Genomic DNA, 57,518 nt, shown 5'->3' with positions numbered 1-57,518 from the left:
AGCTAAAGTCATGGCCCAGTTGCCTAGCGTCGAGGAGCAAGTCTGCGGTTTGGGCCTGCCCCGAGAAGAGCAGTACCTTGCAATCGGGACACAGTTTTGTGAGCTGGATGGCTAGCTCAACGCCAGAAAGTTGAGGCATCACTACGTCGGAGATGAGGAGATCTGGAGCCGCAGATGCGGCAGCGGCAAGCGCGTCCAGAGGATTATAGAAGGCACGCGCAGAGAAGCCGCTCTTTTGCAGAATGGCGGTCAAGGTCTCCGCGATGATCCGCTCATCGTCGACTACAAAGATGTGCTTAAGCTTCATATTTTCCATTTTTTGAACCCTCAAGTTCGTTCCGTTAACTGCCCAGCGAACGTAGGGCTGCAAAGCAAGCTAAAGAACCTGCTTCATCTGATGACAGGGACAACCCGGCGAAGCGTAAGAGCGTCTGGACGCTCTCCAGCCTAAATGAGTATGCCTGGATTCACCGTCTGACGGGTGACATTAGCTGGGAAGGTGAATGAGCCGCAATGAACCAGATTCTGGTCTGACCGCTACATCCCCCAAGCCTGCGTCATATTCCGTAAGGTTAGCCAGGTGATCGCGAACGACTCCGTAGCACTCACACGCCACGGCTTCTAAACCCTTGATGTCGAGAAGCTGGATCTTGCCACGGGTGTACTGGATCAGCTTTTGAGCCTGCAGATGCCCGGCAACGATTGTGACGGTGGTTCTTCTCGCGCCGATCATATCGGCCATAAACTCCTGCGAAAGAGGAATAGTGCGGCCCTCGTTCCGATCCGCGCAGAGGAGCAGCCAGCGTGCAAGACGCTGCTCTACCGAATGGTGGGCATTGCAACCGGCCGTTTGTGCAGACTGGATGAACTGCGCCTGGAGGTAGCGCAAAGTGAGGTCCTGGAACATGCCGCCGCGCTTGAACTCCATCGCTGCGACGGCGGTCCGCATTTTGTATCCATGTCCCGCGATCTGCATATAGACACGATTGAGGCTCCGCTTAGTCCCCATGAGAGCGGACGCGCCTAGAACGGCCTCTGTTCCGGCCAGCGCAACTTCCGCTTGAGCGCCATCCTTAAAGGTCGTTGTCATGGAGGCGCAGCCGTCTTCAAGAAAAAACAGATGTTCGATCGGATTGCCTGGAAATTCGATCTCGCAGTTTACCGGCAGATCGACGGCCTGCAGGTCAAGTCTTCCAATGATGTCTGAGCTGAACCGGTGTAGCAACCCGTTCTTGAATGGAGCCTGTGCCATCTTCCCTCGCGTTCCGAGTGGCCGGGGTGGCCACTCTCTGAACACCAAAGGCGAAGTGACGGCAAGTGCGCTTCGATATTTGGCTTGATGCTGCTGCAATACTACGCGCTATGTTACCCAACCGGCACAACATTACGAAGAGGAAGCATATACAAAGTGAGCGAAACGAAATACGCGCATAGCGTCGAGCGGTCGCACCCTTCTCAAATCTAGTGAAAGTTGGACATCTCCATGGCACAGTACGTGGGCGAAGTGAAGTGGTTCAACAATGCAAAAGGCTATGGTTTCCTCGGTCGGGAGGGCGGCCCCGATGTGTTTGTGCACTACAGCTCAATTCAACTCGACGGTTACAAAACCCTTAAGGAGGGTGATCCAGTCGAATTCGACATCATTCAAGGCAACAAAGGCCCCCAAGCAGACAAGGTGACCAGGATAGGCTCGTCGCCGACACAACAAGGGTTGAGCTTGGTCGTAGCGGCTTAGTACCGAGTTAGTTTAGGCATCCTCCAGGGGAGCATCATTCAGCGGCTAGGCGCAAAGGGCGAGGCAGCAAGCCAGATCTTCCAACGTCACTCGAATGCAGAAAAGGGGTGTCGTATGAAACAAGAAGCATCGTTGTACCTGCATCGGCAAAAACAGGACGGATCTCTCGATTCGATTTGTCTTGCTTGCCTTGCCACAATCGCAAGTCGGCACACGACGGAGGCTTTGATCCGTGAGGAAGAAGATCATGTTTGCAAATTTTCGTTTCCTGCGAGGCGAAGCAAAGGAACCTCTTCCGGACAAACTACAGGCCTGCGTTGAGAAGGATGTCCACATTGAAACTGAACGGTTTTGGCAGAGGTGGGAAGCGGCATTGAATCCACAGAGCGCTTTCCGCTCTGCTAGCTCATGAGCCATTTTGCGGGCAGATCTTCAGCCTGGAGACATCATGGACAGCGATGTAGCTCTCAAGATCGTTGACGTAAAAGAAGCAGACCGGAGCCGCTGGACCGTGTTCTTTTCAAATGGGGCCTCCATTCTTGTCACAGCGAAGGAGTGGGCTGACTTATCTCCTGCTCTCTTCCGAGGATGAGGTGAGCTGGCGAAGCCATCAAAGCCCTTAGAATCCCTTTCCCCCTGAAGTTGTAAGCGTAGAGGGCATTCTTGGCTTGTAAAATTCCTAAGGGAAAGATGCTCATTCCCCTGAAAGGCAGCGCGTGTCTCAAGCAGCTCAAATCATTGTGTATGGGGAAGACCGAGGGTTGCTGGAGAGCCGCACCTGGGTCCTTCAAAGGGCTGGGTTCAATGCCTCGCTGGCACCTTCACTAGGCGAGGTAGAGGAACTGATCCGAGGGAAGAATTTTGCCTTGGTCGTTCTTTGTCACACGCTTTCGCTCGAACAGCGGGAGAGAGCGATTGAGCTCATTCGACGGGTGGGAACTTACGTCTGGGCTCTCATTCTGGACACACATCATGATTCGGCTTCGTCCAGTCACTATGCACGGGTAAGTGCTGCAAGCGGTCCTCAAGCCATGATCGACACGATCAATGAATTGGTCGAGAGAGCCCCCCGAACGCTTGCCCCAATCAAAAGCACTTAAGTGATCTTCGTGTTGTAGCTGACATTGCACAGATAACTTGCATCTCATCTGCGCAGGGAAGCATCGGCAGGGGAGCAGCATGACTTGACGCTTAGAAAGCGTTTCTCTCCAGTAGTGCATCTGGAGAACGAATATGGATGACCCGGTGATCGCAGAGTTGCAAGCGAAGCTTGAGGTCGCGACCGAAGCACTTCGTCTGTCAGAAGAACGTTCAATGCCCGGCCACCTGGCGCTCGAGTTGATGCACGAGATCAGAAACCCGCTGGAAGCACTTGGTCACTTCAACTATCTGACCCGTGAGGATGCCGATGATCCAGCCAAGGTACGTGCCTGGGCGGATATGGCCGAAGAGCAGATGCGAACGCTGAACCGGATTGCCTCACAAACCCTGAGCTTTGCAAGGGTGTCAACAACCTCGCGAACGATTGACCTCGTACTGGTCGCGGAAGCCGCAATCCGCATTCACCAACGCAAGATGGACAATCGGAAGATTCATCTGGTGCGCAATCTGCCTCCAGAACTCTCCGCAACAGCTCATGCTGGCGAACTGCTTCAAGTCATCTCGAACCTTTTAGTCAACGCTCTCGATGCTCTATCGCCGGACGGCATCGTGACATTACGTCTATCGAAGCGGTTCGGAAAGGCTCGGCTACTGGTCGCAGATAACGGCTGCGGTATCACTGACGTTCTTAGAGACAAGGTTTTTGAGCCTTATTTCACGACCAAGAAAGACCTCGGGACAGGATTAGGGTTGGCCCTCACCAGAAAAATCGTTGCTCGTCACGGTGGCACCATTCGGATGCGGAGCCGGACCAGTGCAGGGAAGAGTGGGACCGTCTTCCAGATCTCTCTTCCGATCTGACAATATAAATGACGAAGTATCCACGGGCTGTCAACCCGCCCCCGACCTTCGAGTATCGTAAGAACATGATCAGACCGTGTTTTTTGGTGATTGATAAAGAGTTCGCCGGAAGTATTTCCACCCGTAAGCTCGTCATTGAAACGGCAAAATTCAATGTCATCACGGCGTATTCAGGGTCTGAAGCCATTGCTACTCTCGAACGGTTCCCCGCCGTGAATGGCATTGTCCTCGATGCTGGCGTGTCCGACATTCCGCTAAGCGAACTGTGCAAGACCCTTAAGAAGATGCAACCCGCCGTTCCTCTGGTCCTGGTGGGCAGACCAGGGGTTCAACAAACGCAGGATGCGGATCACTATGTTGATTCTTTCGATCCGACTCAGGTCCTGAAGCTTCTCAGAAGTCTTGAACCGCGGCAAGCCGCTGAAATAGAACAGCGTGATGCAGCACTTGAGAGTAAAGCCTAACTAGCTCAGGCAAGAGAGGCCTTCGACAAGATAGGCTGCGGCCCTCCGATTCCTTCTGTTGCGGAACCAGATGGTGGGCGCGTACTCGAACTCAGATTTGACCGTTAAACTATTAATGGATTGCTACAGCTGTCATCTGCTTGTTTTACTCAGATTGCGATGCGATATCGAGCTCAAAGCGCTGCTGAACTTTCATGCTTGCCGCCCCTAGGACAGTCCTAATCGACCGAGCAGTTCGCCCTTGCTTCCCGATCACTTTTCCTAGATCGGTTGACGCGACAGTCAGCCTCAGCACGGTTGCAAGCTCTCCTTTGATTATGTCAACTTTGACTTGTTCCGAGTCGTCGACCAGCGATTGAGCAATTTCAAGAATTAGGTTTCTAAAAAGGGAAGTGGTGTCTGCGTCTTGCTGAGTTGAGGCGGGGTAAGACATATGCGAACTCCTAATGACCGTGCGAGGCAACGAGCTGCACAGGTGGCCCTTCAGGCTGACGTTCAGCTGTCGCCCCAAGTGGTACCGCATCTGCTAGAGGACCTGAGATACTATGAACGATCACGCGGTCCACCGGGCTCTTGTCAGACTGGTTCTTGGAGTCCACGTTGGACTTCTCAGGAGAAGGGACATCAGCAGACTGTAGTTGTTCACCTCCGGGTCCTCCTGGGTGATGTTCGTCAATGGATCTTGTACCGTGAAGTTGTGACATTGGATCTCCTTGTTTTACCTTCGAGGCGTCGATGACCTCAGCGCACCCTAAGAAGTAGACGACGATAACCATCACCGCGCGGTTCAGCTACCCATGTTCTTTACCGTGCGCTCTGGATGAGAATGCGAAACCCAGTAGAAAGAGAATGGATATAGCCAGCATGGGCTCCAGGAACAGAGATGCCAAGCCAAACGTGTGATCACCCGGCCCGAGCTCGACACGCCCTCTGTTGAAATACTGCACGGTGCAATAAACAGCCCAAGCATCCACGCCCAAGCAGACCAACCCAAAGACGAGCGCGATCGTCTGCTCGGATGAGTAGAGTCTCGGCTGCGCTATGCAATTCAGGCATTTATTGAGTGAGTCCACGCATACCCGCCAGTTGTGGTCGTTGGCCTTCCAGACTGAGTTCCGGTAAGGGTGAAGCAAATGCATATAGATTGGCGTTGAAGTTCTACGCTGTAGTCGTGTTGCCCGGGGCTCTTTGATCAATAAGCGGCGCACCGCAGCCTTTACAAACACAGTCCCGCTTCACTGCGGGCTGATCCAGCATTGATTCGGTCTTCCCACAGCTCGCGCATGTCAATGTAATTTCGTCGATGACGTTCACTTCTTCTCCGGTGACAGGTTAACAATTAGAAGTTTTCGATTTGCTGACCGGGATCACCGTTCGTTCGCGCAACACTAGTTCTGCCCTCAAAGAGGGGATGGTGAGCTTCGAAAATGTGGTCGCGAACGGACCGGTTCAGACTGTCTTCGGACACAAACGAAACAGTCATCGCGTGGATCGCAACGTCATGCAATGCAGCCATCGTCCTCTCTGCTTCTTCCGAGGTCTCACAGATAACGACAAGAACAACCGGCTCTGCCATTGATCCTCGATTCGTCTCGCATTAAGGATCACTCATCGACAAATCGTTTACTGAGCAGTCTGGCTCATCTTTCTGCCTAAATGTACGGCAGACAACAAATGTGTTGCGAACAGCACAGCTTTTTCAAGATCAGCTCAAGCATGCTGAGGGTCTGGGGTGCGTTCTCATGACAAGCGATCATCACTCTTTCGACACAGTCGATTCAGCTAGTATTCCGGTGGATGGCTGGTCATCCGCAAGCTGGTTCAAAGGAATCTACCCAGCTCGACGGCCTCAGACGATGAGGGTTCTTTGTGAGAGTGATCCTAGTAAAGCTGTGGCATTGGACGTGGAGGTTCCAAACCAAAGATGCCTTCCGGCTGATCTTCAAGTGCATCACCCCTCTCGGCCCCGGTGATTTTCCAAGAACTGTGTCATACAGATCAGCTTTCACTGTTGGTGGGACGCATGATCGTCTCAGCAATCCTGAGGTGACTGATGCTTGACGTTTCTCGACCGTACCCTGCGGATACACCCATCACCGGTATCTCTCGACTGCAAGCTCAAAGAGATGAAAGCAGGGAAGAGTCAAGCCTGATTCTTGTCGAACCGGACCTGTCCTTTCTCCCTGACAGAGCGCTTATGTTGACCGAGGCGTCCTACAGAGTCACTACAGTGCGAGATATCAGGGAGCTTGCTTCTTTGTGCAGCCCGCGTCTCTTTGGAATTGCATTGCTCAGCGAGCTGCTCGGCCCTGCGGCCCTCGACTTCGCTGCGAGATTTGTTCGGACAGAATGGCCCGGTGCGCGGATCCTCTTTCTGGGAGCATCCCAGAGGGTGCTTGAAGATCACTTGTACGACGAGAGAATTGAAGCTTCATGCAAGCCGCATGAGCTGCTGAAGGCGATTGGGACTCTACATCGGACGAGATCGACTGCGCGTCCCTTCATCGTTCCCGCACTTGCCGCGAACACGACGCTCGAACCTAAGGTAAGTTCCAGCAAACAACAGTCGTAACAATTTCCGACTCTGCAAAGCGTCTCCCAGCTCTTCAGGCGCACCGTGTGCCGCCAGCCGCTGCCTTTAGATCACCCTTCTTCGGCTGTCTGCGTCGCATTCGTTACATAACGGCATCAAACAGCTGTTGCCTGCCACGTGTCTGGATCTAGACCGACTTCCCAGGGGACAGATCGAAGTCATCATGCCGGAGTTCAAGCCCCACTCTTTTGATCCAGTGGCCTTTCTAGCCGCAGCTGGAATTGGACGCAAGATCGTACAAATTAAGAACAAAGGGACTCTCTTCGCGCAGGGTAGCGCGGCTGATTCGGTTTTCTACCTTCAGAAAGGTAGGGCAAAACTGACCGTCGTGTCGCAAAAGGGTAAAGAAGCCACTATCACCCTTCTCGGTCCAGGCGACTTTGTTGGGGAGGAGTCAATCAGTGCAATTGCGGGCCTTCGCCTTGCGACTGCTACTGCTGTGAGCGCCTGCACTGTCCTAAAGATAGACAGAATAGAAATGATTCGGGTGGTTCACGAAGAACATGCTTTTTCCGACCTGTTCCTTGCGTTCCTTCTAACCCGGAGCATGAGGACGCAGGCTGATCTCGTCGACCAGCTTTTCAATTCCAGCGAGAAGCGGCTCGCTCGTATTCTCCTGCTAATGGCAGAATTCGGGAAACCTGGCGAACCTGAGATGATGCTCCCCAAGATCTCCCAGGAGACACTCGCAAACATGATCGGAACGACCCGCTCTCGCGTCAGCTTCTTTATGAACCGCTTTCGCAAGCACGGATTCCTCGAATACAACGGTCGCATCCACGTCCATAAATCGCTGCTGAACGTAGTCTTGCACGATCAAATTTTCGAACCTAATGCTGCGAAGCCCTCTCTTCTACCCATTCAGCAGCACGCGGCCTCCAAAATAGCCAAACGCTCAAACGCGATTGTGAGAGGTATAGAAGCACCTAAGCGCTTAGTTCGCGGCAAACGAGACAGCACTGGTCGGTGAACTCCAACTAAGCTGTTGATGATTCTCATAATTGGGTCCGATATGGACTTCCGCGATTCACGATACATAAACCGAGATATCGGCCGGAAATCAGATGCTGCACCTATACTCTAGAGAGGATCGATGAAATTCCGGCTGGCAGATGGCGGGAACAGGGTTAGAGACGTTTCCGGGAATTTCCGCCTTGTGAGCTTCGCTTTTGAGTATCGTCTTCTCTCGAGCTCATCAAACGGAACTGCCGGACGTGACAGGCTAGGACCGTCCGACGGCGCGTCACGAGGGTCCCCGCTTACTGCCAGCCCCTTAGTTGGTAAATTGACCATGCCCGGTCCGGTCGATTTAGGAAGCGTCCTGGTGCGACTGCTCGCTGACCGATTCCGTTTGTCAGGTAGCCGACAGCGCTGCTTTACTGGGCCTGTGGCCGTTTCGGAGGATTGTCAGCGTTTGGCGTCAAGATCACCCATACCGGCTCACGAATCCGAACGGCTAAAGACCTTGCGCGCGTACGGCGTTCTCGACACTTTGCCAGAACAAAGTTACGAAGACATAACTAAATTAGCAGCATTCATCTGTGAAACACCGATCTCGCTAATCTCGCTGGTCGACAGCGATCGACAGTGGTTCAAGTCAGAGCGTGGTCTCGGTGCCCACCAAACGCCTCGCTCCCAAAGTTTTTGCGCGAATACCCTCGTGGACGCGCAGACGCTGATCGTGACAGACGCACGAACAGATCCTCGCTTCAAAGACAATCCACTGGTTCTGGGTGATCCCAACATACGCTTCTATGCCGGAGCGCCGATTGTTGCTCCTGGCGGCCTTGTCATGGGAACTGTGTGTGTTATTGATACGGAACCTCGCGAACTGTCCGCGGATCAGATCGAGGCGCTTGAGGCGCTTGCTCGCCAAGTCATGGTCTTGTTCGAACATCGAACGTCGATAGCCCGTGTGGAAGAAGCGCTTGGAAGCTCAAAAGAAGCCCAGCGGCACCAGGGTGAACTCGCTGCCATCGTCTCCTCGTCCGATGACGCGATCTTGAGCAAAGATCTAAATGGCATCATCACAAGCTGGAACGTTGGGGCGAGTCGCATTTTTGGCTATAGCTCACAGGAGATGGTGGGAGAATCAATCCTCAAACTCATCCCCGACGAGCTTCACTCCGACGAGACGCTGATAATCGGGAAGGTTCGCAACGGAGAACGGGTTGAGCACTTCGAAACCGAACGCCTAACCAAAGATGGTCGGCGCATCGAAGTCGCCCTCACCGTATCGCCAGTCAGAGATGCATTTGGAAATGTGATCGGGGCTTCAAAAGTTCTGCGTGACATCTCCGCGCGCAAGTTAATCGAAAAGTCCCTTTTACAGGCAGAGAAAATTGCCGCTGCGGGCCGGATGGCTTCAACCATCGCCCATGAGGTCAACAACCCTCTCGAAGCCGTCACGAATCTGCTCTACCTACTGCGTCCTCTGATCGTGGACACGGCTGGCCTCGCATATCTGGCTACTGCTGAAAGTGAAATTGCCCGAATCTCTAACATAGCGAAGCAAACTCTCGGCTTCTACCATGAGCACACCGCAGTGAGCTCAGTTTCTGTTTCTGATCTTGTGCAACACGCGGTCGCCGTCTATGAGCCGCGATGCACGCTCAACGGTATTGTTATCGAGAAATCATTGCGCTCCACCCAAATGCTTTTTCTGCGCCAGGGTGAAACGATGCAAATAGTCTCGAACCTCATTGCGAACTCAATGTACGCGATGCCCAGCGGCGGGACGCTGGGCGTATCAACCGAAGACATCAACGGCGAAGATAGCGGCGTTCTTATTACGATCCGAGACACCGGCGTCGGCATTGCAGCTCAGCACATACCTAAGGTCTTCGATGCATTCTTTACAACTCGTAGTGCGATAGGCACCGGCATCGGTCTCTTTGTCGCAAAGCAATTTGTCGAAGGACATGGCGGCCGAATCGAGTTGCAGAGTAATGACGACCTGCAAAAGCATGGGACAGCGGTAAGAATTTACCTGCCTCTCCAAACATCTTACGAAGGATCGCCGCTGCTTGGAAGCGATGCGGTCCCTAAGCAGGATCAATAAGATTCCGGCTGACAAATGGCAGGAAGAGGGTGAAGACGGTGCCGTGGGATTCGCCTTGTGAGCTTCGCATTCTGAGAGAACCATGGTGGCGGTTAGCAATCTCGTTGCTGATCCAAAGGCCGAGCCCGCTCCCCAGGATTCCCTTCGTGGTGTAGAAAGCCTCAAAAACCCGTATTGCGACTTCCGGAGACATGCCGCCCCCGGTGTCGGCGACTGTAAGGACCAGTCCTTTCTCGCCAGTGGTCCAGCGTGTTCCTTCACGGCTTCGGACGATGAGCCTTCCTCCAGCCTTCATCGCGTCTATCGCGTTTCCGATGAGGTTATTGAGAACCTGGCGGATGTCTCCTTCGAAAATCCTGACAGGCTTATTCGCCCGTTTCCGTTTCTCAACTTGTATACCCAGATTCCTAATCTTCGGTTCGTACATGGCCAGAACAGTTGAGAAGAGATCTAGGCAAGTCACGTCCTGTGGTAGCGTGTTCTGCCTGTGAAACCGTAAGGTTTGGTTCGTGATGAGCGCGACGCGGCCGAGCTCTTGGTCTGCTTGATCTAAGGTCTCCCGGATTGCTTCAGGTAGGTCGATTGCGGTTCGAGCTATGTAAAGCAGGTTGGTCACAGCCTCGAGAGGATTGTTGATCTCGTGTGCAATGGAGGACGCCAGCCGGCCGACTGCAGCGAGCTTTTCAGTCTGGATAAGGGCTGCTGCTGATTGCTTCTCTTTGGTGATATCCCGAAAGAAAATGGTGATGCCGTTGGGTGTCGGCTGAACCTGGACAAGCACCCACACATTGATTGGATCTGAGTAGTATGCCTCGAATGAGCCAGAAACTTGTTCATCCATTGCTCGGTGATAATGCTCTACCCAAGGCGAATTCTCATAGAGGAACGCAGGGTAGCAGTCCCAGATGTTCAATCCAACTGGATTGATCGGAGCGGAGACCTGCAAGGCGCGGGGGTTCATGTACGTTACCCGCCACTCGCGATCGACAGTCATAACCGATTCGCTCGTGTCTTCCAGCACCTGCTTCAGCTGGGCGGTCGCCGCCTCGCGCTCCCTCAGAGCGACAACCCCCTCCGTGGTCTCTTGGTAAGGGTTATAGACTGCAACGATCCTGCCACCGTCGTAAACGGGAATTAGAGAGTAGGTCCAATACTTCTCAAGGAGTTTGCCGCCCCTCATAAGGGGAATCATGACGTTCTCCCGGACCGGCGTGTCTCCATCCCTCAAACAGCCCTCTAGATCCCCCCTGACGATGCTCCAGGCCTCCTTGAACACATCGCGGTATCGGCCGCCTAAAGCTCCCGGGTGCTTCGGCCCCAGAGTGGGAATGGCCGCATCGTTATAGAGAAAGATCAGGTCTGGTCCCCAGGACAATGTGGCGGGCAGGGGCGAGCACACGAGCAGATTGACCAAAGACAGGAGTGTGGGAGACCAGGAATCTAAGGAACCAAGTTCTGTCTTGTCCCAATCAAAGCCGCGAATTGCTGCCGCCATCTCACCCTTGCCGACAACAAGAGCTTTGCCACCCGTCTGGCCGCTGCTCATTGCGCCGTGCTCCGTGTGGCCATCCATAAGACCCTTTAGATGCGCTTAACGCAACCGAAAGGCCTCTGGGGCATAGTCCAAGCCAACCACGATGGGCTCAACTATACGTAATCTTCATTATCGGACGTAAGTCGTTTGTTATGAGTAGGATACCACTTTCCTCGCTTTGAGGACACCAAAACCTTGCAGCCTGTGAATGCCCCCTTGCATCGAAGTGCCAAAGCCGTTGTCACGTCTACGGGCGGAGGAGCAATGCCTATCATTGGACCAGTAACCGATCACACCGAGATCCGCCGTTGGGCGGATGCCAATCACGCCGTTCCGACAGAGGTCTTGCCCCATGACATCGATTCGGAGCCGGCGCTCATCAGGTTCATGCTTGCCGAACAGGCAAAAGACCATAAGGATGTGAGAACGATCGACTGGGAGGAGTTTTTCCTGAAGTTCGACTCACTGGGCTTGTCTTTCGTCTACGATGACGACTCCACCGGCTATAACGAGATCCTTCAGATTGAGGAGCGGTCGGCTTACAGAAGCTCCGAGCGCAACGCCGCTCGTTTCTACCATTAGCGGCAGATCTGCCTCAGTCGTCGAAACCCTTCATAAGGTCGTCCTCACTCAGATCCGTAAGGGCGACGTTGCCGTCTTCCTCGCGGACTTCATACAGAAAGTGCGTCTGAAATAGGGTGGTCGTGCCATCTGAGAAATGGATGATAATTCCGTGTCCTGCGGTTTCGGCCGAGAGGATGGCGATGTGTTTGTGTTCAGCGGCCATAACTTTCCTTGTGACTGAGATTGCGTCCTGTAGCATCATCAGCGTAACGAATTTGCAAGTACTCGTCTGTCCGCAGCGTGGCAGATAAGAGAATTGTTCATTCGGGCCACTCGTTCAGCACCGTCAGAATCTTAATGCTGTCCGCAGGCACGGCAAGTTCGCAGAAAGTGATTCATCCACCCTTTCAGGAGCTCATCGTGACTACGATCACCGGCCGCACCATCACTGGCGAACACCTTCAAATTGATCAAACCAGGTTCGTAGGTTGCACTCTGGTCCGCTGCGTACTTGGCTACGATGGCGGTGAGATTTCCTTCGATAGCACCATCCTTCGCAACTGCAGCTACGTCTTCTTCGGCCAAGCGGAGCGAACGGTCAAACTGCTCCAAGAAGTCGGTCTTATGCCTTTTATCGAGCAAGAGTGGGGTGATCTCCCTGGGGTTCATCCGTCTACTCCGCCCAACGGTCGTTAGATCCGGAGAAAGTGTGCGGGGTAGGATCTCACAGCCGGACCCAGAAGAACAAGCCTGAATCCGGCTGCCTAGAGGCGATAGTCGACACAACGCTTGGAGAAAGCACCGGCTGTGTCATTCTGCCGACCGACTTCTATCAGATTCAGTTCGTATTCTCTCAACAGAGATCTGGTCTCTCACGTACGGTTTTGAACGCAGAGCTTCGGCCCCTCTGCAGCAATGGAGCCTCATGGCCGCCCCACGCACAAACCTGCTGCTCGAAGCCCTCTCCCCGGAGAGTCGCAAGCGCCTGATCGACCTGTCAAAGGCAGTCGATCTCCCTATTAGAACTCCGCTTCAGGCGCAGGACGAGCAGCCGAAGCACGCCTACATCATGCTTTCAGGCATCGCGAGCGTGGTGGTGAACCTGCCTGAGGGCGGAAGTGCCGAGGTCGCCGTCATCGGCCGAGAGGGGATCACCTCCTGCATCTCTCTTCTCGGCCCGTCCGCTCCTCCTTCAGAATGCTTCATGCAGGTGGCAGGATCTGGGTACAAAATCCTCTTCGCAGATTTGAAGGCCGCGTTCCTCGACTCGGAAGAGATCCGCACCAGGATTCTGGAGTTGGCTCAGCAACAGACACTCACGATGAGCCAGATTGCCGCCTGTAATAAGCTTCACGACAACGAGGCACGGCTTTCCCGTTGGCTCCTGATGGTTCAGGATCGTCTTCAGGAAGATTTATTGCCGCTGACTCAAGAGTTCTTGGCAGAGATGCTTGGCTCACGCAGGACCACGGTAGCGGTGTCGGCTGGCACCTTACAGCGGGCAGGGATGATCGAGTACCGGCGCGGAAAAGTAACAAGTCTCTCCCGCGAGAATCTGGAAGCTGCCGCTTGTGACTGCTACAAAGTTTCTCAGCGCCTTTTTCAAGCCTTATACAAAACGCAGGAATAATTCTCCTTGTGTCGGCTTAAGGGAAGAGCGATTTTACTCTGCTGACTACAACTGTTGTTGACTGAAAAGAGTGCTGCCCATTCGGATCGCTGAACTTTTCTCCTCGCCGCGCCCTGTGGGTCGGTGTGAACGTTGGTCAGGAGGTGGCACCCATGTACAAAGGCACAGTGAAGTGGTTCAACAATGCAAAAGGTTATGGATTCCTTGGGCGTGAGGGAGATCCTGACGTCTTTGTGCACTACAGCCCTATCCAGATTGACGGCTACAAGAGCCTTGAGGAAGGTGATGCCGTTACCTTCGACATCATCCAGGGCGAGACGGGCCGTCCTCAGGCAGATCGCGTCAGCCGAGCAGCGGTTTAGTAACGTAGAGGCTGCGTTGGCGGCCACAAGCACGATGCCCCGCATTCTCTTCCACCCTCAGAGCAGCCCTTATAGCCCCCATTGTGGAAAGGACATTCATGCCAGCTTTACGCGACTTTATCAAACGCCTTGGTCCGCTCGAGGAGTCTATCTGCTCGAAGTGCTGTCAGATTATTCGCCCGCGCCACGGTGGCTCTACCCTTCAGGCTGCTCAATCCGAACATCATTGCGGGGAGTTTTCACTCAATACGGTCAAACGCGGGGAGTTTTCGCAGATTCAGGATCAGGCTCATTCTTAGCGGCATTAAGGGCGCTCTGCACAATCTCATTGAGGATAGTGAGTTGGCTCTGGAGCATGGCGATCAACTGAACGACCTGATCGGGTTCCTGTGCTGAGAGATACAGGAGATAAGCCTGGTTGTTGACCGACTCCAGAGGATTGACCATCTCCCGCACGATAAAAGCAGCATGATTTACGCTATCTTCTGCGGTAGTGGCGTTGGCGGCTCTTAGGCGTAAGGAAAGGTCCCCGGAATACAAAGCGGTCCTTTCTTAAGTAGCCATCAGCTGCTTGGACTTCTAGAGATCAGATGGTTATGCCTTTCGGCGAGTTTCTTCTGATCTTTGCATTCTAGTGAGGGAATCAACAAATGCCGACGCACCCCAAACCGGAAAGATCCTGATTTACGGACTGGATCCTGTCCTGTTGGATACGCGAAGAAGAATCCTAGAACGTGTCGGTTTAGAAGTGCAAGTTGCACACGGACACGAGGAGTTCCAAGGTCGCACGGCTGAGGTCGGCTACGACTTACTCGTCATTTGCCACACAATACCGGAATCGGAGCAGCAGCAGCTTTCGCTGGCTGGAGATCCTCAACGTACTAACGTTCTTCAAGTGCCTGTACTTGTTCCGCCGGAGACCTTTGTGAGACAGGTACAGCAGCAACTTCGATAGCAACGGTCCAGTCCTCCTCCTCGGCATCGGCCCAAGCTCGTGTCAAACAGCTTATACCGCCGTCGAAAACTGGGTGATCCCTAGCCGGCATGTTACAGCGCATTGCACGACTGATAGGAACTGACAAGGCAGGCTAGCGAAGAACTCGGCCGCATGACGCGTCAGCGAACGTATCTTGACGCAAGTGCGACCGCAACTTCCATTGATCTGAGAGGCCCCGGCAGCCGCTCCGGCGTGTCCACAACTAAGCCATCGGGCGGCTTTCCCAAAAACATCGGCTTCGAGGCAGAGTGGCAACTTTGCCCGCTAGAGGGCAGAACATCTTCGTAACTTTATGAAATCTTGGATGGCGAGAGAAAGGGCTGCCTCTTGGAACGCTCATTCTCTTCCCTGGGACGCACTGTGCACGATCCAGCAAACAAGAAATAGCTCAGCATCCGGACGGATGGTTACGAGAGCTTGAGGAAAGGCGATTGTGTCAGCTTTGACACTCAAAGGCTCCTATGACAATACCCCACTCTCTTACCCACACCAAAGTCACGCACAGCCTGCGTAATGCGAGAGCTACTGTGACTATCCTGCTCGTCGACGATAACCATCTCGTGCGAGAGCTGACGAAGACCCTCCTGCGTCAAGTCGGCTACGCCGTCGCTGAGGCATCGAATGGTCAGAGTGCGATACAACAGGCTCAGACGAGACGGTATGACATGCTCATAACCGATCTGGAGATGCCGGAGATGGACGGCTTCGAATTAGCACGCCATCTCACAAAGGATCGGGCGGCGCTACCGGTCTTAGTGCTCTCTGGTGCTCTGCCGAACGTTGTGCCACTCCAGGAACTTCAGAAGCGGCGCTGGGCATTTCTTCCAAAACCGGTGGATCGCAAAGAACTGATCCGCACGATCGACAACAACTGTCTTGGCTGGGCACTTCACACCCAGCCAGGGAGCAGTCCGCAGAGATCGAAACTTCCAATTGAAACAATGACAACAACCGTTTGATCGGAGCAGCAGTTGAATAAACCACACGCGTTTCAGCAGCCCTACGTCGCCGCCCAAAACATCCCTTATCTCTGTGCCGCTTCTTTTAGCCAGGCTTCATCCTGTTCGGGAGGCGTGCTGAGTCGAGGACAGGTTGTTTGGCTAAGTAATTCGAACAACTTAAGCGTCCGCTCCCACGATGCCCCAGCATTTGTGGACGGCATAGGCTTGGTATCGCTCGACCCGCGGTGGCTCGTCAGCTCGCAGATGAAAGCATAAGTCGCTGGTGACGGGAACCCTCTCTGCCCCATTTCCCTAGAGGCCAGGGACGGCGTAGCGATATTCGATGAGATACCTAATGTGCGGAAACAAACAATCTACGCGAGTCGGTAGCTTCGCGAATTGTCACTCCTTTGCAATCAAGGCGCTTCCGGCATATTGCATGACCAAAGATCAACGGTCCTGCGTCATGGCTTTGTGACCTGCACTTCGATTTCCCTTTCGTCAGTATCCCGTCACGTCCAATATAGGATCTTTGATCCGGGCAAGCGCTGAGTAAGCAGTTCTCTGAAAAACTGCTGCATTTCTGCCATCGAATCCTTTGGATAGACGTACTTGAAGCCTCCAAACTTGGTGCGCTTCTGGGTGCGGACTTCTTCCCGTAGGTCGAGGGTCTTCTTCGGATACCAGCCGATCAAGACATCCTTGGAGGTTGGGGTGAAGCGGTGAGTGATCAATTCCACCGTCAAATCTATATTGGGCACGCCTACGAGAGACTGAGCAATATCAGAGATCAACGTCGAATATTCGCCACGCCAGTTCTCCACCGGCATGATAGGTGCGATCGTTAGACCGACTGGGTAGCCGGCCAGAGCCATCTTGCGTAGAGCTCTCAGTCGCTGGGAAAGCTTGGCGGTGCCGCCCTCGAAGTCGCGTGAAATGCTAGCCGCATTAAGGGAGAAACGAACTCTAGTTCGTCTGTGATGGTCCAGCTTCATGAGATGGTCTACTGCGTCGAACTTGGTAGTCCAACGAAGCTGGACGGGTGCCTCCCATGCACCAAAGAAACGGATCGATTCTGCAAGAGCACCGGTCAGATGCTCGATACCAAGAGGGTCGGTGTAGCAAGAGGCTTCGAATGTAGTGCCCTCCTCAGCACGTTCGCGAGACTTCGAGGTTATGGTTCCCTTCCCCAGATACTCATAAAGGCCTTCGAGGATCTCCGGTAGGTTCGCGTAAGCGCGGGTCACTGGAGGCCCGCTCAGGGATCCGGCAAGGTAGCAGTACTGACAGTGCGCGGGACAGCCCTGTGCGATGTGGAACTGCCAGTCCGCTGAAGGCGGTATCGGTTGCAGACGGCGCTGCCCCGGAGGCGAGATCACGATAGCAAAGCTCGTCTTGGCATGTGCGTAAGCACTGCGTTCATCTTCGGCGGTGAACCCTGTCAACCGGTTAGCCTTCAGCTTGATCACTTCTGCGCCAAGCTGCTCGGCTCGGGATAGCATGGCCTGACCATGTGCCAGCTTCAGGGCCTCAGGGGTAATGAGCACCCTGCGAGGATGCCAGAGCTTGCCTTGAACGACGCCGGCTTCTTGTAGCTCTTTTTCCATCCCAAATTCGATAGCTGCCAATGAGGTTTGGGTGCCCTGGAATTCTCCGCCATATAGGGTGTTGTTCGTCCTGCGAAAAGCGGAATCGAGAATGGGCCAGCTGTTTGGATTGTCGGATAGCCACGACCGGATTGTGATCAACCCCCGGGTAAAGTCGTGGAGGCGGCATGTCTTCTGTGTTTCACAGCGTCATCAGCTGCTCGCGATTCAGGCGCACCTAAGTTTCCTTATTAGGTTTCCAAGGTCCTTGTCGTCGCGTAAGCCGACGAATTTAATGTGTCTCAGATGGTCCGCGCCGGTCCACGCCAAGGGCTCGATTTGCGCGACTGTTTCCAGCTTGAGCCAGACACACTCTTTCATCTTCTCGGTTGTGAGTCCCTGACCCCAATGCCCGCTTGCGGCTTCGGGCAGCTTGGTAAACGGGTATTTCGGCGAGGTGAGATGTTTGATTTGCTCGAAGACCTTGCGGCGTGTGGCCCGGACGAATCCTGCACGAACGCGAGAGGCGTAGACCGGTTCTTTGCCTCGATAAAAGCCAATGATGATGGAGTCGAGACCCAGATTGCTAGTTAGCCAAAGCATATGTTCTTACCCGACAGAGGGCCCACTAGATTTGGAGGTTTTGAACTAAGTCTTCAATGACTGGGTTTGATCGCTCGACCTTGGGACCTCGTCGAGCACTGGAAGCGTTTCGTCACTGACGAATAGTCAGTCGCTTTGATACCGGCTATGTTGATCCCTTCGATCAGGAACACTCGACCTCCGCCGTATGCTGGGCAACCATCTTCCTTCACTTCTCCTCTACCAATGAAGCAAAAAACAATGATGTCCCTCGTCAATCAGCCTCCAACGGGCTGCCGTAGGTGAGTTGTACGTAGATCGAGCTTACCCAACCACAACTTAGTTTTATGACATTCCGGAGATTTCCGGAACACGATCACCCGCGCCTTGGAGGCAGTCCCTTGTCCCGTTACAACCTGAAGTCACTCCTTTGCCCCACCGAGACGGTTAACGTAGAGCAGCTCGAAACTGACCGTAGAATCCTCGCCTTTGATCGCACCATCCAGCACCTGAATCGTCGCGGCTTCCTTGGTGCCATGCTCAGCGCAGCCGCGATCGGAATGGTGGCCGGCGAACGCGAGGCCCATGCGCAGACCGCAACCGCATCTATCACGGACGTGCTCAACTTCGCCCTCAACCTCGAGTACCTCGAAGCCAACTTCTATCTCTACGTCACCACCGGCTCAGGCCTCAGCTTATCGCTCAACGGTGGCGGCTTAGCCGTACAGGGCGCACCCCCCAAGATCGCTCTCACCGCCAACACCATGGCCGTAGCCCAGGCGCTCGCCAACGATGAAGTCAATCATATTGCCGATCTCCGCTCCGCCATTACCTCGCTCGGCGGCACGCCCATCGCGCAGCCCCTGATCAACCTCTCCGCCAACGGTGCGGTCACGACGCAGGCTCAGTTCCTGGCCGCCGCACGCCAGTTCACCGCGCTCGGCGGCTCGGCATACGTCGGCTCCGCACAGCTTCTCGTCTCGAATCCCAGCGTCCTCACCACCGCAGGCCAGATTCTCGGCGCGGAAGGGCAGCATGCCGGTGCCCTGGCCTACCTCTGCGTCACCCAGAACGTCGTGAGCCCCGCCATCGACGCGCAGGACATCCCCCCAACCGCCACCAACTACTTCACCGTGGATGCCGTCAACGCGCTCTCGCCCGCGCGCAACACCTCGCAGGTCCTCGGCGTGGCCTATGGCAAATCCACTGCGACTACCACCACTCCCACTACCGGCGTGACCATGGGTGGCTTCTTCCCCAATGGCGTCAACGGCAACGTCAAGTCCACCTAGCGTGTAGCGCACCTGCTTCCCCCTGAACCGCTAGCGAACTACATCAACGTGCCCAACACCTTGCCAGGAGGCAAACCTCTCATGTCAGTCATCCTCACCGATCCAACCCCGGACACCCTCTCCACCCAGAGTGCCAAGCTTGTGGAGAACCGTTCTTCTGTCCTCACCAGCCGCCGTTGCGTCCTCTCCACCCTCGCAGTCGCAGGCGCAGCCACCGCCTTCTCAGGCAGCCTTGCCGGTTGTTCCAGCGATGGCTCCGTGCCCCTCGCTTCCAGCACTCCTTCCGTCCTGGACGTCCTCAACTTCGCCCTCAATCTTGAGTACCTCGAGGCCAGCTTCTACCTCTACGTCACCACAGGCACTGGGCTTTCCACAGCCGACATGGGCACCGGCGCAGGCAGCGTCACCGGCGGCGCCAAGGTCTCCTTCGTCAACCCCATCGTTGCGGCCGTAGCCAACCAGCTAGCCACTCATGAGCGCCAGCACGTTGAGTTCCTCCGCTCCACCATCACCGCCGTCGGCGGCACACCCGTTCCCATGCCCAGCATCAACCTCGCGGCAGGCGGCGCGGTCACCTCGGACGCGACCTTCCTTGCAGCCTCGCGTCAGTTGGAAGCTGTCGGCGTCAGTGCTTACATCGGCGGAGCCCAGTACCTCACCTCCAGCACCGCCGCTCTCACCTATGCAGCCCAGATCCTCGATACAGAGTCCCAGCATGCAGGCTTCATCCGCGAGCTCTGCATCGCTCTCGGCGTGACCTCCCCAGCCGTGGACTCTTTAGACCAGCCCCCCACCGCCACCCAGATCTTCAACACCAGCAACACAACGGGCCTTACCCCCGTCCGAACCACCTCGCAGGTCCTGCAGATCGTCTACGCCGCAGCCGGTCAGACCGGCGTCTCCAAGGGCGGCTTCTTCCCCAACGGCCTCAACGGAACCATCATCACCAGCTAACTCGACACAAACTTCGGTCCCGGCAACACCATTCAGGAGATTTAAATGAAGCAGCTTCTTCGCACCACAGCAATCACCCTCGTCGCGCTTGGCGCATCGGCAGCAAACGCCCAGTTCTATAAGGATGTCTTCAAGCCTTACGGAGCCAGCATCTCCGTTGGCGGCACCGGCCTCTTCTCCACGCCGCTTGATAGCAACCCAACCTCCGGCACCTTCAACGTGCCGCGCGTCGGTGGCGGCACCCTCAGCGAGACCGTTTCAAACCAGCATCAGGACACCACCTGGTCCGCAGGCTTCATCACCTCGCTACAGTTCCATCCCAAGCCCTGGGCCGGACTTGAGCTCAACTACGGATTCTCCCGTTTCTCGGAGGTCTACTCCTACAACTACTCCAGCACTCCCACCGTCCAGTCCTCCAAGGTCACGACGGATATGCATGAGTACACGGCCGCATACCAGTTCCACCCGAAACACATTCCCTTCCAGCCCTTCGTCAACGTCGGCGGCGGCTATGTGGAATTCGTTCCTGGAACGGCTTCAGGCCAGTTCCGCGAGACAGGCCTCCTTGAAGCCGGCTTCGACATCCCCACTCACACCAAGCACATCGGCTTCCGTATTGAAGGACGCTCCCTCTACTACCGCGCCCCGAACTTCGAGAATTCGGCCATCAGCACACGCAGCTGGCGTGTCACCACCGAACCTAGCATCAGCACCTACTACCGTTTTTAATTGCTTCAGTATCAACCAACCTGCCCTGGGCGGATGGTCAGTCCGCTCAGGGGTGCTGCTCTTGGATATGTTGTAAGGACCGCACTGGGGAATGTGCTGCGGCATTGCGAACCGGCCGAGACTTTTCGTAAACTCGATACTTTCGAGACGCGACACGGAAGCGTATCCGTCAAAAGATCACAAATCATGTTTCGTGACTCCAGTAGCGGAGGGGGAGGAAACCAATCCATCAGATACGGCTTCTCAGTTTTCCAGGGCAGTACGTTCGCCATGAGGTGTCTACGTGGCTGCGGTGTTGAGAGCATTCTTCTTCTATATTTTTCTTGTCTTTATCGTGCGCGTCGTGGGCCGGCGTCCAGGCAAGCAGATCACCCCGTTTGAGTTTGTGCTGGTTTTCTTCATGGGTGGTCTCGCGCTTACGGCGATGGTCGGCGACGATGCTTCGCTCACGAATGCCCTGCTTCAGATCATCACGATTGCCTTTGCGCATTATTGGGTTGCGTTTCTGCGTTCGCGTTCCAACCGGCTTGCGCGGCTTTTTGATGGCACTCCACTGATCCTGCTTGAAGACGGTCTGTGGAGAGCGGAGACACTCTCAAAGATGGGCATACAGGATGACGACGTGATGGCGACGGCGCGCGATCAGGGGATTCTCACGCTCGACCAGATTGACTTGGCCATCCTTGAACGTAACGGGGAGATCAGCATCGTGAAGAAGGAAGCAGAATGAGTAAGGTTGCGTTTCAGAGGCAAGTAGAAGACTCCGTCCCGAAGATCAACGACGAAGTTGCCGTTGGCGAAGATCTTGATTTCAGCGGACCTGGTGGAAGTTCGAGCGTGCTGTCTGGATCTTATTTGCGCTTCTGATCATGGCCGACCTTGCGGGTTTGTTTGGGCGTGGGCCGCTTGCAGATGCCACATTGATCAGCCCAGCCATGACGATCCACTTTGAACGCATCGAGCGCTCAGGCACGCCATCCATGCTGCACATCGACTTCAACCCGTCCGCCATACAGGAAGGGAAAATACAGCTTTTTGCGAGCGAAAGTATCGTCAATAAGCTTGGAGCTCAGCGCATCATTCCGTCGCCGGAGACGTCTGCCATTGGCGGTGGAGGCATCACCTACACCTTCCCTGCAACGGCTGTACCTGCAACCGTTACCTTTGCGCTGCAGCCTGACCGGCCGGGGGCGGCAAACTTCGAGCTTCAGGTTCCGGGAGCTTCGGCCGTACAGTCTCGTGTCTACATCGTCCCGTAAAGGCAGAGGTTTATGTCGACTATTATTCACGCCGCAGTGGGATATTTTTTTCTTCTACTGACGGTTCGCGTTCTGACCCGGCGCCCGGGAGCCCAGATGACACTGTTCGAGTTTGTTATCGTCTTCCTGATCGGCGGCGTGATTATCCTCGCGACCGTAGGTCATGACCGTTCCGTCACCAACTGTGCGATGGCGATTCTGACTGTAGGCCTTCTTCATCGATCCGTCTCCTATGCGAAGACGAAGTCCTCCACTTTCGGGGCTATCGTCGATGGTACGCCGCTGGTCGCGGTGAAGGATGGAGCCTGGCAAGCTGAGGTCATGACCGGCATGAGCCTGGCTCCGGAGGACATCATGGCCGCTGCCCGTCTCAAAGGTGTCAAGTCGATCTTCAACGTGAAGTACGCCGTCCTGGAGCGCAATGGTGCAATCAGCATCATCAAGGTGGAGAAGGAATAACGCCTATGACTGACACCATGAACAAAGCACGGCTGAGTGAGGATCGAGAGATCGAAACCGATCTGCCTCAGCGCATGGATCGCCTGCCCTGGTCCTCCTGGCATGTGCGCATCATCACGGCGCTTGGAACCTCCTGGCTTCTTGATGGACTGGAGGTGACGCTGGTCGGCTCTCTGTCTGGCATTCTTGAGAGCAAGCAAGGGCTTTCGCTCAGCGATCCTCAGGTCACTGCTGCCGCGACCACCTATCTGGCCGGAGCCGTAATCGGTGCGCTGCTTTTCGGCCATCTCACCGATCGTCTCGGCCGCAAGAAACTCTTTCTAGTGACGTTGGCAACATACTCTGTTGCCACGGTATGCACGGCGTTCTCGCATGGGTTTCTTTTCTTTGCTGTCTGCCGCTTTTTCACCGGGCTTGGGATCGGCGGGGAGTATGCGGCGATCAACTCCGCAGTCGACGAATTGATTCCGGGTAAGGTGCGCGGCACGGTGGATCTTTTCGTCAATGGGACTTTCTGGGTTGGAGCGTCGGTCGGTTCCGTCACTGCGCTCGTGCTCCTTGGGGGGAGTCTGTTCCCGCAAGCCACAAGTTGGCGTTACGCGTTCGGGATCGGCGGAGGCCTTGGGCTTCTTGTTCTGCTCCTTCGACTCGCGGTCCCTGAGAGTCCCCGTTGGTTGATGCTGCGAGGCCGTGAAGAAGAGGCAGAGACGATCGTCCGTGACGTCGAGCAGCGTGTAACAACCTCCTCCGGCAAGGCGCTGACTCGACCAGAAGGTGAGAAGCTGAAGATCACCTTTCGCGACCATACTCCATGGAAAGAGATCTTCGTGAACATGTTGGGTGAGAACCGCCAACGTTCTTTTCTTGGGCTTGCTCTGATGATTGCCCAATCATTCTTCTTCAACGCGGTCTTCTTCACGTACGCGCTTGTCGGCAAACGGTTCTTTCATGTGCCCGACCAAAAGCTTCCTTTGCAGCTCTTGCCGTTTGCGATCGCAAGTTTCCTCGGGCCGTTTGTGCTCGGCCCGCTTTTTGACAGAATTGGGCGTAAGCCGATGATCACCGCGACGTATGCCGTTGCTGGCATCCTGCTTGGCGCAATCTGCCTTCCCTTTGCCACGGGCTCGCTTGGACTCAGGGGGCTGGGCATCTGCTTCAGCATCATCTTCTTTGTTGCATCCTCAGCGGCGAGCGCAGCCTATCTGACGGTGTCCGAGATCTTTCCGCTGGAGATCCGCGCTTTTGCAATCGCCCTGTTCTATGCGATTGGGACCTGCATTGGAGGCGTGGGCGCTCCGCTGCTGTTTGGGGTGCTGATTCATACCGGCTCGAAGCCGGCGGTTGCCGCCGGATACGCGCTGGGTGCTGCTCTGATGGTTGGAGCCGCTGTGCTTGAGGCGATCATCGGGGTGGAAGCTGCGGGCAAAAGTCTTGAGTCAGTCTCCAAGCCATTGCAGAGCAAGTGATCGATCAGCCGGCACCCTGCGCGTCCTTCGCCGGCTTGCTGAGGAGGAAGGCGAACGGTACGCAGATGAGGCAGATAAAGCCGAAGTAGCGCAACACATCCACATAGGCATAGAGCTGCGCCTGCGCATTCAGTGTGGTGCTGGTGATGGAGAAACCTCGCAGCGTTGCGGTGTGGCCTGCGAGACCTGCATGAGCAGAGAGGCGCTGGCTGAGTAGAGTGAGTTGACGCCGAAGAATCCAGCTTGCGCCGGTATAGGTTCTGACCAGGTCGTTGCGATGGGACTGGAGGTGGCGCTGGGCGATGGTATTGGCCGCCGAGATGCCGATGGACCCGCCGACGTTTCTGAGGAAGTTGAAGATGCCGCTGGCGTTGCCCGTGCCCTTCTTGCCGACTGTTGCGAGGGCAACCTTGCTGAGTGGTACGAAGATCATGGCGAGGCCGATGCCGCTGACGGCGATGGGCCAGAACTCCGTGGATGGAGAGATATCGAGGGTGAGATCCGCGAGCCACAGCCCTGAGACTCCGAGGACTGCGAAGCCTGCGGCGACCATCCAGCGGGCGTCAAACTTGGAGACCAGCGCGCCGACGATGAGGGAGGCGGCCACACTGCCGAGACCGCGCGGGCTGACTGCAAAGCCGCTGGCGGTGGCACTATATCCGAGCAGCGTCTGATAGAAGACCGGCAGGATGGTGGTCAAGCCGTAGAGGACGGCGCCAAGGGCAAAGACGAGAGCGCAGCCGATGGCGAGGTTGCGGTCCGAGAAAGCGCGGAGATCGACGAGGGGCTTTTTGTGGCGGAACTCACGAATGAGGAAGAGAACGAAGGTGACGATGAGGATGCCGGCGGCCCAGCGAATGCGTGCGTCAGCGAACCAGTCGTCCTCCTGGCCTTTATCGAGGATGAACTGGAGGCAGCCGATCCAGAGACCGAGGAGGCCGAAGCCGATGCCATCGAAGGCTCCAGCTTTCTTGCCTTCAGGCTTGGAGTCAGGCAGGAATTTGCTCTGGAGGACGAGTGCAAGGATGCCAACGGGAATGTTGATGTAGAAGGCCCAGCGCCAGGAGAGGGTGTCGGTGAGATAGCCGCCGAAGGCTGGGCCGATGACGGGTGCGAGTACGACTCCGAGCGCGTAGACACCGAGGGCCTGGCCTTGCTTGGCGGGCGGAAAGCTTTCAAGGAGGATGGCCTGGGAGAGAGGCTGCAGGGCACCGCCGCCTGCGCCTTGAATAATTCTCGCCAGGAGGATGAAGGGGAGGGTGGGGGCAATGCCGCAGAGGAAAGACGCGAGGGTAAAGAGGGCAAGCGAGAACATGAGGAATCGCTTGCGGCCGAAGCGTTGCGCGAAGTAGTTGCTGGCGGGGAGGAAGACGGCGTTGGCGACGAGATAAACGGTTAGGACCCACTCGGCTTCATCCGTGGTGGAGGCGGTGCTGCCTGCAATGTAGGGTACGGCGACGCTGGCGATGGAGGTATCCATGACCTCCATGAAGGTAGCGATCATGACCGCCACCGCAATGAGCCATGGATTGGTGCCGCTGCCCTTGCCGCTACTCTCAGGCACTAATGATTCACCCAGACCTTTGGTTCAACGGACATGCCGGGAGCCAGGCGCTGCGCCCCGTCCTGTCCGGCGTTGATGCGGATGCGCACGGGGAGGCGCTGTACGACCTTGACGTAATTGCCGGTGGCGTTCTCCGGCGGGAGCAAACTATAGACCGCGCCGGTGCCGCCGGGGAGAGCTTCCACGTAGCCCTGGAACTTCTGCGAGAGCGCATCGACATAGATGGTGACGCCCTGGCCGGGATGCATGCGGCGGATCTCGGTCTCCTTGAAGTTGGCGGTGATCCAGATGTCGTTGGTCTGGGTGAGGGCGAAGAGCTCCTGGCCGGGTGCGACCTGGGTGGCGACCTGCACCTGCTTATCCCCGATGATGCCGTCCTCCGGTGCGTAGATGCGGGTGTACTCCAGATTGAGCTGGCTCTGGTCTGACTGGGCCTTGGCGGCAAGCTCGCTGGCCTTACGCTGGGCCAGCATCTCACGCTGCATCTGGATCTGGCGTGGCGTGTCCTGGCGGGCCTGGCGGGCTTGCTGCTTTGCGATCTCAAGCTGGGCTTCAGCCTGGGTGACGGACTTGTGGGCGGCCTCGGCTGAGTTGCGGCGGCTGGCGACAACCTCGGCCTGAGTGCGGCGTTCCGTGGCGCGCTGGTCGTACTGCTCGCGTGTGACCTCTTCCTTGACGACGAGCATGCCGTAGCGCTCTTCCTCGCGGATGGCGTTGCCCTCCTGGGCTTCGGCCTGGCGGAGGTCGGCGAGGGCGGAGCGGTAACGCTCTTCCGCCTGGGCGACCTGAGCTTCGTTGTTGATGACGTTGTAATCGCGGCTGATGACCTGGGTGTTCTGGTCGGTCGCGGTGATGCCTACGTTGGGAGACTGGGCGCGGACGGCGGCCTGGGATTGAGCGTAATTGGCGGCGGCCTGCTCCCTGGCGACCTGGTTGTCGCGGTCATCGAGCTCAACCAGAAGCTGACCTTTCTTCACGCGGAAGGTATTTTCAACGTAGACCTTGGAGACGATGCCGCTGATGCGGAAGCTGATGGGATCGGTGTGGCCGTCGATGAAGGCGTCGTCGGTGCTTTCGTAGCTATCGAGGTAATGAACCAGAAGGATGGTTGCGATGATGAGGATGATGACGCCCGCGATGATGGCGACGGTTGCGATGGGATGCTGACGGGTCCAGCCTTTGGTCTTCTTTTCCACTTCATGGACGCGCTCTTTGAGGGGAGGCTTTTCTTCTTTCTTATCGTCACCGTCTTTCTTCTCACCGTCTTTCTTGTCATCTCCGCCTTCTTCTTCTTCTTTGTCGTCTCCAACTTGATCGTCTTTCTTTTCTCCTTTCTTTTTGTCATCTTTCTTCTCTTCAGATTTTCTGCGGAGGTCGTTGAGCTCCGTGCGGAGGCGGGTTTGCTCGTCGTAGAGCATGCGGAGTGCGAGATCGGCGTGGGGCTCTGCGATGTGTCCGGCGCTGTGGCCGGTAGATAGGGCGGCGTCCATCATGGGGTGGGATTCGCCAGCCTCACTGGGGAGGAGATGGTCGGTTGGAATCTGGGGAAGCTGCGGAAGCTCTGGTGGTTGCTGGTCGGCCATCTAGGGTTTCCTCAGAAGTTGTGGCAGGGTTTGCTCGGCGTTGCCCATGGCGCGGGCCAGAGCGACCTTGGCAAGATTGTGCTCGAAGACGGCGGTGATGGAGTCGTCGTCCGCCTGGACAACGGACTGTTCGGCCTGAACGAGTTCGACGGTATCGGCGACGCCGGCGGTGAAGCGATCGCGTGACTGCTCGAGGGTTTCGCGTGCGAGGGTGGCGTTGCTCTGGGCGACGCCCACCTGGTCGGCGGCGGAGTCAAGATCGATGAAGGCCTGGCGGACATCTTCGTCGACTTGGCCGCGAAGGTCGTCGAACTCTGCCTTGCGCTGGCGGAGGACGGCCTTGGTCTGGACGATCTCGCCGTGGATGCGGCCGCCTTCGTAGATGGGAACAGTCAGCGTGCCGGAGACGGTGTAGACGCTGGTGGAGTGGTTGGTGGGGGTGATGCCGGCGGCGCCGAAGTCCGCGCTGATGCCGAGGGAGGGGAGGCGCTCTGCGTGTGCGGCTTTGACAGCCAGTTCGGCGGCTCGGACGTCGGAGGCTGCGGCCTGGAGATCGGAGCGTTCGGACTCGGCTCTTTTGAGGGCATCTTCTTCAAGGACGAGGGTGACGGGGGTAAAGGCGTATTGTTCGCCGGTGGTGAAGCGTTGGCCGAGGGGGAGGCCGATGATGCGGGCAAGACGGAGGCTTTGGGTTTGCTGGTCGGCCTTCAAGGAGCGGAGGCGCTGTTGCTGGGTCTGGAGTTGCACAAGCGAGCGGTCCGCGTCGACGCGGGTGGCTAGACCCGCGGCGCGGCGGTCTGCGGCTTGCTGGTAGATGGCGCGGAAGGTTTTCACCTGAGAGTCCGACGCTTCGACCCGGGCGCGGGTGGCGAGCAACTGGAGATAGGACCCGGCTACCGCGAGAACAATCAGATCGCGCGTATTGCGGGCTGCCTTGATGTTGGCCTGGACGTTTTCCGACGCGCCCTGAACGTTTCTAATTCTGACGAGATCAAAGAGAGACTGTTGGAGGCGCACGGCGCGGGCGTCGTAGTAGTTGAACTTTGAGGTGGTGGGGATGCTGGGGAGACTAACGCCGAGGGTGCGAAGGTTCTCCTTTTCAAAGACCTCGCTGACGACGGTGTTCACCTGTGGGAGGAGTTGGCTTTTTGCGACGGCACGCTGGCCCTGCGCTTGCTCGGTTGCGGCGGATTGGCTGAGTGCGCCGAGGTTCGTTCGGAGACCCATGGCGAGGGCAGACTCAAGAGTCAGGGGGAGAACGTCGGGTGAGGCTACGCCGGTTGGAACGCTGCCGCTATATGGGACCGGAACCGTGACGGAACTGTCGATGGTGACGACCGAGTTCCCTCCCCCGGAGTTGGTGGTGCGCTGCATGACCGTGACATCGCCGGCCTGAGAGGAGCGGCCGGAGAGAGGGAGTTGGACTGCTCGGGTGGGCTCAACCGGCATCTCCGACGGGCTCTGCGCAGGCAGAGCACGCAAGCCCGCGCACAGCAGCAAAGCGGCTGAGAGTTTCACCAATGCAACGCGCTGAATGGAGCTGTGTGGCAGACGAAACATCCTTCTCCTCAGGCGTGGGGCAGAGCCATGCCGACTGGAAGTCCTAAAGAGCCAGAAAAACTGATTGGGCCGTAGGATGCGTCGTGGCTGAAATACGTTCCTCCTCGAAGAGGGCCATGTTGCGAAATCTCAAATATCGATTTCAGGCCAGTGACAGGCCGGTCAGCGGGGAAACCCCGGAACCATCGCGGCGCGTCTACACGACGGCAGAAGCGTTGGAGGATACGGATGAATGCATCGGATGTTTTGGTAGAGCGGCTCCTGGCATGGGGCGTGGACACCTTCTTCGGTTTGCCTGGGGATGGCATCAACGGGGTGATGGAATCGCTGCGAAAGGCCCAGGACAAGATCCGCTTCATCCATGTGCGGCATGAGGAGTCTGCTGCATTCATGGCATGCGCGTATGCGAAGTTCACTGGACGTTTGGGTGTATGTCTTGCGACCTCAGGTCCAGGTGGGATCCACCTGCTGAACGGACTATACGACGCAAAGATGGACCAGCAACCGGTGCTCGCGATAACGGGGATGCAGTTTACTGACGTCACCAACACTTTTGGGCAGCAGGACGTGGAGTTGGACAAGTTGTTCATGGATGTTTGTGTGTACAACACGCGTGTAATGAGTGCCTCTCACATGGAGCCTGCAGCTGACCTTGCAGTGCGGACCGCGATTATGAAGCGCGGTGTGGCCCACCTGACGATCCCGATCGATATCCAGATACAGGATGTGAAGATAGCGGAGCGGTCCGATCGTAACGTGGCACATCACACATCGACCAACTCTGCCATCAGCGGGAACCTGCCGCAGGCGAACGAATTGAAGCTGGCTGCAGACCTAATCAACCATGGCAAGCGCATTGCGATCATGGCGGGGCAAGGTGCACTTCATGCAACTGACGAGTTGCTGCAACTGGCGGAGCTGATGGGTGCGCCGATCATCAAGCCACTGCTGGGCAAGGGAGTGATTCCGGATGAATCGCCTTATACGACTGGCGGCATTGGGCTGCTGGGAACTAAGCCTTCTCAGGATGTTATCGAGAATTGCGACACGCTGATTATGGTGGGGACTTCGTATCCATACATGGAGTATCTTCCGAAGCCGGGCGATGCGAAGTGCATCCAGATCGATGCGAACGCGCAGCGGATTGGGCTGCGGTATCCAGCGGATGTGGGGCTCGTTGGAGACTCGAAGAAGACTTTGCAGATGTTGCTGCCAATGTTGAAGAAGAACAGCTATCGCAAGTTTCTGGAGAGAGCCCAGGAAGACATGAAAGATTGGATCAAGACCTTGGAAAAAGAGGGGACCAATCCCGCCAAACCCATGAAGCCGCAGGTGGTTGGATGGGAGTTGGGTAAGCGTGCGAAGGAGAACGCTATCATCGTCTCCGACTCCGGTACGAATACGACGGTTTGGGCGCGGTACATGCTCTCGAAGCAGGGCCAACAGCACTCATGCTCGGGTAATCTCGCGACGATGGCTTGCGGAATGCCTTATGCGATTGCGGCGCAGGTTGCGTTTCCGGACCGGCAGGTCATCGGAGTGGTGGGTGACGGCGGGTTCACGATGCTGATGGGCGAGATCATCACGGCGGTGACGTACAAGCTGCCGATCAAGCTGGTGATCATAAAGAACAACACGCTGGGACAGATCAAATGGGAGCAGATGGTCTTCGAGGGAAACCCTGAGTATCAGTGTGATCTTCTGCCCATTGACTTTGTTGCGCTGGCCAGGGCGGTAGGGGCGGAAGGTGTGCGTATCGACGACCAGGCGACAGCGGGCGAGATGCTGGACAAGGCACTCGCGATGCCCGGGCCGGTGATCATTGAAGCAGTAGTCGATCCATTTACGGCAATGTTGCCGCCAAAGATCACGCCAACTCAGGCCTTGCACTTTTCTGAATCGTTGATGAAGGGCGAACCAAACCGGATGAAGATTGCGCTGACTGCGGCGAGTGATACGGTTCGGCAGATTATCTGATGAACAGGCGGCTTCAAATTCACAACACCCGTGCCTCCGCCTTCACTATCCCCACGGATGGACCGGAGGCGGACGGCACGTTTGCATGGGACAGCACGACGTTGATAGTTGTGGAGATTAGCGTGGGCGGCAAGGAAGGGATCGGCTATACGTACTCGCATGCGGTGACGGCATCGTTGGCTCTGGACCTGATGCAGAAGACGGTTGAAGGCGCGGACCCGTTTGAGACCTCTGCATTATTTGTGAAGATGCGAAGGATGCAGCGGAACTACGGCAGCCAGGGGATTGCGGCGACCGCGCTTTCTGCGATCGATATGGCACTCTGGGATTTGAAGGCGAAGCTGTTGGATCTGCCACTCGTGAATCTGCTGGGCCGCATACGCGAGAAGACGCCGGTATATGTGTCAGGTGGCTTTACGACGTACACAGACTCGCAGTTGTCGAAGCAGTTGGCTGGTTGGGTGGAACAGGGAATTCCGCGGGTGAAGATGAAGATCGGCACGCATCCAGACAAGGATGTTGGGCGCGTGAAGACTGCACGTAGGGCGATCGGTGCAGAGGCTGAGTTGTTTGTTGATGCGAATGGGGCGTATACGCGAAAGCAAGCTCTGGACTTCGCGTATACGTTCCATTCCGAGTATGGCGTGAACTGGTTTGAGGAGCCCGTGAGTTCGGATGATCTTGCTGGGCTCCGTCTGCTCCGGGATCAGGGCCCGGGCGGGATGGAGATTGCGGCGGGTGAGTATGCGTGGCGTGAGTTTGAGTTGCGGGCGATGCTTGAGGCCGGTGCGGTAGATGTCCTGCAGGCGGATGCTACGCGGTGCGGCGGGGTAACGGGCTTCATGGCTGCGGCCGCCCTTGCAGAAGCGCATGACGTGCCGCTCTCTGCTCATTGCGGGCCCACGGCTCATTTGCATCTCGCGTGTGCCGCGAAGCCACTTCGTCACGTTGAGTATTTCCACGATCATGCGCGCATTGAAGCCATGTTGTTCGATGGTTTTCGCTCGCCTGTGAATGGGGATATGGAGCCTGACCTGAGCCGTCCGGGTCTGGGTTTCTATTTCAAACATCAAGACGCTGAACCGTATCGAACCGCCTGAGAGATATATGATCTACGATCTCGCACAGCCCTTATATAACAACGGACCACAATTTCCGGATCAGCCGCCTAATTCGATCCGTTACTACCAACGTGCGGTGGTGAAGGGTGCGACGGTAGAACGTCTGGAGATCATGACGCATTCAGGCTCGCATGTGGATGCGCCGTTTCACTACAAGCCGCAGCTGCCTACGATCAGCGAGTTGCCGCTTTCACATTTTTACGGACCGTGCGTTGGGCTCGATCTGCGTCCCGTTGAGGCCTGTCATGCAATCGATGCGGATGACCTGCAAAAGCATGAGACGTTGATCACAGAGGGTGTGTTTCTCTTGCTTAAGACAGGGTGGGGCGATCGCCGTGCGAACACGAAGGAGTTCCTGACGGACTGGCCTTATATGTCGGGCGATGGTGCACGATACCTCGTGGAGCGGGGGATTAAGGGGTTGGGCATCGACGTGCTTTCAACAGGTGGCTACCCGGATGAACATGCTGAGGCCGATGCTCATCTGGAGCTTTTAGGCGCCCAGAAATTGCTGCTGGAAGACATTCATATTCCAGATGAATTGCTGGATGGGCGGCACAGGCACTTCGCGGCCTTCCCCATTTTGATTGCGAATGCCGGTGGCTCCTGGGTGCGCCCTGTGGTGTGGGATACAGGCGATCTCGATGGCGCGCAGCCTGCGACGGAGCTACGGACGGAGCTTCCGCCCAGCGTAGCCGGCCTGATCGCACTGGAGCGTGATACGAGATGATGGAGACTTCTCCGGATGCATTGGTAAAGCTGGTACCTGCGCCACTTCGTAAGCCTGCGGATGTGATGTTAAGTCACATTCAACATGGGACGTTTCAGCGTTCGATGTCGCTGCTGGTGTTTGGGACGAGCATGGTCAGCGGGATGGAGGTGGCGTATGAACACTATCGCGGGGGCTACTCGAACCCAGTGATGTACTCGCCTGTGATCCTCTCCGGGGTGTTATCAATTGCGGGAGTTGCGGGGTTCTTCAGCCGGCGCATGGCTAAGACGTTTCTGCGTTGTACGAGCTGGATTACGCTGGCGGATGGGCTGATCGGGTTTGGGTTTCATGTGCGGGGAATCGGGCGAAAGCCGGGTGGGTGGCGCATGCCGATCGTCAACCTGGTGATGGGCCCACCGGTGTTTGCGCCGCTGCTGTTTGGGACCAGCGCTTATCTGGGCGTGATCGCCTCTTACCTGCAGCGCGAAGAGGATCATGGCTGGAAGGGCCGGACGATCGAAGCGCGGACCGCTCTTCGCAAGCCGGACTTCCGGGATGATATCCGCGTGGGGCGCTTTCAGAAGCATCTTTGCGTTGTGACTGCTATTGGGACGCTGGCTTCGGGGGCTGAGGCCTGGTACTCACACTACAAGAACAACTTCAAGTACAAGGTTCAGTGGTCGCCGATTATCCTGACGCCCTTGCTGGCGGGCGCGGCGCTGGCCTCGATCCCAAGCAAACGGGTTGCGAATACGCTCCTGCCGGTCGCGGCGGGGATGGCGATGCTGAACGGGGTGATTGGGACGGGGTATCACATAAGGGGAATCCTACGGCGGTCCGGTGGAAGCAAGAAGCCGCTCTACAACATTTTGTATGGCCCACCGATCTTTGCCCCGATGCTGTTTGCCGCATGCGGGATGCTGGGGATGATGGCGTACCTGATGCGCCGGGAGCGTCGTTGATATGTCTGAACTTCCGATCGATCTGGGCACTGGAAAGCCAATGCCTCCACGCGAGCAGCCGGGGTACTATCCGGGTTTCAGCACCGTGAGCCAAAAGGCTTATTGGGATGCCGCAACAAGGGCCGTGGTGCTTAGAAGGCTTGAGCAGCCGAAGCCGCTGAGGTTCTTTACGGCGGCTGAGGCGGTGACGATGGAGGCGGTTACAGCTCGGGTCATGCCGCAAGAGGATCGGATAGCTTCGCGTCGAATTCCTGTGCTGGCTGGAATTGATGAGAGGCTGGCTGAGAACCGGATCGATGGCTACCGGTATGAGGACATGCCGGCTGACCAAGAGGCGTATCGGCTCGGAGTACTGGCGTTTGAAACGATGGCGCAGGAGCAGCACGCAGGGCCATTTGCAGGCCTGACCGTGATGCAGCAGGAGGAGTTGCTGAAGTCACTGAACGAAGGCAAGCCGTTTGCGGCGAAGGAGCTTTGGGCGGGGATGAATGTGCAGCGGTTCTGGTCGATGCTCGTGGGAGATTGCTGCGCGGTTTACTATGCGCATCCGTGGGCATGGGATGAGATTGGATTCGGCGGGCCTTCTTACCCGAGAGGGTATATGCGGCTGGAAGGTGGAGAGCCTGAGCCGTGGGAGGTTGAAGAGCAGCGCTATGAGTGGGCTCCACCACCGGATACTTTGTCTGCTGAAGAGCAAGGAAGCGAACATACGCATGCCGAGAACACACCAGGACAGGGAGGGACGCATTGAGCTTCCCGCATGATGACAAGCCGCTATTTGGTGAGTTCGACCCACCCAAAGATGGACAGCACATGCTCGGGTCCATGCAAAAGATTACCATTCCACGGCGCAGGTTTACGGACGATGAGGTCCTTGACTTCGTGATCGTGGGGGTTGGGTCTGCCGGCGGCGTCTTGCTGCAGAGGCTGGCTCGTGCCGGGTTTGAGGTTGTAGGGTTTGAGAGCGGGCCGTTCTGGGATACGGAGCGGGACTGGGTCTCGGATGAGGCTGGCTCCCACGGGCTCTACTGGAATGATCTCCGCATCACAGGTGGCGAGCATCCACTGGCGCTGGGCGCAAACAATAGTGGGCGCGGAGTCGGGGCGGGTCGGTGCATTGGCCTCGTTTGTACCCCGCTTTCATCCATCTGACTTTGAGGTTTATACACGGGATGGTGTGGGAGCGGACTGGCCGATCGACTATGCGGACATTGAGCCTTACTACCAGTTGCTCGAGCGGGAGATGCCTGTTGCAGGACCAGCTTGGTATCCATGGGGTAAGCCACATGGCCATCCATACGGTCCACATCCCATGGGCGGCGTGGGCGATACTCTGATCAAGGGCTGCACGCGCCTGGGAATTCCAGTCTCCGCCGGCGGACCCGTGGCGATTCTCTCCGCATCGCATGGAAACCGGCCGCACTGCATCTATCGCGGCTTCTGCATCCAGGGATGCAAGGTTGGTGCCAAGGCTTCTACGCTAATCACGCATGTGCCCGACGCACTGAAGTGTGGCGCGGAGATACGCGACCACTCCATGGTCTCGCGGATCTCCGTAGGTGCGGATGGGCGCAGCGATGGGGTCTTCTACTTCGACCGTGAAGGGAGGGAGCGGTTTCAGCGGGCGCGTTGCGTGATCGTCAGTGGGTATGCGATCGAGACGCCTAGGCTGCTGTTGAACTCGGCGTGTCCGGGACATGAGGGAGGGCTCGCGAACTCCTCCGGTACGCTGGGCAAATACCTAATGGCGCAGGCCGGAAATGTGATTCTGGGACGTTTCGAGGAACTGATACGCATGTACAAGGCCCCACCCGCGCATGCGCTGACGGAGGAATTTTATGAGACCGATCCCAAGCGCGATTTCGCGCGAGGGTTCGCAGTGCAGACGGTCGGGCCGTTGCCCATTGCGTTCGCAAAACAGATCATGGCGGCGAAGCAGACATGGGGCTGGGGACTGCGCCGGAACATGATGGACTACAACCATTGGTCCGCACTGGGTCTGCTTGGTGAGATTCTGCCTTGGGAGGATAATCGCGTCGAGCTTGCAACCGGTGCCGATGAGAAAGACCGGTTCGGGCTGCCGGTGGCAAAGGTAACGTTCTCCCTAAAGGACAACGACAAGAGGATGATCGAGTTCGGCAAAAACAAGGTGATGGAAATCATGGCTGCGGCGGGGGCGAGGGAGATCGTTCAGGAGGCCCGGTATGCGCATCTGGTTGGTGCAGCACGGATGTCGGCTACTCCAGAGACGGGAGTGTGCGATAAGTTTGGACGGACCTGGGACGTCGAAAACCTCTTCGTAATGGATGGCTCGGTCATGCCCACGCAGGGCTCAGCAAACCCTGGCCTCACGATCCAAGCTCTCGCAGCGAGGACCGCAGACTACTTGATCTCGAACCATGAATCTATCTTTGCCGGCGGAGGCCGTAATTTGATCCCCCCCGCCATTCGTACCTCGCTTTCCCCACCAGGAACCTTCGGCCGCGGAGTGCCGCACATCTAAGTTTTGTGGATACTAAATCCTCGTTTTGGACCGGCCGCAGAGTTGTGCTTTGATAAGCCCGTTCAGAGAGTAGAAAGAGATTGCTAAGATTTCCCCTGATTCAGATCAGTAATTCGATGTTTTGATCAACCTCATAAGTGGGAGCTTCGGAAGCACCGGCCCGGATTTTATCGTTTGACGAGAAAAGGCCGACGCGTTCATCCAAGGGATCAGTCCGCTTCGATTGTCAAAGCGGGATTGCATGCAGGTGGCTAATGTTAGAGCTTTTCCTGAATAGGAGCTCTGGCTGGCTTTGACGCTGGATCAAACGGAATTCTGACGTATGTGTTTTAGGATGATCGCTGCGCTCAACTCCGGACTTTCGCGTTGGGGAAAGTGACCAACGCCATCGAGCAGGACACGATGGTAAGGAGACGTGAAGTAGCGCTCCGCACCATCTGTTGTGTCAACGAGCTCACAATGATCCTCACGGCCGTGTAACAGAAGCGTCGGAGTATTAAGCGTCTTTGTGGAGTCGAAACGAGACTGTAGGTCGGCATACTGCGGATCTTGCTCCGCGTGTCCCCAGCGGGAGCGATAGCCGTGCAGCACGACATCTTCGAAATCTTTACCCTCCCAACTTTTGGCGGCCGCAGCCAAATCACTGTGCTTGTACCATCCGGCAGGGCTCCAGGCATCCCACTGTGCTTGCCCAAATGCGGTTGGGTCCTCGCGGAACTTCTTCTCGCCTGGATTAGTGCAGAGAAGCCACTGATACCAGAATGCTTCAGCCTGCGGGAACTTCGGAGGAGACGCTTTGCCCGGTTCAAAGGGCACGGAAACAGCGGTCAAAGACCTAAGCCGCTTTGAGAACAAAGCTGCGAGAGCGTAACCCGTCCTCGCACCCCAATCGTGTCCGATGAAGTGAAACCGTTTGATATCGAGATGATCTGCCAGGTGGATGATGTCCTGAGCAAAAGCGACTGGCTGGCCTGTTCTACGTGGCTTGCGACCAAGTAATGGATCACGAAAGCTACACGGCCCGTATCCGCGAAGGTATGGAACGATCGTTTGGTAGCCAGCCTGGTGCAATAAAGGAAGAACCTTATCCCATGTGCGCGGCGAATCCGGCCAGCCATGCACGAGGATCAGCGGCTCACCCTTCGTGGGACCGGTTTGTTCATACGCCTGGCGAAGCACTTTTGTCTTGATCTTTGAGACAGACATTATGACCTTCTTGCGAGAGCCCTCTTCGAAGGGCTCCCACAAACATCGTTAGCTGAGGACTGGCGTACTGATCGGCTCTCGCGGACCGCCAACGAACTGGAGCAGCTCTTCGTTGAGGCGATCAGCTGCCGTAAGGAAAAGCCCATGTGGCTCGCCGTCGTACTCAGTGAGTGCGGCGTTCGGAAGAATCTTCACTGATCTCCGGCCCGAAGCATCGATCGGCACGGTGTTATCGCTTGTCCCGTGGATGACAAGAACAGGGATCGTGATGCTCTTCATCTCCTCACGAAAATCGGTCGAGGACCAGGATTTCGCTGTCTGCAACGTCGAGCGGAGCGAACCCGTCAACGCCATCGATTGCGTCCACTCCAGAACCGGTTCAGAGACGGTGTGGTGAACTACAGATCTTCCATAGAACTTAGGTCCAAACTCGTTGAGGAACGCCGGACGGTCTTTGCGTAGGTTTTCTTCAATTTCTTCGAAGACCTTCGGGTCAACGCCGTCTGGATTGTCGCTGGTTTTCAGGAGGTACGGAGTAACCGCCGAAACCAGAACGGCCTTGGACACGCGCGCGGATCCATAGCGGCTGAGATAGCGAACGACCTCCCCGCCTCCCATCGAGAAGCCGACCAGCGTGACCTCCGTAAGGGCCAGCTCTTCCAGGAGTTTGTTTAGATCGGATGCAAGCGTGTCGTAGTCGTACCCAGACCAAGGCTGTCCTGAACGGCCAAAGCCTCGCCGATCATAGGCGATGACCCGGAGACCATGTTCAGCCAAGAAGTTCGTCTGCTTGTCCCAGGAATCGCCGCTGAGTGGCCATCCATGAATCAGTACAACTGGTTTTCCCGTTCCCAAATCACGATAAAAGATCTCTGTTCCGTCTTCTGTCACTACATATGCCATGGATGACTCCCTTTGCGTTATGAGGTCTCGTGGATGGCTGACGACCTACTGTCGCCAGCCAGAATGCTAAGCGGCGTTTGGTTTGAGGATCACCTTCGTCCAACCATGGTCGCGGTTGTCAAAATGCTTGTAGGCGTCGGGTGCCTCCGACAGGGGCAGGCTATGCGAGATGATGATCGACGGATTGGCTTTACCTTGGTGAATCAGATCGCGGAGACGGCGGTTGTAGGCCTTTACATTGCACTGGCCGGTTCCCACTTTCTGACCCTTGAACCAGAACTTGCCCATGTCAAATGCGATCTGTCCCTTCTGCGCGAGCTTGTCGTCTGAGCCTGGGTCCTGCGGGACGAACACCCCGACGACACCGATCTGTCCTGTTGCTTTAACCGCATCGACAAGCGCGTTCATGACGAGGTTAGGGACTTCTTTACCCTTCGAGTTGTGGCACTGGTAGCCGATGCATTCGGCGCCACAATCAGCGCCCCAGCCACCGGTGGCCTCACGGATCTGGTCGCCGATCTCACCGTCCTTAGTGTTAATGGGAGTTGCGCCAATTTGCTTTGCGAGGGCAAGACGATCTTCCTGACCGTCTACGACAAAGATCTGGGCTGCGCCTTGAATGCGAGCCGACATTGCAGCCATGAGGCCTACCGGTCCTGCCCCGTAGATGACAATGGACTGGCCAGCCTCCAGGTTGGCGAGTCGCGTGGAATGCCAGCCGGTTGGGAAGATGTCCGACAGCATGACATAGTCGTTTTCCTTCTCGTCCACGTCCGGCGGAAGCTGAAGACAGTTGAAGTCGGCGTAGGGCACACGCAGATATTGAGCCTGCCCACCCTGGTAGGGCCCCATGCCGGCGAAGCCATAGGCAGCTCCAGCCATACCCGGCATCACCTTGGGATCCGCGCAGGTCAGGCAATAGCCCGTGAGTCCATGTTCGCAATTGGCGCAGAAGCCGCAGCCGATGTTGAAGGGGAGTACGACCTTGTCGCCCTTCTTTACGGTGTCGACAGCTTTGCCGACCTCGACGACTTCGCCCAGGTTCTCATGACCAAGGATCTTGCCCTTTTCAACGTCTGTCCGTCCTTCATACATGTGCAAGTCGGAGCCGCAGATATTCGTCGTCGTGAGCTTGATGATGACATCGGTAAGCTTTTCAATCTTTGGATCGGGAACAGTGTCGACCGAGACTTTCTTCGGTCCGTGATAAACAAGCGCTTTCATAATTCTCCCCTGCTCTTACCTCAAAATATTTGGTTGTGATCGAGGCGTTCGTTCGACCAAAGAGTTCAGAACCCTCACTTGGGAATGGCTTCCGTCTTGCAGCCGACACGGTGGGCGGTTCACAGACAAGTGCTTCTGATGCAGATTTAGCAGTTGGGGATTAGGGCTTGAGGCGTTTCAGGATGTCAACAGGATCGTTCATCTCCGGAACTTCCTAAACGCGAGCTTAACCGCCGTCAGAGCACAATGGAGGGCATTCCACCGCACCCGAAGTAAGTCGGGCCGGTATTGGTGCGGTTTCGCAACTCCATCGGGAAGTATTCACAGGCCGGCTCGACTGTGCCAAGAGTGGCCCTTTTACGAGTCCGCCACGCTGCGGCGGTTCGCTGGCGTGGACCCGGGCGTGGCTCCGGCGCCAGATGAGACGAGCGTGCTGCGCTTCCGCCATCTGCTCCAACAGCATGACCTTGGCGTCGCTATGCTCGACGCGGTGAACCTACATCTGGCAGCAACGTCGGCGGCCAACGTCTCGGACGTACACATGCTGCCGGATCGGCTGCCTGGCGAGGGACGCAAGGTATGGGACGACGGCAGCTATCAAGGCCAGACCAAGGCCATCCGTGAGGCCGCACCCAAGGCTCAGGACATGAGCTGCAAGCGAACCAGGTTCAAAAACTATGTCGATGAAGCGGCAAAGAAGAAAAATACGACGAAAATAAAAGTAAGAGCGAAAGTAGAACACGTCTTCCGTATCCTGAGGCGCGTCTTCGGCTTCGACAAAGTTCGCTACCGAGGCATCGCCAAGAACCATCACCGGCTATGCACTAACTTCGCCCTCATCAACCTGTACCTATCTCGCAAGCACCTGGCAGGGCTGGCCGCATAGCGCCCGAAAAAGGGCAACAAGTCTTCAACGCAGCGCGAACCCCAGCCAAAACCTAATACAGGACGCCAGTATCGCAATAAACTGGCGACCGACTCAAGCCGTTTATCGATAACGTCAAATCAGCCGCCTGCGCGGAGTCTCCCTAGGAGCGAAGGGTTTGTTGAATGTTTCAATCGTCACCTATTCGATTGCCGGATAGCTCCATTGTCGTGATAGAGTGCGTTCTACATAGGGAACAAAAGATAACAAGAGCTGGAGGACAACCGCTTGGCGCTCACGATCACCGGTCTCTCAAAGACGTATCCCAATGGCGTGAAAGCGCTAAAGAATCTCTCGTTGACGATCGGCGACAACATGTTTGGCCTTCTCGGCCCGAACGGCGCAGGGAAAAGCAGCCTGATGCGGACGGTTGCGACTCTGCAGGATCCCGACACAGGCACGATCTTCCTCGACGGCATCGACGTGCTCAAGGAAAAGGATGCCGTCCGGAGGGTTCTCGGCTATCTACCGCAAGAGTTCGGTGTTTACCCCAAGATGTCGGCACTAGATATGCTTCAGCACCTCGCCATCATGAAAGGCGTCACAAACAAGACTGAGCGCAACCAAATGGTCGACGCACTGCTGAACCAGACCAATCTCTGGGCCGCCCGCAAGAAGGCGCTCAGCACATACTCTGGCGGCATGAAGCAGCGCTTCGGCATCGCAGGCGCTGCTGGCCAACCCGAAGCTCATCATCGTAGACGAGCCCACCGCCGGGCTTGACCCCGCAGAGCGCAACCGCTTCCTGAACCTGCTGAGCTCCATCGGTTCGAATGTGACGGTCATTCTCTCGACCCACATCGTCGATGACGTCCGCGAACTTTGTCCGCGCATGGCTATCATCGCCAGTGGTGAAGTGCTGCTGGAAGGTTCGCCAGCCCAGGCCCTGGATGAGTTGAAGGGCAAGATCTGGAGCAAGGTGGTCTCCACGGACGACGAACTCCGCTCTCTTGAGACCAGCCTCAATGTCATATCGACCCACCTCGTCGGCGGTCTTCACGAAGTCCGCATCTACGCCGACGTGAATCCGGGCGAAGGCTTCACTCCTGTCGACTCCGGCCTTGAAGATGTCTACTTCCTCAACCTCGCCAGCCAAGCGGCAAAGAACTAACCCCAGACGAGACAGGAGACCAGCATATGACCCAGTTCTGGGAGTTCTTCACCTTTGAGCTCAAGTTTCGTGTCAAGAGTATCTCGACCTATGTTTACTTCCTGCTCTGGTTCACGTTCGAATTTCTCTGCATCGCCAGTGAGAGCTTCGGCCCGATCGGCAATGCCAACGGAAAGGTTCTCCTCAACGGTCCGTACGCGAACACCTATAACTACATAGGCGCCAGCTTCTTTGGCGTCATTGTCATCGCAGCCATCTTTGGCACGTCGATCCTGCGGGACTTCCAGCGCGACACGATTCAGATCCTTTTCACGAAGCCCATTTCAAAGGTGGCCTATCTGGGCGGCCGCTGGGCTGGATCGTTCGTCACCACGGTATTCGCTTTCTCCGGGATGCTCTTCGGCGGAGTACTGGGAACATTCGCACCCTGGGCCGACCATACCCGCATCGCCCCCAATCATCTCTTCTGGTATCTGCAGCCGTTCTTCTCGGTTTCGATTGTTCAAATCTTCTTCCTTGGGTCGCTCTTTTTTCTCGTCGCCGCGCTCTCACGCAAGATCTTTATCGTCTATCTCCAGGGCGCCGCACTCTTCATTCTTTACTTCATTGGCTCAAATGCCGTTCTGGCGAACCAGACCCTGGAGCGTTTCTGGCCTGCGATCTTCGATCCGATCGGTTTCGTCTACAGCGATTCCATCGCCCGTTACTGGACGGTCGTCGAGAAGAACAGCCAGCTCTTTGCGTGGTCAGGCGTCTTCCTTTATAACCGCCTGCTCTGGAGCGCAATTGGGCTGCTTAGCCTGTTGGCGGTCTGGAAGCTCTTCCCCATTTCCGTTGAAGCGCTGACCGCAAAAGCAAGCAGCAAGCGCGCCAATCTGCGGCGGGAGCAGGAAGAGGCGGTCAGGCCTCGGCGCTCGCTCGTTGCTGTTCCCCTCCCCCGTGTTCAACAGTTTTTCGGCTCCGGAACCTCCTTTGCGCAGTTCCTTTCACTTACCCGCATTCGTATCTCGAACATCGTCCACGAGATTCCCTTCTGGGGAATTCTCATCTTGATGATCGCGCTGGCATGCGTCAATGGCCACTACGCCGGTCACTTTGCTGGAGAAAACGTCTGGCCTGTCACCTACCTGATGCTGCAGTCCGTCGAAGGTGGCGCAAGCCTCTTCTTCTATATCGTCGCCACACTCTACGGCGCTGAACTGATGTGGCGCGAGCGCGACACACGCTTCGACGGTATTCACGACGCGCTCCCAATGCGCGAAACCACCGACTGGCTCTCAAAGCTGACGGCCCTGTGTTTTGTCGAGCTAGTCCTGCTCACCGTAGCCGGCATCTGCGGGATCACTATGCAGACGGTCGCCGGCTACTACCACTACGAACTCCTTCAGTATGCGAAAGAGCTATACCTTGTCGCATTTCCGCAGGTACTGATCTTCGTGCTATTGGCGCTTTTTGTTCAGACAGTGGTCTCGAACAAGTTCATCGGGCACGGTATCGTCATCCTAGTCTTCGTCATCACGCCCATTCTTTCAAACTTTGGCTGGGAGAACACTCTTTATCTGCCCGGCAATACGACGTCTGTCACCTACTCGGATATGAATGGCTACGGCCACTTTGTGCAGGCACTCATCTGGTCTAGCGGCTACTGGCTTGGGTTCATGTGCGTACTTGGTGTGATCTCGGTCACGCTCGCTCGCCGCGGGTCGGAAACCGGCTGGGCCGCACGCTTCAAGCTTGCCGGCCAAAGGGCTCCACGCCTTCTCCCTGCGGGCATCCTCTTCCTGCTTGTGACCGTTGGCAGTGGATTCTGGTTTTGCTACAACGCACACGTCCTGAACGTCTACATCAACGCGAAACAAGGCAGAAAGATCCAGGCACAGTACGAGCGCGAAAACAAAAAGTACATACATCAGCTACAACTGAAGCTCATTGCAGTCGACACTAAGGTTGATATCTTTCCCGAGCGCCGTTCGTTCGCGGGCTCCGGCCACTTCGTTCTGCAGAACAAGTATCCGACCCCGATCTCACAGGTCCACATCTCCGACGCACATTCCGGTGCCTTCGGCGCAATCAATACTGAGCCCTCGATCCAGGAGATCAGCTTCAACCGACCGTTTCATGTCGTCTCGGTCAGTTCAAATCGCCAATACACGATCTACGAGTTCAATACACCTGTGGCTCCAGGTGAAACCGTAGAGATGACCTTCAAGGTCAGTCACACTTCCCGCGGCTTCAAGGATGGACACGAGTCTCCTGAATTCGCTTACTCAGGAACCTTCTTCGACCAGGCATGGTTCCCCAACATCGGATACGACACCGGTGTTGAGTTGCAGGATCCGCGCCGTCGTCGCGAAGAACATCTTGGCGAACTTGAACTTCTCCCTCATCGCGGCGATCCATGGGGATCGTTGATCAGCCAGGACTACATCAAGTACCGCACCACCGTCAGCACCTCCGACTCCGACAACGAAGGCCAGCCGCAGATCGCTATCTCACCGGGCTATCTCCAGAAGGACTGGCATGAGAATGGCCGCCACTACTTTACCTACGACATGGGAGATGTGCCCATGGCAGCGTGGTTCAGCTTCAATTCGGGACGCTACCAGGTCACTCGCGACGTGTACCAGGGTATCAATGGCCCTATTAAGTTGGAGATCTACCACGTCCCCAGCCACACATATGACCTAGATGACATGATGCAGTCCTCCAAGGCGAGCCTTGCCTACTACGAGAAAAACTACGGCCCCTACCAATTCAAGCAGTACCGCATCATCGAGTACCCCCGTTATCGCCAGTTCGCTGAGTCTCTTGCAAACACTGTGCCTTTCTCGGAATCCATCGGTTTCATCGACCGCGTCGAGAAGCCCGACGACATCGACTTCGCCTACTTCGTCACCGCGCATGAGTTTGCGCACCAATGGTGGGGTCACCAGCTTATCGGCGGCAATGTTGAAGGCTCGAACATGATGTCCGAGTCGCTGGCCGAATACTCCGCCCTTCGCGTGATGGAGAAGAAATACGACACTGACCGAATGCACAAGTTCCTGACGCATGAACTTGACGGCTATCTCCGCGGGCGAGCCGGGGAACTCCGCCATGAAAACCCTCTTGTGCTTGTCCAGAATGAGATCTATGTGTGGTACCAGAAAGGAGCAATGGTACTGTACGCTCTGTCCGATTACATTGGAGAGGACAAGCTCAATGCCGCGCTGCATGACTTCCTCATGCAACATCAGTATCCTAATGTCAACACCACACAGGAAGTTCCCTATCCCGACACGCGTCAACTTGTAAACGCGTTGCGTGCAGTGACGCCACCGGAGTATCAGTACTACATCACCGACGCTTTTGAGAATATCGTTCTCTACGACAACAAGGCTCTCACCGCGACCTATGTCCAGACATCTGATAAGAAGTACAAGGTAACGCTCACCGTTCAGGCGCGCAAGGTCAAGGCCGACGGCAACGGTACCGAATCACCGATGCCCCTAGCGGATTACATCGACGTCGGCGTCTTCTCCGGCAAGAAGGACCATGAAAAACAACTCTACCTGAAGAGGGAAAAACTCACTCAGGAGAAGCAGACCTTTGAGATCGTGGTCAATGAACTGCCTGCCCGCGCTGGCATAGACCCTTACAACAAGCTGATCGATCGCGTGTCCGACGACAATGAGATTGATGTCAGCAAACCGTGAAGACTGAACGGTTCCTAGGTTGCACGGAGAGACACGCTTAGGAAGGATCGAAAGGGACGTCAGCCGCCTATTGCGACTGGCATCTACATCACCCCGCGATCAATAAGCGATGCAGGAAGGAGCCTGAAGTTCCCTGAGCTCCACTCTCGGATAGATCGCGATGGATCGGAATGAACCAAGAACTGTATTCGGACTTCAGATCCTCGACCGCAACCAATGAGAGTTAGGTGATTTATTCGGCCTGCAGCGACTTATCCTTTCGAAGCTAACTGCAGAAGCGACCACCCATACGCGATCGGCGCCTGTTTTCAGTCGCAATACCAAATCTGCCAACGAAGTGGGCAATCTCTTTCATCTCCTCTGGACTGACCAGGCGATCGAGCAGTTCAAACTCGACTAGAACCCGAACATCTGGCCGTTTACGACAAAACCGCCGAGATATCCCATTAAGTTGAAAAGGTACGTAACGGTAGGTAAATTCTTACCGACGTTCCATGATCGTCCATACCCTGACTGCTCTCCACTTCTATCCGGCCGCCGTGTCCCTCTACAAAATTCTTAACAACAAATAAGCCAATTCCAGTCCCGATAGCGTTGCGAGTAGTGAAAAAGGCCTCGAACATTTTGGGGAGATTCTGAGCAGCAATTCCTACCCCGGTGTCCTGAACGATTACAATCACGCCCTCTGACGCAGCATCTTCCACTGAAAGTGAGAGTACGCCGCCGGAGGGCATCGCATACATCGAATTCGTTATCAGATTAGAGATGACCTGCATTATCTCTACTCTCCGCAGCACCAGAATCTTATCCGACTGGAACGATGTTAAAATCTGGATCCCTTTGAGCGCGCACCGCGGTTCATAAATCTTAATTGCGTCTTGTGCGAGCTCTGAAAGGGATATCGGACTTGCCGTTGTGTACTCCCGGTAAAAGCCAAGGGTCTGTTTCGCTATGTGAGAGACACGCGCGATCTCACTTTCCGCAGTCGTCAGATAATTGATTCCGGCTATATCGGTTACAAGAGGCCGCAGGAGGTAGAGAAGGTTCGTGATTGCTTCAAGAGGATTATTGACCTCGTGGGCGAGGGTGGAAGCCATTCTTCCTGCAGCTGCAAGCTTTTCGGCCTGCAACAGCGAATCTTCGATTCGCTTCCGATCGGACATATCTCGCAGGATCTTCGAAGCACCAATTACAAAGCCTTGCTCATCCTTGATAGGCGAGACAGTGAGGGAGACCTGGAGTCGCCGCCCGTCTTTGGTCAGACGGAGGGTTTCGAAATGTTCAGCCCTTTCCCCGGCCCGTACCTTGCCAATAATAATGGCTTCATCCGAATGAAGCTCCGCAGGGATGAGCCTGAGGATAGATGTTCCAACCATCTCTTGAGCGGTGTAACCAAACACGCGGCTTGCACCCAGATTCCAGCTTGTAATGATCCCGTTGAGGTCTTTACTCAGAATGGCGTCGTCCGATGAGTCAACGATCGCAGCGGCTTCAGCAAGCCGTTTCCACATCGTCTGTTGCGTCGCCGCCACTTCGCCGAGCCGCCGCTCGGCTTCTTGAGAAGCCTTGAGTGCCGCTTCAAGGCGTGAGACTGTACTGCGTTGTTCGAGTAAGCTCTCAACTTGCCGTGCCAAGGCTTTAAGAGCTGACACCTGTGCGGAAGCGAGTTGCCTGGGCTTGTCGTCGAATACACAAACGGTTCCTAGGACGTGCCCGTTCGGTGCCACTATAGGCGCGCCGGCGTAGAAACGAATCCGTGGGCCATCCAACACAAATTGATTCATTGAAAAGCGGGAATCAAGAAGTGTATCTTCGATGATCAACGGATCGGGCTGGAGGATAGTGCAGGCGCAAAAGCCGTCCAAACGACCTGTCTCGTTGACGCCGAAACCGGCCTCAGACTTGAACCACTGCCGTTCTTTATCAACAAACGTGATCGTGGCGTAAGGTGTTTCGCAAAAAAATGTCGCCAGCGCCGTTACATCCTCATAGGCTTCTTCCGGCGAGGTATCGAGGATGTCGTAGGAGTGTAGCGTTGCCACTCGTTCCGCATCGTCGTCTGGAGCAGGTGCGGAAAGCATTTTGCTCCTCCTCAATACCTTTCGATTACAGCACTTTGCCGGCTGGAGGACAAACTAGATTTGGTATTCGTCTGCAACTATTCGGGCACGAGCAGATCGTCCGAAGCGATTGGTATGGCAGTCGACGTCTCCTGAAGTTGAGACAATGTGCCACTGTCCGAGTCCTAGAAGTTGAACTGACTCTGACCCAGAGTGGTCGTGCAGCTTCAGTCAGCAAAGGGAACTCGGAATGCATCGATTCCGAGTCAACCCTTCGATCTGTGAAGTCGTTTCAACGGTGGTCCCACGCGATTCTGCTGCGCTCGACTATCTGGGGCTGTAGCTTCCGCCGGGGTTCCCATAACCCGTTCCAGTACCGCTCTTAGGGACTCTTTCCCCCGTGGGCTGCGGGCCACTCGGATTCGCAGCCCCGGCTCCGGCATGAACACCTGAAGTTGGTGAGCTGCTACCCTCCGAGCCACTTGGACCGGTGCCGCCACCCGCATTACCGTTTCCGCTTATATTGCTTGGATTGGGCCGTCCGCCACCATACGTGGCCGATCCGTGCCCTGCTTGGGAACTTTGCCCGTTGGGGCTCCAACCGTTGCCATGATCACTGCTAGGGTAAGAGGGTCTCCCGCCCGCATTCGATCTGACTCCACTCTCCTCGCGATATTGCTGTACTTCGTGTCGGATTTCATCATGGCGCAGCGCGGACGCGGTGAAACCCGAACCCAAATATCCAAAGCCATAGTTCACGCCACCATAATAACCAACGCTGGTGCCCCAACGGCCTGCCTGCCAGGCAAACCCACCAGGTTGCGGTCTCCAGTAACCCGGTGTCCAAAGCATGCCGGCAGATGGGGGCATGAGCCATGATCCTTGAATCCAGGCATACCCAGATGCATTGCGCCCCCAATGACCTGGAGCCCATACAAAGGCCTCCCCGGGTGAAGGCGGCTGTGCATCTATGCGTATCTGTGGAGGACCTATGGTGACGACGATCTGTGCGCTTGACTTGAACGGGGTGACGGTCGCAAGAACTAGGGAGAAAACCATCGCAAGGCTAAGGGAAGGGCGCTTCTGTCGATATGTCATTGGCATGCTACTACTCTCTGAATCGTAGGTGAAGTGTTTGAGAAAGGCTGTCGATGGTGGTCTGCCCGATCTTTTGTACCGGTTAGCTTGTTAGTTTAGCGCAGCGAGTTTTGTCGATATCTCACCGCCGTCGAGGGTGTGGGGAAGTGGTAAGCGCACTCTGCTTTCCACTTCTCCATACCCTGTTTTGATCTCGTGTGGCCACGTCTCTGGAGCGGGCGACCGGTAGCCCAGCGAGGAGTGTGGCCGGATGGTGTTGTAGTGGATGCGCCAGCGTTCCGCCAGCACCTGCACCTCCTTCAACGAGTAGAAGATCTCACCGTTGAGGAACTCGTCGCGCAGCTTCGAGTTGAACGATTCACAGTAGCCGTTCTCCCACGGACTGCCGGGTTCGATGTAAAGCGTCTTGGCTCCGGTGCCGGCGAGCCACTTGCGCAGATCGTGGGCCACGAACTCAGGGCCGTTGTCTGATCGGATATGTTCGGGCACACCCTTGATCACCATCACATCGGCCAGTGCCTCGATCACTTTGGCACTTGACCAGCGCCGTTCCGGACGTACCAGCAGGCTTTCCCTGGTGTGTTCATCGATTAGGTTTAGCATTCTCACTGTCCTTCCATCATGGGTCTTGGCGCTCACGAAGTCGTAGCTCCAGACATGGTTGGCGTGCTGCGGGCGCAATCGTACGCATGACCCGTCGTTGAGCCATAACCGTCCTCTCGGCTTCTGCTTTTTTGGAACCTTGAGCCCCTCACGACGCCAGATCCGTTCCACCCGATCCTTACCAACGCTCCAGCCTGTACGCTGCAGCAAGGCTGTGATCCGTCGATAACCATAGCGCCCGTACCGGGCTGCCAAAGTCACGATTGCGTGGGTGAGTCTGTCCTCGTCGTCTCGCTGTGTCGGCCGGTAGCGTTGCGTGCCCCGTGGCTGTTTCACCACCAGACACGCGTGCCGCTCGCTCAGACCATGCGATTGCCGCGCATGGCCCACCGCACAACGTCGCCGCTCGGGGCTTAGAAGTTTCCCTCCGCGATGTCCTTCAACACCAGCTTCTCCAAGCTCAGGTTCGCCACGAGACGCTTCAGCTTCGCGTTCTCCTGCTCCAACTCCCTCAGCCGCCGGGCCTGGTCCACCTTCAACCCACCGAACTCCCGGCGCCACCGGTAGTACGTCTGCTCCACGATCTCAGCTTCTTTACAGGCTTGCGGCAACGTCTTGCCGTTCGCCACACCAACCTCAACCTGCCGCAACAGGTTCACAATCTGCTCTGCCGTATGCTTATTGCCTCGCGCCATCGAAGAATCCTCTCCATTCCAGTTTTATCGTTCCTAACTGGTACAGAAAAGGCCGGGCATTCCAACTGGAACATGGGAGAAGTTTTCGGATGGGGCGGCGCCACGCAACGGTCGTATCAAGTGCGGCACGGAATCAAATGGTGGCTTCCGTAATATTTCTATCTCGAACTGCGTTATCGAGGGCTCGAAAGGCATCGCAATCGAAAGTGCCGATGGTGCCATTATTGAAGACATTGCCATCTCCAACATCACGATGCGTGACATTGTCGACGCATCTCTCTTTCTTCGTCTTAGCCGACGTAACCGTGGTCCCGAAGACACCATGCGGCCGGGAAGCCTACGACGTGTTCTGATCGCAAACATCGTGTCGAGTAACTCTGCCGCGTCCACCGCATCGGTGTTCTCCGGCATCCCGGAGAACGCGATCGAAGATGTGCAGGTCTCGCACTGCTACTTCCAGCATCGTGGACTTGAGCCATCCAAAGATCCTTTGAAGCCGTCGCCGGACTGGCGCACCCGTCAGGTACCGGAGCTTGAGGAGGCATACCCGGACTTGAACCGATTTGTCCAGACGTCATCGCACGGTTTCTTCATTCGCCACATGAAGCAACTTTCAATGTCTCAGGTTGAGATCGCTCCGCTCAATCTCGATCCCCGGCCGGCATTCTGGTTGGAGGACGTTCAACGTGCCGACTTCTTTGCGATAAACGCACCGCGCCAACCCAACTTCGCGCTTCGCAACGTGACCGACTTACGGATCCTCTGGTCGCGCGCAGCAAGTGACGCTACCCTTCAGCACGTGGTCGATCAGACTCTATAGTGAACACTGTAAGTCTTAAAGAATTTTCCGCATCAATAATCAGTTTGATAGTGGGTCAGCTGTTGTCTTACTGTTCAACGTGCGTCCGGCGTGTGTACTATCCTATAGGCTCCAAAAGAAAGGCAGTATGCTCAGACTATTTCTTCGGCGCTTTATAAACAAACCGGGTTGTGCCGCCCTGTTGATGATCCTTACTTTGCTTGTGATGCCCGTCTTCGGGCAGAGTGCCGACGGCAAGTGGATCGGCGTCCAGCGTGTGTTGGACAACGGCGAGAGCGATCGAATTTTCCTTGATCTCCATCAGAAGGGTTCTGATCTAACCGGAACCGTCACTACGCTCGGGCATATCTACCAGGTAAAAGGCACAATGGCGAATGGTCATTTTGCTCTCTTTTCTTCTCCGCAAGACTCTAAGCCCAAATTGACCGGCGAGGTCGACGGTCAGACCTTGCACCTCACGCGGGATAGCGATAGCTTCGCAGCGCAGCCAGCCAGGCCCGGAGACGAATACCCGCCGTTCGAGCATATCGAACTGCCTGCACTGCACAACGTCCCGCCGAACGGGATGGCAAAGACTCCGCCCATGGGATGGAACAGCTGGAACCTCTTTGAAAGTCGTATCGACGATAAGACGGTTCGCGAGATAGCCGATGCGATGGTGACCAGTGGCATGCGCGACGCCGGCTACGTGTACGTGAACATTGACGATACTTGGGAAGGAGTACGCGACGCTCAGGGCAACCTGGGGTCGAACAAAAAGTTTCCGGACATGAAAGCGCTAGCCGACTATGTCCATTCAAAGGGTTTGAAATTCGGGATTTATTCCTCCCCCGGACCGCGTACCTGCGCGGAATATCCCGGCAGCTATGGCTATGAAGATCAGGACGCAAGAACGTTCGCGGCATGGGGAGTCGACTACCTGAAGTACGACTGGTGTGGCGCCCGGATGACCTTTAGCGTTGAGGACCTGCAAGCTGTCTACCAGAAAATGGGGGACGCACTCTTGAAGAGTGGCCGTCCCATTGTCTACAGCCTTTGCGAGTACGGCAACGGACACGTTGAGACGTGGGGCACGAAAGTCGGTGCCAATCTCTGGCGCACAACCGGTGACATCCACGAGCCATGGACCAGTATGATCGGCAACATTACAAAACAGATTCCCACCGCTCCCTTTGCAGGGCCCGGGCACTGGAACGACCCTGACATGCTTGAAATTGGCAATCACCACATGAGCGATGACGAAGACCGAACCCAAATGAGCCTCTGGGCTTTGACGGCTGCCCCTCTCCTCGCAGGAAATGACATCCGCTTGATGCCCGCGTCCACACGCGCGATACTGATGAATGCAGAGGTGATCGCAGTCGATCAGGATGCACTCGGCCAGCAGGCAGTCCCAATCAAGTCAGGAGGTCTAGACATGTGGGTGAAACCTCTGGCCGACGGCTCCGTTGCAGTCGGCATGGTGAACATGGGTGCCACTGAGGCCACTGCAGAGATCAAGGCAAACGAACTAGGTCTTGGCACGCAGGTCAAGTCAGCCCGCGATCTCTGGAACCATACAAGCGTCGCGTTCCATAACGGTGCGTACTTGGCGAAAGTTCCATCCCATGGTGTGCTCATGTTGCGAGTGAGTGGCGAGAGGCAGATGTGAGTGTCACCCGCCGTAATTTCTTGAAGACAGCTGCATCTGCGGCACCCATCACCGTACCCGCGACCTCCATAGCTCAGGGCGTCCCTTCTTCCCAAAAGCGCGCCGCGAGTCACGCGATAGGTCTGCTGCGCCGCCCCGACTACGTCACCGCCCGGTTCGGTAACCGTGATGTTGTGAAAATGCAGTATTCGGCAGGCGCATGGACTTGCCCCGGGGTTCGGGTTTCAGCGGAGCCAGCGCAGGCTGGTGCCCGTGCAGAACTGCCGGTCACTGTGTTCAACGACGGTAAAGATCTAACCTTCCTTCATATCCGTTGGAGCGGCACGGAGGACGCGGGCGTTCTGCGCCGATGGATGATGGCCGAAGGCCTGTGGCTGTCACGAACGCAGCGCAGGACCTTCCACCAACCTCGACTGCGGGGGGAGAGCTACGGGGAGCTGATCCAGATCGATGGCAGCGACCATCGCTGGTTCGAGCAGCGTGGCGAGCCTTGCACGCTGTTGGTCTTCATCGACGATGCGACCAGCAAGCTGATGCAGCTGCGCTTTGTCGCAAGTGAGAGTACGTCGTCCTAATTCGAAGTCCTTCAAGGCTATCTTGAGACTCATGGTTGCCCTGTTGCGTTCTACTCGGACAAGCACTCCGTCTTCCGCGTCAACAGGCAGGATCTGAAGAACGGTTCCGGGATGACGCAGTTCGGCCGTGCGCTCGCAGAACTGAACATCGAGATCCTGTGCGCGAACTCCAGCCAGGCCAAGGGACGCGTGGAGCGGGCCAATCGCACGCTGCAGGATCGTCTGGTAAAGGAGCTGCGCATGGCGGACATCTGTGACATGAACGCCGGCAACGCTTTCCTGCCGAAGTTCGTGGAGCAGTTCAACGAGAAGTTTTCCGTTCCCGCAGCAAGAGCTGAAGACATGCATCGCAGACTGAACGTGCAGGCATCCAGGCTTGCCGATATCCTGTGCCATCACGAACAGCGCCACGTAAGCCAACAACTCAGCCTGGCCTACGACCGTAGGCAGATCATCCTGGAACGAGGCGAGTTATCGGATGGGTTGGCTGGCCAGTACGTCGAGGTCTATGACTTCAGCGATCGGCCGCTTGAGGTGCGATGGAAAGGCCAGTCGCTTCCCTACCGGATCTTCAGCAAAGACCAGCGCGTCACTCACACAGCCATCATCGACAACAAAAGCTTGAGACACGCACTCGCTACTGTGAAGGCGCAACAAGACATGAAGCACTTGCCTCAGATCTTGACCAACAGCGCCAAGAACGGATACAAAAAAACCCGCGCAGCGTCTACGGGCCAGATTACAAACCGAAAGTTGAGGCTGCGCCTGCGGTGGAAATGACGGCCTGATGGAAAGAGAGGAAAACATAAAGCCGTTTCCCTCTCTTCCCCACAGTCCTTGGAAATCGACAAAGACCGTCGATTCCCACATTACGCACCGCACCGACGACTACGAATCATTATTAGTAATAACCAGTAAATAGGCCTACACTGACACTTCTAATGGGCTGATTACCCTGTCATTTCTAAGGCTCTTCCGTACATTTGGTGATTCTTTCCAGCGGCTCTTTGCAGGCGTAGCAAGGAGGTAGCACGCTGGAGGTTCCGGATGGTTCGAGGGACGTTGCTACCGAGCACTTCTGAAGTTGAATTGGTTTGTTTGCGGCCCAGGACTGGGTTGATTGAGGTTGAGCTTCGAACCTCTCGCCCTCTCTCTTGCTGCCCTGTCTGCGGTACGGCTTCGCGGCGGGTTCACAGCCGGTATCTACGCAGGCTGGGCGATCTGCCGTGGGAAGGTATTCTGGTCTCGATCCTGCTTCAGACCCGCAAGTTCTTCTGTGTTGTCGAGACTTGCCGCCGGCGGATTTTTTACCGAACCGCTTTCCGGCACCGTGCTCCGCTATAGTCGGCGGACGCTGCGTTCTTGTGAAGCTCTGGACTGGATCACGGTTATGATCGGCGGTCAGGCCGGAGCTCGGCTGGCCCGTCGTCTCGGCCTGCTGGTCAGTGGCTCCACCTTACTGCGGCAGCTTCGTTGCCGCGCCCGATGTGCGCCGGTCGTGGCTCCGCGTGTACTCGATATCGATGACTGGGCGTGGCGAAAAGGCCATCGTTACGGCACTATCCTGTGTGATCTGGAGAGCCGCAGGGTGATCGATCTGCTGCCGGACCGGGAGGCTGGAACTGTTGCTGCGTGGCTCCGGGAGCATCCTGGCAGTGAGATCGTGAGCCGGGACCGAGGCGGTATTTACGCTCAAGCCACACGGTTGGCCGCGCCTGGAGCCGTACAGGTGGCGGATCGCTGGCACCTGTTGCGGAACCTGAGCGAAGCACTGAAAAACGCGCTCAGTCCGCATCATCGACTGCTCACACAAGCAGCGAGAAGCAGCATGGGGGAGGTTCCAGGCGTCGTCACATCTCCGCAACCTTCGGTTCCGCCGTGGGAGTTACGGGCCAGCCTGCGCAACCGGGAGCGCCGGTTCGGCCGCTACAAAGAGGTGCGTCGGCTGGGCCAGACAGGAGCGTCCCATGCTGCGATAGGCCGGCAGCTGGGCCTCGATCATCGCACCGTACGCAAGTTCCTTAGAGCCGAGACGTTCCCCGAAGCGCAACGGAGCCCACGTCCAGGCATCGTCGATCCTTATGCCGAGTACCCCGGCCGACGGCTTGAGCAGGGCTGCAGGAACGTGTCCCGACTGTGGCGCGAACTGCGGGAACGAGGCTTTCACGGGTCAACTTAACATCGTAAGACGGTGGCTTCGCTGCCGGCGTGGCTACCACCCGACCTCGGCTGCAGCCGCTCCACGCAGAGCTGCACCACGTATCTCAGTCCGGCAGACGAACTGGCACATCCTGAAGGAAACGCCCTCCGCTCAGACTTATCTTGAACAGGTCTACCAGGCTTCACCAGAGGTGTCTGTCGCGGCCAAGCTGGCCAAAGAGTTCTTCCGACTCATCACGCAGCGAGATCTTCCAGCCCTCACACCGTGGTTCGAGGCTGCGAAGACGACGGCACCGGCCGGCTTCGCCAGCCACCTGACCAGAGATCGAGATGCGGTTGAAGCGGCTCTCAAGCTCCCGTGGAGCCAGGGCCAGGTGGAAGGCCACGTCCATCGGCTCAAGCTCATCAAGCGCCAGATGTATGGCAGAGCCGGCTTCGACCTGCTCAGACTCAGAGTGCTTCACACCGCCTGGACAGGGCGGCCAAGAGCAGCCGCCCCAACTAAACCATCCTTCACCAAATGTACGGAAGAGCCATTTCTAATGAGCACCAACACATCGCGCAGTCCGCTACAACAAGAGTTCTCCTTCCCGGACTGCACCTCACATGTCTGCCGTCTCTTCTCCTGGAAAATTAAACAAACCCACAAGCGCTTTCACGCGTTCTTTCTGGCGGCCGGGAGGAAACCGCTTTGTTCTCGTCAGCTCCGCGATCCCATGGAGGCTCCCCCAAAACAGCTCAGAGACGATCTCCGGTTTCGAGCTCCGCCTCTGGAACAACTCAATGAATTGTGAAAAGGCGAATCGCAGCTCCGAAGGCGTCGCCGCGTCACCGAACGGGACACTCAGACTAAGCGTAAACATCGCTTCGTAGAGGGCTGGCATCGAAGCGGCAAACTCCAGATACGCGATCGCTGCCGCCTCAACTGTACTTCCCCGCTTGGCCCGCTTTCGTGCCTTCTCCATTGCCAGACCAAGCTCTTGGAACCCCTCTGTCGCAACGGCGGAAACCACTCCTTCGCGGCTTCCAAAATGAGCGTAGAGAACGGGTTGGCTGTAGGAGATTTCATCTGACAGCCGTCGAACGGTGACATTCGGCCACCCCTCAAGCTCAGCAATCCGCCGTGCGGCGCTGATGATCTGTGCCCTACGAGCCTGCTTGTCCCGTAATTTACGTTCCGCAATCCGATTTGGTGCCCGCTTCGCTTCCATGACTAGAAATATAGCACTGCTAGAAAAAGGACGAGTCGTCTTGATTTGGCTTGCATCTATTATAGCGTTGCTAGATTATCTAAATAGGAGACAATATATGCACAACGCTATTCCACTCGCCCTTGCCATTCTCGTCTCTGTCGGAATCATTGTGATCGGTTGTTTGTACGTTGGATCCCCAGAGCGCATCCTGGGAGGGTTTGGGCTCAAACCGCCTGCAGCGGACTCGGATACTCGCGCCTGGCTTCGTCTCAAGGGTATTCGTGATATTGCATCCGGGGTGGCCGTGCTCACCCTGATGTTGACCACCGACAGCCGGACCGTGGGCATAATCCTCCTTGTCCTTGCCATCATCCCTTTCGGTGACATGTCGAACGTGCTGAGCTCGGGCGGCCGGAAGGGGACGGCGTTCTCAGTTCACGGCCTGACTTGCGCCGTCATGCTCTTCGCCGGTCTTCTGCTGATCCACGCACTCTGAGGAACAGTCTCAAACCACTCGCCGTTCACTGCGAGAAGAACTCGCAATAAAGAGGAGCGTAGCCCTATGCAAATTCATATCTTTGTCGGAGCACTATCGTTTTGTATCTTCAGTCTTGGTCTTTTCCTTGGGGCCGGTGTGCGACCACTACTGATGCCCGCCATGAAGAGCGATCCGGCTCTTATAGGACCGATTGTTACCGGGATGTTCAGTCGATACAACGTTCTTGCTCTGGCGCTTTCGGGTGTGAGTCTCATTCTAGAACTGATGTCTTCTTCTTCGCGAACAGAGCGCTTCATCCTGATTGGACTAACGCTTCTTCTTGCACTGAAGGTTGCATTCGATAGTGTAATAAAGCGAAGAGAAGGGGCAGCCCAAATCCGGGGCAGAGGCGAAGAAGGTATGCAGCTCGATCTGCTCCATCAAATAGTGGAAAAGGCAACACTCGTGATCATCGTGCTTTCTCTGGGATCGTTTATTTTGAGCCTTCTCCAGGTTGGCGAACCATAAAGTAGTATGCGTTTCGGATAAATCAACTACAAAGGTCCCGTATGCACCTGATAGCAGCCGCAACCGTGTTCGTCGTACTTTCCCTCGTAGGCGTCGAGTTCTCAATTGCTGCCTTTGTTGACCCAACCTCATAACGGCTCGAGCCCGAACCGCAACTCACGATTCTCAGCCGTTTGGCCTCCGTACCCGGAAAAGTGATGCCGGTCTGGTATCCCGCTAGCGCACTTGTTCTCGGTGTCCAGACTTGGCTGCATTGAGCGAGCGGTTCTGCTTACTGCAGATGCAATCTGGCTTCTCGCCTCCCTAGGATCGATCCTATTCCTGGTCCCGCTTAATACCCGGATAGTACGGGGAGACGCCGATTGGCAGCGTATACACCAGATTTGGGATAAGAGACATCGTGTGCGCACGGCGGCTCTGGCCTTCGCGGCCTTGCTAATC

At 56.3% G+C, this 57,518-nt stretch carries 49 protein-coding genes and 4 pseudogenes (1 of these 53 running past the window's edge); 33 read left to right on the top strand and 20 right to left on the bottom strand.

Annotated features, from left to right (window positions below):
• On the bottom strand, positions 1 to 307 hold the 5' portion of the coding sequence (locus ACIX9_RS21710; protein ID WP_332308647.1) for a response regulator. It extends 92 nt beyond the left edge of the window; only the first 307 of its 399 coding nucleotides appear in the window; its start codon is at positions 305 to 307; its stop codon lies beyond the left edge, outside the window.
• Positions 308 to 487: 180 nt separating this feature from the next.
• Positions 488 to 1,252: a Crp/Fnr family transcriptional regulator gene (locus ACIX9_RS21705; protein WP_013573035.1), complete on the bottom strand. Its 765-nt coding sequence runs from the start codon at positions 1,250 to 1,252 to the stop codon at positions 488 to 490.
• A gap of 231 nt (positions 1,253 to 1,483) precedes the next feature.
• Between ACIX9_RS21705 and ACIX9_RS21700 the strand changes: the two genes are divergently transcribed.
• The 3 genes from ACIX9_RS21700 (at position 1,484) to ACIX9_RS21685 (ending at position 4,161) form a co-directional block, all read left to right on the top strand.
• Positions 1,484 to 1,735: a cold shock domain-containing protein gene (locus tag ACIX9_RS21700; protein WP_013573034.1), complete on the top strand. Its 252-nt coding sequence runs from the start codon at positions 1,484 to 1,486 to the stop codon at positions 1,733 to 1,735.
• Positions 1,736 to 2,968: 1,233 nt separating this feature from the next.
• Positions 2,969 to 3,697 carry a sensor histidine kinase gene (locus ACIX9_RS21690; RefSeq protein ID WP_013573031.1) on the top strand — a complete coding sequence of 243 codons (729 nt, stop codon included), beginning with the start codon at positions 2,969 to 2,971 and terminating at the stop codon, positions 3,695 to 3,697.
• Positions 3,698 to 3,783: 86 nt separating this feature from the next.
• Positions 3,784 to 4,161 (top strand): response regulator transcription factor, encoded by a 378-nt coding sequence (locus tag ACIX9_RS21685; protein ID WP_232298978.1) that lies wholly within the window; start codon positions 3,784 to 3,786, stop codon positions 4,159 to 4,161.
• A gap of 145 nt (positions 4,162 to 4,306) precedes the next feature.
• Here ACIX9_RS21685 and ACIX9_RS21680 read toward each other — a convergent pair whose 3' ends face one another.
• Both ACIX9_RS21680 and ACIX9_RS21670 read right to left on the bottom strand, forming a co-directional pair.
• Entirely contained in the window at positions 4,307 to 4,594 is a 288-nt protein-coding gene (locus ACIX9_RS21680) for a KH domain-containing protein (protein WP_013573029.1), read from the bottom strand.
• 906 nt (positions 4,595 to 5,500) lie between these two features.
• The gene (locus tag ACIX9_RS21670; protein WP_013573027.1) at positions 5,501 to 5,737 is read right to left on the bottom strand and encodes a hypothetical protein; all 237 of its coding nucleotides are present in this window, start codon (positions 5,735 to 5,737) and stop codon (positions 5,501 to 5,503) included.
• Between the two features lie 1,180 nt (positions 5,738 to 6,917).
• Between ACIX9_RS21670 and ACIX9_RS21660 the strand changes: the two genes are divergently transcribed.
• Positions 6,918 to 7,724, top strand: coding sequence for a Crp/Fnr family transcriptional regulator (locus ACIX9_RS21660; RefSeq protein ID WP_013573025.1), 807 nt, complete (start codon positions 6,918 to 6,920; stop codon positions 7,722 to 7,724).
• Positions 7,725 to 8,141: 417 nt separating this feature from the next.
• Positions 8,142 to 9,815 carry a sensor histidine kinase gene (locus ACIX9_RS21655; RefSeq protein WP_232298973.1) on the top strand — a complete coding sequence of 558 codons (1,674 nt, stop codon included), beginning with the start codon at positions 8,142 to 8,144 and terminating at the stop codon, positions 9,813 to 9,815.
• On the opposite strand, the gene ACIX9_RS21650 is transcribed toward ACIX9_RS21655, so the two are convergent.
• Complete coding sequence (locus ACIX9_RS21650) at positions 9,799 to 11,361, bottom strand: two-component system sensor histidine kinase NtrB (RefSeq protein WP_041598195.1); 1,563 nt, start codon at positions 11,359 to 11,361, stop codon at positions 9,799 to 9,801. The genes ACIX9_RS21655 and ACIX9_RS21650 overlap by 17 nt on opposite strands.
• A 252-nt stretch (positions 11,362 to 11,613) precedes the next feature.
• On the opposite strand from ACIX9_RS21650, the gene ACIX9_RS21645 reads away from it, so the two are divergent.
• Entirely contained in the window at positions 11,614 to 11,931 is a 318-nt protein-coding gene (locus ACIX9_RS21645; protein ID WP_013573022.1) for a hypothetical protein, read from the top strand.
• A 13-nt stretch (positions 11,932 to 11,944) separates the two neighbouring features.
• On the opposite strand, the gene ACIX9_RS21640 is transcribed toward ACIX9_RS21645, so the two are convergent.
• Both ACIX9_RS21640 and ACIX9_RS21635 read right to left on the bottom strand, forming a co-directional pair.
• Positions 11,945 to 12,136: a hypothetical protein gene (locus tag ACIX9_RS21640; protein ID WP_013573021.1), complete on the bottom strand. Its 192-nt coding sequence runs from the start codon at positions 12,134 to 12,136 to the stop codon at positions 11,945 to 11,947.
• A gap of 131 nt (positions 12,137 to 12,267) precedes the next feature.
• Positions 12,268 to 12,582 (bottom strand): hypothetical protein, encoded by a 315-nt coding sequence (locus tag ACIX9_RS21635; protein ID WP_013573020.1) that lies wholly within the window; start codon positions 12,580 to 12,582, stop codon positions 12,268 to 12,270.
• A gap of 256 nt (positions 12,583 to 12,838) precedes the next feature.
• On the opposite strand from ACIX9_RS21635, the gene ACIX9_RS21630 reads away from it, so the two are divergent.
• A complete protein-coding gene (locus ACIX9_RS21630; RefSeq protein ID WP_013573019.1) occupies positions 12,839 to 13,543 on the top strand; it encodes a Crp/Fnr family transcriptional regulator in 705 nt (234 codons plus the stop codon).
• Between the two features lie 152 nt (positions 13,544 to 13,695).
• Positions 13,696 to 13,905 (top strand): cold shock domain-containing protein, encoded by a 210-nt coding sequence (locus ACIX9_RS21625; protein WP_013573018.1) that lies wholly within the window; start codon positions 13,696 to 13,698, stop codon positions 13,903 to 13,905.
• A gap of 252 nt (positions 13,906 to 14,157) precedes the next feature.
• On the opposite strand, the gene ACIX9_RS21620 is transcribed toward ACIX9_RS21625, so the two are convergent.
• Positions 14,158 to 14,352, bottom strand: a complete 195-nt coding sequence (locus tag ACIX9_RS21620; RefSeq protein ID WP_041598161.1) for a hypothetical protein — start codon at positions 14,350 to 14,352, stop codon at positions 14,158 to 14,160.
• A 1,077-nt stretch (positions 14,353 to 15,429) separates the two neighbouring features.
• Here ACIX9_RS21620 and ACIX9_RS24280 point away from each other — a divergent pair.
• Positions 15,430 to 15,861, top strand: coding sequence for a response regulator (locus ACIX9_RS24280; protein WP_157478307.1), 432 nt, complete (start codon positions 15,430 to 15,432; stop codon positions 15,859 to 15,861).
• Positions 15,862 to 16,355: 494 nt separating this feature from the next.
• Here ACIX9_RS24280 and ACIX9_RS21610 read toward each other — a convergent pair whose 3' ends face one another.
• Both ACIX9_RS21610 and ACIX9_RS21605 read right to left on the bottom strand, forming a co-directional pair.
• Complete coding sequence (locus ACIX9_RS21610) at positions 16,356 to 17,450, bottom strand: spore photoproduct lyase family protein (RefSeq protein WP_013573014.1); 1,095 nt, start codon at positions 17,448 to 17,450, stop codon at positions 16,356 to 16,358.
• Positions 17,451 to 17,657: 207 nt separating this feature from the next.
• The gene (locus tag ACIX9_RS21605; protein ID WP_013573013.1) at positions 17,658 to 18,032 is read right to left on the bottom strand and encodes an ATP dependent DNA ligase; all 375 of its coding nucleotides are present in this window, start codon (positions 18,030 to 18,032) and stop codon (positions 17,658 to 17,660) included.
• Positions 18,033 to 18,412: 380 nt separating this feature from the next.
• On the opposite strand from ACIX9_RS21605, the gene ACIX9_RS21600 reads away from it, so the two are divergent.
• The 7 genes from ACIX9_RS21600 (at position 18,413) to ACIX9_RS21570 (ending at position 24,170) form a co-directional block, all read left to right on the top strand.
• Positions 18,413 to 19,303, top strand: a complete 891-nt coding sequence (locus ACIX9_RS21600; RefSeq protein WP_013573012.1) for a ferritin-like domain-containing protein — start codon at positions 18,413 to 18,415, stop codon at positions 19,301 to 19,303.
• Between the two features lie 81 nt (positions 19,304 to 19,384).
• Positions 19,385 to 20,257: a ferritin-like domain-containing protein gene (locus ACIX9_RS21595; protein ID WP_013573011.1), complete on the top strand. Its 873-nt coding sequence runs from the start codon at positions 19,385 to 19,387 to the stop codon at positions 20,255 to 20,257.
• Between the two features lie 45 nt (positions 20,258 to 20,302).
• Positions 20,303 to 20,986, top strand: a complete 684-nt coding sequence (locus tag ACIX9_RS21590; RefSeq protein WP_013573010.1) for a hypothetical protein — start codon at positions 20,303 to 20,305, stop codon at positions 20,984 to 20,986.
• A gap of 283 nt (positions 20,987 to 21,269) precedes the next feature.
• Positions 21,270 to 21,716 (top strand): DUF421 domain-containing protein, encoded by a 447-nt coding sequence (locus tag ACIX9_RS21585; RefSeq protein ID WP_013573009.1) that lies wholly within the window; start codon positions 21,270 to 21,272, stop codon positions 21,714 to 21,716.
• 139 nt (positions 21,717 to 21,855) lie between these two features.
• On the top strand, positions 21,856 to 22,245 hold the full coding sequence (locus ACIX9_RS21580) for a hypothetical protein (RefSeq protein ID WP_041598160.1): 390 nt from the start codon (positions 21,856 to 21,858) through the stop codon (positions 22,243 to 22,245).
• Positions 22,246 to 22,341: 96 nt separating this feature from the next.
• Positions 22,342 to 22,704 (top strand): DUF421 domain-containing protein, encoded by a 363-nt coding sequence (locus ACIX9_RS21575; RefSeq protein ID WP_041598091.1) that lies wholly within the window; start codon positions 22,342 to 22,344, stop codon positions 22,702 to 22,704.
• 5 nt (positions 22,705 to 22,709) lie between these two features.
• Positions 22,710 to 24,170: an MFS transporter gene (locus tag ACIX9_RS21570; RefSeq protein ID WP_013573007.1), complete on the top strand. Its 1,461-nt coding sequence runs from the start codon at positions 22,710 to 22,712 to the stop codon at positions 24,168 to 24,170.
• A 4-nt stretch (positions 24,171 to 24,174) separates the two neighbouring features.
• Here ACIX9_RS21570 and ACIX9_RS21565 read toward each other — a convergent pair whose 3' ends face one another.
• From ACIX9_RS21565 to ACIX9_RS21555, 3 genes are read right to left on the bottom strand one after another with little or no spacing between them, the layout of a single operon-like run.
• The gene (locus ACIX9_RS21565; protein ID WP_013573006.1) at positions 24,175 to 25,734 is read right to left on the bottom strand and encodes a DHA2 family efflux MFS transporter permease subunit; all 1,560 of its coding nucleotides are present in this window, start codon (positions 25,732 to 25,734) and stop codon (positions 24,175 to 24,177) included.
• Complete coding sequence (locus ACIX9_RS21560) at positions 25,734 to 27,317, bottom strand: HlyD family secretion protein (protein WP_013573005.1); 1,584 nt, start codon at positions 27,315 to 27,317, stop codon at positions 25,734 to 25,736. The genes ACIX9_RS21565 and ACIX9_RS21560 overlap by 1 nt, the downstream gene beginning before the upstream one ends.
• Complete coding sequence (locus ACIX9_RS21555; RefSeq protein ID WP_013573004.1) at positions 27,318 to 28,877, bottom strand: TolC family protein; 1,560 nt, start codon at positions 28,875 to 28,877, stop codon at positions 27,318 to 27,320.
• 228 nt (positions 28,878 to 29,105) lie between these two features.
• On the opposite strand from ACIX9_RS21555, the gene ACIX9_RS21550 reads away from it, so the two are divergent.
• From ACIX9_RS21550 to ACIX9_RS21525, 7 genes are all read left to right on the top strand, one after another.
• A complete protein-coding gene (locus ACIX9_RS21550; protein ID WP_013573003.1) occupies positions 29,106 to 30,854 on the top strand; it encodes a thiamine pyrophosphate-dependent enzyme in 1,749 nt (582 codons plus the stop codon).
• Entirely contained in the window at positions 30,854 to 31,954 is a 1,101-nt protein-coding gene (locus tag ACIX9_RS21545; RefSeq protein WP_013573002.1) for an enolase C-terminal domain-like protein, read from the top strand. The genes ACIX9_RS21550 and ACIX9_RS21545 overlap by 1 nt, the downstream gene beginning before the upstream one ends.
• Positions 31,955 to 31,961: 7 nt before the next feature.
• Positions 31,962 to 32,705: a cyclase family protein gene (locus tag ACIX9_RS21540; protein WP_013573001.1), complete on the top strand. Its 744-nt coding sequence runs from the start codon at positions 31,962 to 31,964 to the stop codon at positions 32,703 to 32,705.
• Positions 32,702 to 33,649 (top strand): hypothetical protein, encoded by a 948-nt coding sequence (locus ACIX9_RS21535; RefSeq protein WP_013573000.1) that lies wholly within the window; start codon positions 32,702 to 32,704, stop codon positions 33,647 to 33,649. The genes ACIX9_RS21540 and ACIX9_RS21535 overlap by 4 nt, the downstream gene beginning before the upstream one ends.
• Before the next feature lies 1 nt (position 33,650).
• On the top strand, positions 33,651 to 34,400 hold the full coding sequence (locus ACIX9_RS21530) for a gluconate 2-dehydrogenase subunit 3 family protein (RefSeq protein WP_013572999.1): 750 nt from the start codon (positions 33,651 to 33,653) through the stop codon (positions 34,398 to 34,400).
• 74 nt (positions 34,401 to 34,474) lie between these two features.
• On the top strand, positions 34,475 to 34,801 hold the full coding sequence (locus ACIX9_RS27205; RefSeq protein WP_232298972.1) for a hypothetical protein: 327 nt from the start codon (positions 34,475 to 34,477) through the stop codon (positions 34,799 to 34,801).
• Complete coding sequence (locus ACIX9_RS21525) at positions 34,767 to 36,152, top strand: GMC family oxidoreductase (protein ID WP_232298971.1); 1,386 nt, start codon at positions 34,767 to 34,769, stop codon at positions 36,150 to 36,152. The genes ACIX9_RS27205 and ACIX9_RS21525 overlap by 35 nt, the downstream gene beginning before the upstream one ends.
• Positions 36,153 to 36,455: 303 nt before the next feature.
• On the opposite strand, the gene ACIX9_RS21520 is transcribed toward ACIX9_RS21525, so the two are convergent.
• From ACIX9_RS21520 to ACIX9_RS21510, 3 genes are all read right to left on the bottom strand, one after another.
• Entirely contained in the window at positions 36,456 to 37,358 is a 903-nt protein-coding gene (locus ACIX9_RS21520) for an alpha/beta fold hydrolase (protein ID WP_013572998.1), read from the bottom strand.
• 48 nt (positions 37,359 to 37,406) lie between these two features.
• Positions 37,407 to 38,261: an alpha/beta fold hydrolase gene (locus ACIX9_RS21515; protein WP_013572997.1), complete on the bottom strand. Its 855-nt coding sequence runs from the start codon at positions 38,259 to 38,261 to the stop codon at positions 37,407 to 37,409.
• A 66-nt stretch (positions 38,262 to 38,327) separates the two neighbouring features.
• A complete protein-coding gene (locus ACIX9_RS21510; RefSeq protein WP_013572996.1) occupies positions 38,328 to 39,485 on the bottom strand; it encodes a glutathione-independent formaldehyde dehydrogenase in 1,158 nt (385 codons plus the stop codon).
• 358 nt (positions 39,486 to 39,843) lie between these two features.
• Here ACIX9_RS21510 and ACIX9_RS21505 point away from each other — a divergent pair.
• From ACIX9_RS21505 to ACIX9_RS21495, 3 genes and pseudogenes are all read left to right on the top strand, one after another.
• A pseudogene (locus tag ACIX9_RS21505) lies at positions 39,844 to 40,371 on the top strand (transposase); the annotation flags it as partial.
• A gap of 267 nt (positions 40,372 to 40,638) precedes the next feature.
• Positions 40,639 to 41,521, top strand: a pseudogene (locus tag ACIX9_RS21500) (ABC transporter ATP-binding protein).
• Between the two features lie 26 nt (positions 41,522 to 41,547).
• Entirely contained in the window at positions 41,548 to 45,216 is a 3,669-nt protein-coding gene (locus ACIX9_RS21495; protein WP_013572995.1) for an ABC transporter permease/M1 family aminopeptidase, read from the top strand.
• Between the two features lie 446 nt (positions 45,217 to 45,662).
• Here the strand turns inward: ACIX9_RS21495 and ACIX9_RS21490 are convergent, their stop codons facing one another.
• The 3 genes from ACIX9_RS21490 to ACIX9_RS25130 form a co-directional block, all read right to left on the bottom strand.
• Complete coding sequence (locus ACIX9_RS21490; RefSeq protein ID WP_013572994.1) at positions 45,663 to 47,297, bottom strand: ATP-binding protein; 1,635 nt, start codon at positions 47,295 to 47,297, stop codon at positions 45,663 to 45,665.
• Between the two features lie 306 nt (positions 47,298 to 47,603).
• Positions 47,604 to 48,335: a hypothetical protein gene (locus ACIX9_RS27820; protein ID WP_408609740.1), complete on the bottom strand. Its 732-nt coding sequence runs from the start codon at positions 48,333 to 48,335 to the stop codon at positions 47,604 to 47,606.
• A 129-nt stretch (positions 48,336 to 48,464) separates the two neighbouring features.
• A protein-coding gene (locus ACIX9_RS25130) for an IS3 family transposase (RefSeq protein WP_157478305.1) occupies positions 48,465 to 49,672 on the bottom strand; the annotation gives its coding sequence in 2 pieces (ribosomal slippage) (positions 48,465 to 49,405 and positions 49,405 to 49,672; 1,209 coding nt in all).
• A 253-nt stretch (positions 49,673 to 49,925) separates the two neighbouring features.
• Here ACIX9_RS25130 and ACIX9_RS25125 point away from each other — a divergent pair.
• From ACIX9_RS25125 to ACIX9_RS27560, 5 genes and pseudogenes are all read left to right on the top strand, one after another.
• Entirely contained in the window at positions 49,926 to 50,492 is a 567-nt protein-coding gene (locus tag ACIX9_RS25125; protein ID WP_198152249.1) for a hypothetical protein, read from the top strand.
• 127 nt (positions 50,493 to 50,619) lie between these two features.
• Positions 50,620 to 52,143 (top strand): glycoside hydrolase family 27 protein, encoded by a 1,524-nt coding sequence (locus ACIX9_RS21470; RefSeq protein ID WP_232298970.1) that lies wholly within the window; start codon positions 50,620 to 50,622, stop codon positions 52,141 to 52,143.
• A gap of 341 nt (positions 52,144 to 52,484) precedes the next feature.
• Positions 52,485 to 53,498: pseudogene (locus ACIX9_RS26100) on the top strand (ISNCY family transposase); the annotation flags it as partial.
• Positions 53,499 to 53,765: 267 nt separating this feature from the next.
• Positions 53,766 to 54,062, top strand: coding sequence for a transposase family protein (locus ACIX9_RS27565; RefSeq protein ID WP_332308646.1), 297 nt, complete (start codon positions 53,766 to 53,768; stop codon positions 54,060 to 54,062).
• 46 nt (positions 54,063 to 54,108) lie between these two features.
• A pseudogene (locus tag ACIX9_RS27560) lies at positions 54,109 to 55,380 on the top strand (transposase); the annotation flags it as partial.
• A gap of 100 nt (positions 55,381 to 55,480) precedes the next feature.
• On the opposite strand, the gene ACIX9_RS21445 reads toward ACIX9_RS27560, so the two are convergent.
• The gene (locus ACIX9_RS21445) at positions 55,481 to 56,089 is read right to left on the bottom strand and encodes a TetR/AcrR family transcriptional regulator (RefSeq protein WP_013572989.1); all 609 of its coding nucleotides are present in this window, start codon (positions 56,087 to 56,089) and stop codon (positions 55,481 to 55,483) included.
• A gap of 97 nt (positions 56,090 to 56,186) precedes the next feature.
• On the opposite strand from ACIX9_RS21445, the gene ACIX9_RS21440 reads away from it, so the two are divergent.
• Both ACIX9_RS21440 and ACIX9_RS21435 read left to right on the top strand, forming a co-directional pair.
• A complete protein-coding gene (locus tag ACIX9_RS21440; protein WP_013572988.1) occupies positions 56,187 to 56,567 on the top strand; it encodes a DUF4267 domain-containing protein in 381 nt (126 codons plus the stop codon).
• Positions 56,568 to 56,633: 66 nt separating this feature from the next.
• Complete coding sequence (locus ACIX9_RS21435; protein WP_013572987.1) at positions 56,634 to 57,077, top strand: DUF4149 domain-containing protein; 444 nt, start codon at positions 56,634 to 56,636, stop codon at positions 57,075 to 57,077.
• Positions 57,078 to 57,518: the final 441 nt, after the last annotated feature.

It is taken from the genome of Granulicella tundricola MP5ACTX9 (assembly GCF_000178975.2).
Lineage (GTDB): Bacteria > Acidobacteriota > Terriglobia > Terriglobales > Acidobacteriaceae > Edaphobacter > Edaphobacter tundricola.
This window is presented reverse-complemented; position numbering and strand designations above follow the sequence as displayed.

What these genes read in the sequence shown, in the direction of transcription:
- ACIX9_RS21705 (WP_013573035.1), bottom strand. Translation starts at nt 1,252, where the DNA reads ATGGCACAGGCTCCATTCAAGAACGGGTTGCTACACCGGTTCAGCTCA.
- ACIX9_RS21700 (WP_013573034.1), top strand. Translation starts at nt 1,484, where the DNA reads ATGGCACAGTACGTGGGCGAAGTGAAGTGGTTCAACAATGCAAAAGGC.
- ACIX9_RS21690 (WP_013573031.1), top strand. Translation starts at nt 2,969, where the DNA reads ATGGATGACCCGGTGATCGCAGAGTTGCAAGCGAAGCTTGAGGTCGCG.
- ACIX9_RS21680 (WP_013573029.1), bottom strand. Translation starts at nt 4,594, where the DNA reads ATGTCTTACCCCGCCTCAACTCAGCAAGACGCAGACACCACTTCCCTT.
- ACIX9_RS21670 (WP_013573027.1), bottom strand. Translation starts at nt 5,737, where the DNA reads ATGGCAGAGCCGGTTGTTCTTGTCGTTATCTGTGAGACCTCGGAAGAA.
- ACIX9_RS21660 (WP_013573025.1), top strand. Translation starts at nt 6,918, where the DNA reads ATGCCGGAGTTCAAGCCCCACTCTTTTGATCCAGTGGCCTTTCTAGCC.
- ACIX9_RS21650 (WP_041598195.1), bottom strand. Translation starts at nt 11,361, where the DNA reads ATGAGCAGCGGCCAGACGGGTGGCAAAGCTCTTGTTGTCGGCAAGGGT.
- ACIX9_RS21645 (WP_013573022.1), top strand. Translation starts at nt 11,614, where the DNA reads ATGCCTATCATTGGACCAGTAACCGATCACACCGAGATCCGCCGTTGG.
- ACIX9_RS21640 (WP_013573021.1), bottom strand. Translation starts at nt 12,136, where the DNA reads ATGGCCGCTGAACACAAACACATCGCCATCCTCTCGGCCGAAACCGCA.
- ACIX9_RS21635 (WP_013573020.1), bottom strand. Translation starts at nt 12,582, where the DNA reads ATGAACCCCAGGGAGATCACCCCACTCTTGCTCGATAAAAGGCATAAG.
- ACIX9_RS21630 (WP_013573019.1), top strand. Translation starts at nt 12,839, where the DNA reads ATGGCCGCCCCACGCACAAACCTGCTGCTCGAAGCCCTCTCCCCGGAG.
- ACIX9_RS21625 (WP_013573018.1), top strand. Translation starts at nt 13,696, where the DNA reads ATGTACAAAGGCACAGTGAAGTGGTTCAACAATGCAAAAGGTTATGGA.
- ACIX9_RS21620 (WP_041598161.1), bottom strand. Translation starts at nt 14,352, where the DNA reads ATGGTCAATCCTCTGGAGTCGGTCAACAACCAGGCTTATCTCCTGTAT.
- ACIX9_RS21610 (WP_013573014.1), bottom strand. Translation starts at nt 17,450, where the DNA reads ATGGAAAAAGAGCTACAAGAAGCCGGCGTCGTTCAAGGCAAGCTCTGG.
- ACIX9_RS21605 (WP_013573013.1), bottom strand. Translation starts at nt 18,032, where the DNA reads ATGCTTTGGCTAACTAGCAATCTGGGTCTCGACTCCATCATCATTGGC.
- ACIX9_RS21595 (WP_013573011.1), top strand. Translation starts at nt 19,385, where the DNA reads ATGTCAGTCATCCTCACCGATCCAACCCCGGACACCCTCTCCACCCAG.
- ACIX9_RS21590 (WP_013573010.1), top strand. Translation starts at nt 20,303, where the DNA reads ATGAAGCAGCTTCTTCGCACCACAGCAATCACCCTCGTCGCGCTTGGC.
- ACIX9_RS21580 (WP_041598160.1), top strand. Translation starts at nt 21,856, where the DNA reads ATGGCCGACCTTGCGGGTTTGTTTGGGCGTGGGCCGCTTGCAGATGCC.
- ACIX9_RS21575 (WP_041598091.1), top strand. Translation starts at nt 22,342, where the DNA reads ATGACACTGTTCGAGTTTGTTATCGTCTTCCTGATCGGCGGCGTGATT.
- ACIX9_RS21570 (WP_013573007.1), top strand. Translation starts at nt 22,710, where the DNA reads ATGACTGACACCATGAACAAAGCACGGCTGAGTGAGGATCGAGAGATC.
- ACIX9_RS21560 (WP_013573005.1), bottom strand. Translation starts at nt 27,317, where the DNA reads ATGGCCGACCAGCAACCACCAGAGCTTCCGCAGCTTCCCCAGATTCCA.
- ACIX9_RS21555 (WP_013573004.1), bottom strand. Translation starts at nt 28,877, where the DNA reads ATGTTTCGTCTGCCACACAGCTCCATTCAGCGCGTTGCATTGGTGAAA.
- ACIX9_RS21550 (WP_013573003.1), top strand. Translation starts at nt 29,106, where the DNA reads ATGAATGCATCGGATGTTTTGGTAGAGCGGCTCCTGGCATGGGGCGTG.
- ACIX9_RS21545 (WP_013573002.1), top strand. Translation starts at nt 30,854, where the DNA reads ATGAACAGGCGGCTTCAAATTCACAACACCCGTGCCTCCGCCTTCACT.
- ACIX9_RS21540 (WP_013573001.1), top strand. Translation starts at nt 31,962, where the DNA reads ATGATCTACGATCTCGCACAGCCCTTATATAACAACGGACCACAATTT.
- ACIX9_RS21535 (WP_013573000.1), top strand. Translation starts at nt 32,702, where the DNA reads ATGATGGAGACTTCTCCGGATGCATTGGTAAAGCTGGTACCTGCGCCA.
- ACIX9_RS21530 (WP_013572999.1), top strand. Translation starts at nt 33,651, where the DNA reads ATGTCTGAACTTCCGATCGATCTGGGCACTGGAAAGCCAATGCCTCCA.
- ACIX9_RS27205 (WP_232298972.1), top strand. Translation starts at nt 34,475, where the DNA reads ATGCAAAAGATTACCATTCCACGGCGCAGGTTTACGGACGATGAGGTC.
- ACIX9_RS21520 (WP_013572998.1), bottom strand. Translation starts at nt 37,358, where the DNA reads ATGTCTGTCTCAAAGATCAAGACAAAAGTGCTTCGCCAGGCGTATGAA.
- ACIX9_RS21515 (WP_013572997.1), bottom strand. Translation starts at nt 38,261, where the DNA reads ATGGCATATGTAGTGACAGAAGACGGAACAGAGATCTTTTATCGTGAT.
- ACIX9_RS21510 (WP_013572996.1), bottom strand. Translation starts at nt 39,485, where the DNA reads ATGAAAGCGCTTGTTTATCACGGACCGAAGAAAGTCTCGGTCGACACT.
- ACIX9_RS21495 (WP_013572995.1), top strand. Translation starts at nt 41,548, where the DNA reads ATGACCCAGTTCTGGGAGTTCTTCACCTTTGAGCTCAAGTTTCGTGTC.
- ACIX9_RS21490 (WP_013572994.1), bottom strand. Translation starts at nt 47,297, where the DNA reads ATGCTTTCCGCACCTGCTCCAGACGACGATGCGGAACGAGTGGCAACG.
- ACIX9_RS27820 (WP_408609740.1), bottom strand. Translation starts at nt 48,335, where the DNA reads ATGGTTTTCTCCCTAGTTCTTGCGACCGTCACCCCGTTCAAGTCAAGC.
- ACIX9_RS25125 (WP_198152249.1), top strand. Translation starts at nt 49,926, where the DNA reads ATGCGTGACATTGTCGACGCATCTCTCTTTCTTCGTCTTAGCCGACGT.
- ACIX9_RS21470 (WP_232298970.1), top strand. Translation starts at nt 50,620, where the DNA reads ATGCTCAGACTATTTCTTCGGCGCTTTATAAACAAACCGGGTTGTGCC.
- ACIX9_RS27565 (WP_332308646.1), top strand. Translation starts at nt 53,766, where the DNA reads ATGGTTCGAGGGACGTTGCTACCGAGCACTTCTGAAGTTGAATTGGTT.
- ACIX9_RS21445 (WP_013572989.1), bottom strand. Translation starts at nt 56,089, where the DNA reads ATGGAAGCGAAGCGGGCACCAAATCGGATTGCGGAACGTAAATTACGG.
- ACIX9_RS21440 (WP_013572988.1), top strand. Translation starts at nt 56,187, where the DNA reads ATGCACAACGCTATTCCACTCGCCCTTGCCATTCTCGTCTCTGTCGGA.
- ACIX9_RS21435 (WP_013572987.1), top strand. Translation starts at nt 56,634, where the DNA reads ATGCAAATTCATATCTTTGTCGGAGCACTATCGTTTTGTATCTTCAGT.